The following is a 57,671-nucleotide window of genomic DNA, read 5'->3' on the forward strand; positions in this document are numbered from 1 at the left end:
GGAACGCATCGTTAGAAAGGTTATTCGTGTCATCTTCTGAGACGAACGCTAATCGCAAGGCAACTGAGGTCGAGGTTGACGAGGCCGAGGAAACGGCCACCAAGCCTGTAGCGAAGAAGCGCGCTACCAAGGCGCGAACCAAGAAAGCGGCAGGCGATTCCGCTGACCAGGGCGAGGAAATTAACGGTCCTGAAGATCTTGACGACGATGCTGAGCCAGGCACCGACGCCAAGAATGATGATAAGTCGGAGGATGAATCAAAGGGCTTCACCCTTTCGACCTCTGACGACGATGCCCCGCAGCAGCAGGTCATGGTCGCTGGTGCAACTGCCGACCCGGTGAAGGACTACCTCAAGCAGATCGGTAAGGTTGCACTGCTGAACGCCGAGCAGGAAGTCGATCTCGCGCTGCGTATCGAAGCTGGTCTTTTCGCACAGGACAAGCTCGACCATGATGATGGATCGATCGATCAGCGCTTGCGCTGGGACTATGAGCAAATCATCCATGACGGCAAGATTGCCAAGAATCACCTTCTGGAAGCCAACCTTCGCCTCGTTGTCTCGCTGGCAAAGCGCTACACGGGTCGTGGCATGCTCTTCTTGGATCTGATTCAGGAAGGCAACCTGGGTCTGATCCGCGCCGTGGAAAAGTTCGACTACACCAAGGGCTTTAAGTTCTCGACCTACGCCACCTGGTGGATCCGTCAGGCCATCACCCGCGCCATGGCAGACCAGGCACGAACCATTCGTATTCCGGTCCACATGGTCGAAGTCATCAATAAGCTGGCCCGTGTTCAGCGTCAAATGCTGCAGGACCTTGGCCGTGAACCAACCCCAGAAGAGTTGGCTAAGGAACTGGATATGACCCCTGAAAAGGTTGTTGAGGTTCAGAAGTACGGTCGAGAGCCAATTTCGTTGCACACGCCGCTGGGCGAAGACGGCGATTCTGAGTTTGGCGACCTGATTGAAGATTCCGAAGCTGTTGTGCCTGCCGACGCTGTGTCGTTCACATTGTTGCAGGAGCAGCTCCACTCGGTGCTGGATACGCTCTCCGAGCGTGAAGCTGGTGTCGTTGCAATGCGCTTCGGTTTGACCGATGGTCAGCCAAAGACCTTAGATGAAATCGGCAAGGTTTACGGTGTGACTCGTGAACGTATTCGCCAGATTGAGTCCAAGACGATGTCGAAGCTTCGCCATCCTTCTCGTTCCCAGGTTCTGCGCGATTACCTAGACTAAAGTCTGCATTATCACCGCGGTCCAACTGCCTTTTCAAGGTGTGTTGGACCGCAGTTTTTAACGTGCAGTTCACGCAGCTGGCCCGCTATCATGCCGTCAGCAGCGCAAAAACGCGCGGGCTGAATCATCATTTCGATGATTCAGCCCGCGCGCAATCTTTACCGGACTAAGGTGCTTAGTCCTTGATGTCGACCTTTGGCTTCTCGTAGAGTCGTGCGGACTCGTCCTGCCACAGCGAAGTTTGCGGGCGCAGCTTGGGCTCCACGTCTCGAGCGTGGTGTGCACAGAAAAGCAATTCGCCGCCGGTGGAAGCTAGCACGGCCCGTACATAGGCCTGTGCACCGCAACGGTCGCACCGGTCGAGGGCGTTGAGTTCACGACTAGGGGTTGTAGTAGTCATTGCCAGCCTCCTAATTTGATGGTTACTCTATACAACCAGTTTCGAGCCCAAATTTATCCCCGAATGCAGGTGCTTTCGCTCACCGCGTACGAAATGTGGATAAGGTCTCAGGTTCTCCAGCGGGACCGCAACCATCTCAATAGCCGTGAATTCGAACAAAGTAACGACTAGAATGGAATTCAAGTAGTACTTTTTCGCGTCAGTAGGAGATTGCAGCTCAGTGGCCTCATCCGATAATTACAGCGCACGACACCTTTCGGTTCTTGAAGGCCTGGAGGCAGTGCGCAAAAGACCCGGCATGTACATTGGGTCTACCGATTCCCGAGGACTCATGCACTGCCTGTGGGAAATTATTGACAACTCCGTCGATGAGGCACTGGGCGGATTCGGCCAGTCGATCAGCGTCATCCTGTACGCGGATGGCTCCGTTGAAGTTCAAGACGACGGACGCGGCATCCCAGTTGATGTTGAACCGCGCACCGGATTGAGCGGTCTTGAAGTCGTTTTCACCAAACTGCATGCAGGCGGCAAATTCGGTGGCGGTTCCTACAGTGCTTCCGGTGGCCTGCACGGCGTTGGCGCTTCGGTAGTCAATGCGCTGTCGTCGCGTCTGGACGTTGAAGTTGATCGCGGCGGCAAGACTTATTCGATGCAGTTCCGTCGCGGCGAGCCAGGCACCTTCGCGGACAAGGGGCGGAAGAAAGCCGACGCAACCTTCACCGCCCACAAGGAAGCTACTGCGCCGGAAGTCATCGGCAAGGCGAAACGCGGAGTGACAGGTACGCGAATCCGCTATTGGTCGGATGATTTCATCTTCACGCCGGATGCACGCTTCTCCTATTCAGATCTTCAAGATCGTGCACGGCAGACTTCATTCCTGGTCCCAGGGTTGCGCATCACCCTGCGTGACGAGCGGGGACTACCTGACACTCCCGGTGCCGACGGACCCCATGAAGAGGTCTTCCAACATGATGGCGGCATCAGCGAATTCGTAGATTTTTTGAGCTCCGATTCTCCGGTCACCGACATTTGGCGAATTCACGGCAGCGGGTCTTTCCACGAAAAGGTTCCTGTCATTGATTCCAACGGACGAAGCCATATTGAAGATGTCCAACGCGTTTGCGAGGTCGACATCGCTGTGCGTTGGGGGATTGGTTACGACACCACCCTTCGCAGCTTCGTCAACATCATTGCCACGCCCAAGGGCGGCACTCATACCAACGGATTCGAACAGGCTTTATTGAAGTCATTCCGGAAGAATGTTGAGGCCAACGCACGGAAGCTTAAATTCGGCCAGAAGGACAAGCTGGAGAAGGATGATGTCCTTGCCGGCATGACAGCGGTGTTGACCGTTCGCCTTGCTGAGCCGCAATTCGAGGGACAGACAAAGGAAATTCTGGGTACCCCTCAGGTGCGTCAGGTTGTCTCCAAGGTGCTTGAAAAAGCATTGAACGAACGCCTGGCTTCTACGAAGCGTTCGGAAAAAGCAGAAGCTGCCACCTTGTTGGAAAAGGTCGTCAACGAGATGAAGTCTCGTGTTTCGGCTCGTATGCACAAGGAAACCCAGCGTCGCAAGACTGCTTTGGAATCTTCGTCGCTTCCGGTCAAGCTATTGGATTGCCGAAGCAAGGAAGTTGGCCGTTCGGAGCTTTTCATCGTTGAGGGCGACAGCGCCTTGGGCACTGCCCGTTTGGCACGTTCCAGCGAATTTCAGGCGCTGCTGCCGATCCGAGGCAAGATCCTCAATGTACAGAAAGCCTCGATCTCCGACATGCTTTCCAACACGGAGTGCGCTGCAATGATCCAGGTCATTGGGGCAGGCTCAGGTCGAAGCTTTGATATCGATCAAGCGCGCTATGGCAAGATCATCCTGATGACTGACGCTGATGTAGACGGCGCTCATATTCGAACCCTTTTGCTGACACTCTTCTACCGTTATATGCGTCCGATGATCGAACACGGACGTGTCTACGCTGCAGTTCCGCCACTGCACCGCATCGAAATCATTAACCCGGGTGCCAAACAGAATGAAGTGGTCTACACCTATTCGGAAGCGGAAATGACGAGGCTGCTGAGCAAACTTGAAACAGAGGGTCGGCGCTACAAGGAGCCGATTCAGCGGTACAAGGGTCTGGGCGAGATGGATGCCGATCAGTTGGCAGAAACCACCATGGACCCGCGGCATCGCATGTTGCGCCGCGTCAACATTGAACATGCCCAAGCGGCCGAAGAAGTCTTTGACCTATTGATGGGTTCCGACGTGGCACCACGAAAGAGCTTTATTATCGCGGGTGCCGAAGATTTGGAACGCGAGCGAATCGACGCATAGCCGTAGTACCACGATGGCTGGTGTCCAGAATCCTAGGATTCCGGACACCAACCATTTTTGTGCGATTGCGTGATCACCAAACGAGCAGCCGTGGGGCGATCAATAAGACAGTCGGGCATGTCAGCAGGAGGATCGTGCAGGCAAGAATGAATCCTCGCTGCGCCCTGCTTAAGGGAGGTTCGGGCGTCAGCAGGCGTTTAAGCCGGAGGGACGACACTTCTCCGCCGGGAATTCCTACCTTGGCGGCATTGGAAGTGTTTGTCTGCTGTACGCCTGCAGGGTCGCTGGCCGCCGCCGCGGCAACGGTGACAATGGCGGTCAGCAGGGTGTTTCTGTTGACCTGTTCAAGCGCCTTGTCGTCGGCAAGCATTTCGATGAGCTGCCGGACTGCTTCAAGTGCAAGTTTTGAGGTCGGTAACCAGGGGAGAGCTTCATGCCAGGCAGTAAATGCCAGTATCAATAAATCGTGGCGTTGATCAAGATGTGAGCTTTCGTGGGCAATGACCGCGGCTTGTTCTTCGGGGGAGAGCTGGGTCAGCAGTCCCCTGCTGAGCACCGTCACAGATTGCGCGATACCCGGGACGCAATAGGCAACCGGCAAGTCGTGGTCCAGAACTAGCGTGTTGGGGCGAGTCTCTGAGGGATTGCTCAAGAGCTTCAATAGTTGGCGGTGTTTGGCCCGCTGCCGTGTAGTCCGCCATGCAGCTCGCGCAAGTGTGAGCACGAGGTGAAGTCCGAAGAGAAACGCGGTGCACAGTGCAAATAGGTGAAGGATCCCCGGATATTCTGCATCTTCTTGTCCGCGAATAAGATTCCAACCGGCAATCAATGCCGAAATCAGGTCATCGCCTAGAGGCGACAGACCCCAGACGAGCATCGAGCCAATCATCGAAAGGCCACCGGCAAGCGCGATGGCTTGCCAAAGGAGCACCGCTTGGACTGGCGCACGCGAGGTCCATTTTGCTTTAGATAACGCCAACGGCGTTGGCCATGCAAGTGCAATAGCCAACGCCGCTAGGAAATATGAGGTGAGAAGCACTCAATCCCTGAAATTCGTGTAAATTAGGCCGACTTAACAGTGTCTAAGATAGCACGGAGGGAAGCTGCCTCATCTGCAGAGATTCCACCGATAAAGCGGGCTAGGACTGCTTCTCGGTCTTGGGCTGTGCCCAAGGCCTCATTTAGGAGTCCAACAGTGTGATCCTCGCGGGACGAGGACGCAGTGTAACGATGAGGGCGGGTGGTTCGCTCGCGAATCACAAGCCCCTTCTTCTCCAGTCGCGCCAATACGGTCAAAACCGTAGTGACTGCGAGTTCCTTCGCATCGGTGCCAAGTGCCGCAAGATCATCACGAAGATCATTTGCGGTGAGTGGCTCTGCGGAGTCCCACAGCAGGTCCATGACGGAGCGTTCCAGATCGCCAAGGCTGGCCACTAGGTTGTACCTCACTTGCTTTAGTTGCTGTTACAGCAGGTTTTTGGTCGTAATGACCAGAAATCTACTGCTTGGAAATATCATTGTAGCTATTTTCTTCCGATATTTCTACATGTCGTAAAAGTGTGCGGTGAGTACATTCTTTGGATTTTCTCTCCGCCCGAGGCGTTGCCAAGGCTGGCAAGGGCTACCGGTTGCGGCTTCGAATGCACTATAGACGTGAGGGGCATCACATGACTACACTCAGCGCGGCACGTTGATTGGGTGTGTGTGGTGGGAACTTTTTCGACGTGAAAAGCATCTCTGCGTCTCAATTTCTACAGACTGTCGAAATTGCTCTATGGTGAGACTGTGAGTTCGTTTCTACGATGCGTAGAAACGGATAGCTTTGCTACCGAAGACAATTGAGGAATCAATGGATGCATTAGAAATTGCGCGCTGGCAATTCGGCATTACCACCGTGTATCACTTCCTAATGGTGCCCCTGACCATTGGCCTGGGGCTGACCGTCGCCGTCCTGCAGACACTCTGGTATAAAACCGGAAACGAACACTGGCTGCGAATGACGAAGTTCTGGGGCAAGCTGTTCTTGATCAACTTCATCATGGGCGTCGCCACCGGTATCGTTCAGGAATTCCAGTTTGGGATGGCTTGGAGCGAATACAGCCGCTATGTAGGGGACGTCTTCGGTGCACCGCTGGCCATGGAGGCTCTGCTGGCGTTCTTCGTCGAATCGACCTTTCTCGGGCTGTGGATCTTCGGCTGGAAAAAGCTACCAAAGTTCCTGCACCTGCTGACAATTTGGGCTGCATCGCTGGCGACCATGCTTTCTGCCTACTTCATCCTGGTTGCCAACTCCTGGATGCAGCACCCTGTGGGTACGCAGATTGTCGACGGCCGCGCAGTCATGACCGACGCCTGGGCGGTCTTCACCAATATCACCGCGCTGATCACCTTCCCTCACACACTCTTTGGGGCCTTCGCAGTAGCGGGTGGATTCCTCCTGGGAATCTCGTGGTTCCACCTGTACCGGCGCCGTCGCGACGGCATCGACACCGTGGATGCCAATGGCCGAGTCGTCGTCGGCGAGGACCTTTCCAAGGGAAGGCGACGCGACAAGGTCGACTACCAGGTATGGATCAAGTCGCTGCGCATCGGTGCCGTAGTAGCCATGGTTTCCTTCATGGGCGTAGCCCTGACTGGTCACGAACAGGCCAAGCTGATGTTCGAACAGCAGCCAATGAAAATGGCTTCGGCAGAGGCCGCCTGCCACGACGGCACCGGCTTCTCGGTGCTGACCCTGGGCGATGTGACCACCAAGGGAGCCACCAGCTGCGACGACGTCGTAGCGGTGTTCGAAGTTCCCGGCCTGCTTTCATTCCTGGCCAACGGCGACTTCACTACCGAGGTCAAGGGCGTGAACACTTTGATCCCGGAGTACCAGGAGAAATACGGCAAATACTACCCGGACGACGAAAGCATGGGACAGTATGCCGGACAGGAAATCGATTACCTTCCGGTGATGGAAGTGACCTACTGGGGTTTCCGACTGATGATCACCTTTGGAGGCTTGGCGGCCCTCGCCGCAGCAGTCACCCTGTGGATCACCCGCAAGGGAACCGTCCCCGACAATAAATGGCTCTCTCGTATTGCCCTGCTCAGTATCGCCGCCCCATTCGGAGCCAATGCCACCGGCTGGATCTTCACCGAAATGGGACGCCAGCCCTTCACCGTGGCGCCTAACCCGGAAATGGGCGGAATCGACCAGGTATTCATGTATACGGCGGCCTCGGTGTCCCCGACGGTCACCGCGGGGGAGCTGCTCTTCTCGCTGATCACGCTCACCTCCGTCTACGCGGTGCTGCTCGTGGTGGAACTGGTGCTGCTCACCAGGTACATCCGTGGCGGCGTCGGATCGGCCATGCCCGAACTTGAACACGAATCTAAGCCCGGCGCCGATGACTCGGTAACGCACGATGACAGCGACGACGGCGATGTGCTCGCCTTCGCCTACTAGGCCACGGCAAGACTAAGGAGTATTGACATGGAGTGGTTGCCAGCCCTTTGGTTCGTGCTGATCGCTGTGCTCTGGTGCGGCTATCTCTTTCTTGAAGGATTCGACCTCGGTGTGGGAATGATGATCGGCATCGGTCGATCCAGTGAACAACGCAAGCGCGTCCTGCTCAACACAATCGGTCCGGTATGGGACGGGAACGAGGTGTGGCTGCTCACCGCCGGCGGCGCTACCTTCGCAGCCTTCCCCTACTGGTATGCGTCGCTGTTCTCGGCGCTGTACATCCCCTTGACCATCGTGCTGGTCGCCTTGATCTTCCGCGCTGTTTCCATTGAATACCGCGGTAAGGCAAAGACCAGCCGGAGCATCAAACTCTGGGATGCTGCCCTCGGCTATGGCTCGCTGGTTGCAGCGTTCGGTGTGGGTGCCATGCTGGCGTTGACCACGCTGGGGCTGCCGTTGAACGCCAACGGAGACCGCGTGGGCGGACCCTTCGCCTGGCTCACCTGGTATGCGGTGCTCGGCGGCGTAGCAGTCGTAGCCTTCTGCTGGATCCACGCCCTGGCGTTCATCCGGCTCAAGACCGACGGTCCCATCCGCGTTCGTGCCGGCAGGCTGTTCACCCGCTGGCTGATCCCGGCGGTCATCCCGCTGGTGCTCTGGGTACTTGTGGTGGTGCTGCGCAATGATTCCGCGGCGGCCTGGGCCCTGCTGGCAGTAGCGGCGGTGGGGCTGATCGCCAGCCTCCTGCTCGGCATGGCCGGTAAGGAAGGCTCGTCGTTCATCGCCCTGGGCATCATGCTGCTTGCCGGTGTTGCCGCGATTTTCACCGCCGCCTTCCCGGTGGTGCTGCCCTCGAGCATCGACTCGGCCTTCGACCTGACCATCTACAACGCTTCGAGTACCCCATACACACTGAAGCTGATGAGCATCGTCGCAGCATTCGGCGTGCCGCTGGTGCTTGCCTACCAGGCATGGAGCTACTGGGTCTTCCGCAAGCGCATCCGCGAAGAACACATCCCGGCGGCTCACACCGTGACACCGGTCGTCTAGATCCTGCGCCGCTTAAAGGAAGAGAGCCCACCTCATGCGCACCCCACGATTCTTGCCCAAGGACCTGATCGCACCACGCCAGCTAGCGGTACTTTCGGCCTTCTGCCTGCTCAAAGCCCTCGGGCTGGTCATGATCGCATTGGGCCTTGGCCAATGGATCGCCGCCATGGCCAATGGCGCCGAACCCGGCACGACGTTGCTGTTGGTAGCCAGTGCTGGTGCGGTGGCAAGAGTCCTGGGCGTCTGGGGATTGAATACCGCCTCGTTGCGCATGGGATCCGGGGCCAAGGAGAAAATGCGTGCCCAACTGGTCCGCACAGTTGCGCAACGCCCGGGTATCCTGCCCGCCGAGCAAGCCGAGAACTCGATCCCCGTCACAGCAACCCTTGCGAGCCACGGCATTGAGAAGCTGGATGACTATTTCACCAAGTTCATTCCGGCGCTGCTCGGCGCGGTGATCGTCCCGCTGCTGCTGGGCGTCTTCATCTTCAGCCTCGACTGGGTCAGCGCCGTGGTGCTAGTGCTGACCATTCCGCTGGTCCCGCTGTTCATGGCATTGATCGGCCTGCACACCCAGGACACGCTGCGCGCTTCGCAGTCGAGCCTGGATGCGCTGGCCCACCAGCTCTATGAACTCGCGCAGGGGCTGCCGGCACTGCTTGGCCTGGGACGGGCGCGCCGGCACGGCAATGCCATCGGCGCCGTCGGCGAAAAATATCGGACGGCCACCATGGCCAACCTGAAGACGGTCTTCCTTTCAAGCTTCTGGCTTGAATTGATCTCCACGCTCTCGGTCGCAGTGCTGGCGGTGATGATCGGCGTGCGCCTGGTGGGCGGAAACATGGAACTGGCGGCCGGGCTGAGCATCCTGATCCTAGCCCCCGAGCTCTTCGGCGCCCTGCGCGAAGTCGGTTCCGCCTACCACGCGGCCGATGATGGGCTGGCAGCCTACCAGCGCTACGAAAAGATCATCGCACCGGTGCCGGCGGCGCCGCTGCGCAGCACCACCGCGCGCAAGGAGCAGAACCTGCTGGAAATCCGGGATCTAAGCCTGCACTACCAGCAGGGTGCAGCAATCTACGACGGGTTCAACCTGAGCCTTGCCCCGGGGGAGCACCGGGTGCTTGACGGGGCCAGCGGCAGCGGAAAATCAACGCTGCTGAGACTGATCGCAGACACCTGCACGAGCGACAACGGCTTCGATCCCCAGAAGGTCAGCGGACAGATCTTTGTCGCCGGAACTGTGGCGATGATCAGCCAGCACCCGCAGTTCAACGCTGCCACCGGCAGCGCCCAGCTGGCCGAAGACATCCCCGACGCCGATCCCCAGCTGGTGGCACGACTCGCCGCGGCGCTGGAGCTCGATGCCATGCTCGAACAAGAAATCGGCGAGTATTCGCCGGGAGAGCTGCGCAGGCTCGAGGTGCTGCGGGCCATCGTGCGCCTGCACACCGATGAACGGTGCACACTTTTGCTGGCCGACGAACCAACCGCGCACCTCGATGAGGCCAACGCCCACAAGGTGAGGCTGCTGATCGAGCAGCTCCCCGAGCGTTGCGCGGCGCTGATCGCCAGCCACGACCCGTCCATGAAGGTGGCGGCGCAGGAGAACGCGGCCGCCTCGGTTGACGGACAGCGCTTTGAGCCGATGCGCCAGCCTGCCGCCGTAGAGCCTTCCGCGGGGGTGCCAACAGCAGCGCCGCGCGGCACAGCGGCAACATCACACTTCAGTCCGTGGCGTGAACTGCTCACCGGTTACCGCCCAGCCAAGCTGGCCATCCTCTACGGGTCCTTGAGCGTCATGTGCGCCGTGGGTCTCGCCGCACTCAGCGGGTGGCTGATCGTCCAGGCAAGCTACCAGCCTGCAATCCTCACGCTGACGGTTGCCTTCGTGATGGTGCGGACCCTGGGCATCGGACGTGCAGCACTGCGCTACCTGGAACAGCTGGCGATCCATGACGCGGTCCTGGGCTATGCGGCAGCACTGCGCGAGAAGATCTGGAACTCAATGGTGGCCAACCCCGTCGGCTGGGGCCTGATCAGCCGATCCTCGGTGGTGCTGCGCTTCCTGCTGGCCGAGGTGGACGAACTGCGCGACCTCATGGCGAGGGTCGTATTCCCGCCGATTCAAGCGGTGGTGGTGTGGGTCTGCTCCGTTCTGGTGCTGTGGATCATCCAGCCCGAGTTCGGCATCATCGCCGCGGTATCGGCGCTGCTGCTGGCGTTCCCCGGGCGCTGGGTGATCGCCAGGGTCGAAGGGCTGCACCAGGTGCAGGCACTGCGCCATCGGCTGCGGATGAACCAGCAGGTCCTGGGCATCCTGCGCAATAAAAGCTCACTGCGCGCCTTCGACAGCCTGGATGCCCGGCTCGATGCGCTGGCGCAGGAGGAGGCGCAGAATACCGAATCCGCCCGCCGCCACGCGCTGGGCCGGGCCTTGGCGCCGAGCTTCGGGGCGCTGGCCACCACCGCAGCGGCCATCGTGATGGTCACCGCCTCACAGGTATCGGCATCGATGACGGCGCTCGCCGTGCTGTTGATGCTTGCCCTGGCCGACTGCACTGTCGGTGCACTGAATGCTGTGATGCTGTCCAGCGCTCTGAAGGAACTGACGAACTCGCTCTCCGCCCGTTCCCTGGCTCCGATAGGGCACGATGAAACATCACAGTCACCGGTTGATGATGAACCGCAGACGGTCTATGGTTTTGAACTCGTGGGGCTCGGCTTGGGCTACGGGAATGGCCCAGCGGTGGTGCAGGGGCTCGACGCCCGCATCGAACCAGCGGCCTGGACCGCGGTGACAGGGCCGTCGGGTTCGGGCAAATCAACGGTGCTCACGGCACTGCTCGGCGCACTTGAGGTGCGCGAAGGCAAGCTGTACCCGCTGGATGCCAAGGGAGAACGGATGCAGGGGGCTATCAACCCCGACAGTGTTGCCTGGTGCCCGCAGGAGGCGCACCTGTTCGATTCCACGCTCAAGCGCAACCTGCTGCTTGGCGCGGGGCCCGAACAGCAGGTCACCGAACAGCAGCTGCAGGAAGTACTTGAACGGGTGGGACTGGGGCAGTGGTACGCGCTGCAGCCGCAGGGACTGGCAACGCGCATCGGCTCGGGCGGGCACAGCCTTTCGGGCGGCCAGCGGTGCAAGCTGGCGGTGGCCCGCGCCCTGATCGGCGGGCACCAGGTGATCCTGCTTGATGAACCCACCGCGCACCTGGGCCAAGACGAAGCGTTGGAGCTGCTGAGCTCCCTGCGCCGGGCCCTGACAGGCCGCACCGTGGTATTGATTACCCACGATGCGCGCCTTGCCCACAGCTGCGAGCACCAGCTCATCCTCGCAGCGAAGACCCTGCAGCGAGCCTGATCCAGCCGCGGCGTACCGCCTAGAGCAGGACCCCGCCATCGTCGAACGGCAGCGTATCGTCACCCGGGTGCACAGCAGGCTTGTCGTTTGCCACCGCGGGCAACGCGGCCCGCTCCTGCACCGGAGCTGCCGGTGCAGGAGCCGCTGCCGGGGTGGCGCCTAAGGTGCCGCCGATAATATTGATGCTTTGCGCCAGCGGAGCGCCGGAGCCGTCGCGCTTTCCGAACTCGGTGGGCAGCGCCCGCACAACACCGGCGGAAGAGCTGGCGCGTGCGGGGCCAGCGCCCGCGTAGCCGAGGCTCAGGTAGTCCTCGCCCTTCACAAAGCGGTGGGCGCGCACGCCGGCGGTGGCGCGGCCCTTGGCCGGGAACTCGGCAAAGGCCGTCAGCTTCACCGACTGACCTGAGGTGCCAGGCAGGGTTGCCGAGCCCGCGGCGATCGTCGCCACCACCGCGTCGGGGGTTCCCGCGGCGATCACACCGAAGTAGATGACCTGGTCGTCTGCGGCGAGCTTGATGCCTGCCATGCCGCGTCCGGTGCGCCCCTGGGCGCGGACCGCAGAAGCGCTGAAATGCAGCAGCTGGGCATTGCGCGTGAGGAACACCAGCTCGTCCTCGTCATTGGCCACCGCGGCGGCCAGCACGCGGTCGTCGTCCTTGAGCGTAATCGCCTCGAACTCTTCCCGGTTCAGCGGGTAGTCCGGGGTGACCCTCTTGACCACGCCCTGCAGCGTGCCCAGCGCCAGGACCTGATTCAGCGGCACCAACGCCACCAGCGACTCTCCCTTGGGCAGCTTGAGGAAGTCGTTCACCGCCACTCCCTGGGCCAGCTGCGGGAATCCGTGCGACTCGGGGAGCACCGGAACATCGATCATCGACACGCGCAAGATCCGCCCTGTGGAGGTCAGTGCGCCGATCTCGCCGCGGGCAGAGGTAGCCACCTGCGAGATGAGCACGTCGTGCTTGATGCGTGCGGCCGAATAGTCCAGCGGTTCACGCCCGTGGGTCCTGGCGATCTGCCCCGTCGCCGAAAGCAGCACCCAGCATGGCGTGTCTGAAACTTCCATGGCCAGGGTCGCCTTCTTGCCGGTGCCGATGGCCTCTGGCAACGCGGTGCCGCGCAGCGGCTGGAGTTCGGCGTTTTTGGCAAGCTTGGTGCGGCGGTCGGTGCCGAAGGTTTCAGCCATCTCACCGAGCTCGCTGGAAACCAGTTCGCGCAGCAGCTGGTCGGAATTCAGGATCGCCCGCAGCTCCTCGATTTCCTTGCGCAGCTGCTCTGCCTCGGTCTCCAACTCAAGGCGCGAGTATTTGGTCAGCTGGCGCAGGCGCAGTTCAAGGATGTGGTTCGCCTGAGCCTCGGACAGGTCGAAGACGCTCATCAGCCGCTCGCGGGCCTCGGCGGTCTGCTCGGAGGAGCGGATGATGGCGATGACATCGTCGATGTCTACGATCGCGATCAGCAGGCCCTCGACCAGGTGCAAGCGGTCCTCGCGCTTGGTCAACCTGTAGGAGGTGCGGCGGCGCACCACGTTCAGGCGGTGGTCCACATACACCGTCAGCAATTCGCGCAGCCCCAGGGTCTGCGGCTGGCCGTTGACCAGGGCGACGTTGTTGATGCCGAAGGAGTCTTCCATCGGGGTGTACTTGTACAGGCTTGCAAGCACGGCGTTCGGGTTGAAGCCGTTCTTCAGTTCGATCACGAGCTTGAGCCCGTTGTGGCGGTCTGTCAGGTCGACCACATCGGAGATGCCGGAGATCTTCTTGTTGTTGACCCCGTCCTTGATCTTCTCGATGACCTTTTCAGGGCCGACGGTGTAGGGCAGCTCGGTGACTACCAGCGCCGACTTGCGGGCGGAAATCTTCTCCAGGGCCACGGTGGCGCGGGTGCGGAACAGTCCGCGGCCGGTGCGGTAGGCGTCCTTGATCCCGTCGAGTCCGACAATGGTGCCGCCCGATGGCAGGTCCGGGCCCGGAATGAACTTCATCAGTTCGTCGACGCTGGTATCAGGCTCCACCAGCAGATGCTGGGCGGCGGCGATGACCTCGCCCAGATTGTGCGGTGCCATATTCGTCGCCATGCCCACGGCAATGCCCGTGGTGCCGTTGACCAAGAGGTTGGGGAAGGCGGCTGGAAGCACCTCCGGCTGCATGAACTGGTTGTCGTAGTTCGGGATGAAGTTCACCACGTCTTCATCGAGGTTCGCGGTCATCGCCACCGCGGAGGCGGCCAAGCGCGCCTCGGTATACCTCGCGGCCGCCGGCCCGTCATCCAGTGAGCCAAAGTTGCCGTGTCCGTCGATCAGCGGCAGACGCAGCGAGAAGTCCTGCGACAGGCGGACCATGGCATCGTAAATTGCCGTGTCACCATGGGGGTGCAGCTTGCCCATGACTTCGCCGACCACACGGGCCGACTTAACGTGGCCCTTTTCCGGGCGAAGCCCCATCTGGGCCATCTGGAACAGGATGCGGCGTTGCACGGGCTTGAGTCCGTCGCGGGCGTCGGGCAGTGCTCGGGAGTAGATCACCGAATAGGCGTACTCCAGGAATGAAGATTCCATTTCACTCGTGACGTCAATATCGACGATATTTTCCACGAAATCCGCTGGAAGATCTTCAGACTTCTTTCGAGCCATGACGCTGTTTTTCCTTCATCTGCTTCAGTGTGCCTAGAGGGCGCGGTGGTGCGTGTTGCCACTGGGCACAGCACCAAACTCGCGACTATCCTAAGCCTATGGTGGATCGTAAACTTTCTGCGGCATATCCGTCGCATTGGGAAGCAGACGTTGTTCTGCGAGATGGAACTACTGCTCATCTTCGCCCGATTTCTCCGGCTGATGCCCAAGCGCTGCAGGAAATGCACAGAAAACAATCCGAAACCTCGGTATACCTACGCTATTTTACGTACAAGTCATCCTTGACCCCTAAAGAGCTTGAGCGCTTCACCCACGTCGACTACGCCAACCGCGTTGCCTTTACCGTATTGCGTGGCAACAGTATCATCGGCGTCGGACGGTATGACCGGCTTGAAGATCCCGCCGAAGCCGAAGTGGCATTCAACGTGTCCGACGACTACCAGGGCACGGGCATCGGATCCATCCTCCTGGAACATCTAGCCGCCGCGGCGCGTGAGAACGACATCACCCGATTCACCGCCGAAGTCCTGCCCGAAAATCGCAAGATGCTCACCGTCTTCTCCGATGCCGGCTACAACGTGGCACGCCACTTTGAAGATGGCGTGGTCATGCTCGAATTTTCGATCAACCCCACCGACAGATCCCGTGAGGTCACCGAGGCCCGCGAGCACCGTGCGGAGGCCAGCAGCGTGGCAGGGGTGCTGGCCCCGAAGTCGATCGCCGTGATCGGAGCCAGCAGGCACTGGGGCAAATTGGGCAACAGCGTGCTGCACCGACTGGTCGAGGGCGGCTACACGGGCCGCGTCTATGCGGTCAACAGCTCAGCCATTGAAGTTGGCGGTCTGATGGCCTACGGAAAGGTCAGCGAGATTCCCGACCCGGTTGATCTGGCGGTGATCTGCGTACCCCGCGACCAGGTGAGTGCGGTCATTGAAGACTGCGGAGCCCACGGGGTCAAGGGTTTGGTAATCATGAGCGCCGGCTACGAGAGCGTCGAGGGGCTGAGCCGGCAGCGCGAACTCGTTTCGCTGGCCCGCGCCAACGGCATGAGAGTCATCGGACCGGCCTCTCTGGGGTTGATCAACACCGACCCGGCGATCAACCTGCATATTTCAGGAGCCGACGTGGCACCCGTCGCAGGCAACGTGGGCTTGTTCAGCCAGTCGGCCTCCATGGGCATGATCCTTCAAGGCGTCGGCGTGCAACACGGCGTGGGCATCAGCAGTTCGATCTCTTCGGGGCTGCGCGCTGATCTGTCGGGCAACGACGCAATGCAGTATTTCGAAGACGACCCCCGCACCGGCCTGGTGGCCATGCACCTGGAATCCTTTGGCAACCCGCGCAAGTTTGCAAGAATCGCCCGCCGACTGGCCCGCAGCAAACCGGTGATCGTTGCCAAGTCGGACCTCTTGGGCCGCAGGCTCCCGCCGGGGCATGCGGCCGGCATCGGCCAGGCGCCCAGCGGCGCGCTGAACGCCATGCTGCGTCAATCCGGGGTGATCAGGGTGCGCTCCGTCGAAGAACTCATGGACGTCGCCGGACTGCTCTCAACCTACGAGGCTCCACGTGGACCGCGCATTGGGGTGCTGTCCAATTCGCTGACCTTGGCCGAGGTGGTGTGCGATGTCGCCCAGGAACGCCACCTGCAGCCACGCGCCGAACGAGAAGAATTGGACTACACCGACGGCCAGCCGCGGCTCATTGAACAGCTTCGCGGCCGAATTTCTCGACTGGTCAATGACCCGGAGCTTGACAGCGTGATCCTTGCCCAACTGCCGCACCCGGGAATTGCGACCCGAGCGGTGCTTGAGGTCCTTGGAGAATTTTCCACCCAGGACAAGCCGGTCATTGCCGTGCTGCCGGGGCTGGTGGACCACAGCATCACCGGGGGAGTGCACTACGGGGTACCCGTGTACACCTCGCCCACCGCGGCAATCGGTGCGCTGGCCAAGGCCCATGGCTACCGTCAATGGTTGAACATTCCCTTTGAACCATTGGTCGAGCCCGAAGGCCTGGATGTCGAAGGAGCGGCGGAGTATCTGCACGAGCTTGCGGCAAGGGTGACCGGCACCGAACTGCTCGAACTGGACGAGGCGCAAAGCCTGAAGCTGCTTGGGTTCTACGGTCTTTCGTTCTTCGGCTCCAAAGTGGTGGCCACCGCCGACGAGGCAGTTCAGGCGGCCGGCGAGCTGGGTTGGCCCGTCGTCCTTAAAGCCAACGACCCTGACCTGCGCCAGCGTTTGGACCTGGGAGGAGTACGGCTGGACATCCCGGACGAACAGAGCCTGCGCGCGAACTTCGCCCACATGAGCGCCCTCATGGCAGGCTATGGCGTGTTGTCGTTGGAGGTGCAGAGCATGGCCGCCGCGGGGCAGGCCTGCGTGGTGCGGGGGATAGAGGATCCGCTGCTCGGTCCCATGGTGTCATTCGGATTGAGCGGAGACGCAGTGAACCTGCTTGACGACTGGGCCCACGGGGTGCCGCCGTTTTCCGCCACCGACCTGAGGCTACTGATTCACAGGCCGCGCAGCAGCGCGCGGCTCTTCGGTTATCAGGGGCTGCCGGCGGTGGACATAGAGCTGCTCAGCGACTTCATCACCAGGGTGTCGCTGCTCAAAGACAACCACCCGGAGGTGACCGTCGCGAATTTTGCCCCGGTGTCGGTGTCGGCGAGTTCGCTCAGCGTTTTGGGCGTCAGCCTGAAAATCGGCAACGCTCAACAGCGCACCGACAGCATCCGCCGCGCCATGCGCAGCTAGGGCGCACGACACAGAAGAAGCGGCGTCAACGCCCAACTGGTTAGAATTGAGTCATGAGCTCTGCAACATATTCGACGACTGCCGGCGCCGATCTTCAAAATGATCTGGTTCGCGCAGGCTTTTATCCGCAAATGATTCAGGATGTGCTGGCTGAAGCCATGTTGGATCAGCCGGTAGTTGACCACCTTTTGCATCTGGAGACTCACTTTGACCACACCGAGGTGCACCGCCATATCACGGTGATGGTGCGCAGCGACAAGGTGCTGTTCATCGTGCACGTGGACGACCAGCAGCTCGACGACCACGGCCATGACGTGATGGCGCAGGTATCGGTGGAAATGATCGGCCTCTCGCGCATTGAATCGGTGGCCACCAGCTTCGTCTACCACCAGCCGCAGCATTACTCGGTGACCGATCCGGTACGCGAGCTGACCTTCGGCCTGTCCTGGGACGGCACCAAACGCATCGACCTGGCGCCCGCCAGCTGCGGAGACCCTGAGTGCGACGCGGATCATGGTCTAAACGGCACCTCGCAGCCCGAGGATCTGGTCCTTCGGGTCAGTGCCGAAGCCGATGGCCAGGTGGCGGTAGACAAGGCCCGAGAATTTGCGGTGCGCCTGCGCCTGGCAACGATCTGCTAGGAACCCCACCACGTGACTTCCACCCATCTTCCCGTGCCAGAGCAGAAAATCCCGGCAGCGCCGGCCTATGGCGTTTCAACGCTGGCAGAAGTTCTCCCTTCGGCCGCCCACGCCCTGGGCGTGCCAGGGTATGCGAATGCCTTGGGCTTGGAGCCCACCAAACGCGTGGCGCTGATCATGATCGACGGGCTCGGCTGGAACCAGCTCAAGGCGCACCTTGGCCACGCACCATTTTTGCGATCGCATTTCGAGCGGGCACAGAAGGTCGGCACCGCGTTCCCCTCAACCACCGCCACGTCGCTGAGCAGCCTCGCCACCGGGGTGGCCCCGGGTGTTCACGGCATGGTTGGCTACGATGTGATCGATCCGGTCAAGCGGCGAGTGGTCAATCAGCTGGGCGGTTGGCCCGGTGATCTGGACCCGTTGACATGGCAGCAGCACCCCACGGTTTTTGAGAAGACCGCGGAGCAGGGCATCCATGTAGGCACCGTGTCCATCTCGCAGTTTGCGAATTCCTCGTTGACCAAGGCAGCGCTGCGCGGGCCCAAGTTCGTTGCCGCTCAGCAGGCAACCGCCCGCTCGCGTGCGGCTGCAGAGATCTTTGCCAAGCACCGCAATGCGTTGGTCTACATCTACTTCAATGAACTGGACAAGGCGGGCCACAAGTACGGCGTGGACTCGCCCCAGTGGCGGGACACGCTCGAAGAGCTCGACTATGTGGTCAAGAGCCTGGTCGCCAAATTGCCCGAGCAGACCACCGTGCTGATCACGGGCGATCACGGCATGGTGGATATTCCTGCTTCGCAGCGCTATGACTACAGCACCCAACCGGAGCTCGTCGACGGGGTGGAGCTGACCAGCGGCGAACCCCGCGGGGTGCAGCTGACATTTGCCGCCGATGCCAGTGTTCAGCAGCGTCAGGCGGTGCGCGATGCCTGGCAGGGCGCCTTTGGTTCCAAGGCGTGGATCCTGAGCCGCGACGAAGCCATAGAACTCGGCTACTTCGGCGAGATCTCAGAAAAACATGCTGCACGGTTGGGCGATCTGTTGATCCTGGCCGCCGAGTCCATTGCGCTGTACGACGGACGCCGGGTGAAGCCGATGGCCTTTGACATGGTCGGGCAGCACGGGTCGCTGACCGCAGCCGAGCGCTTTGTTCCGCTGATCAAATACCGCACGCCGTAAATCAACGAAACTGGCCCCGCCGAAAATTTTCGGCGGGGCCAGTTTCGTTGTCTGCTGTGTGCAATGACTGCTTAGGAGTCGGTGTCCTTCTTGCGCTTGCCGAACATGATGTCGTCCCAGCTGGGAACCGATGAACGTTTGGCCTTGCGGGCACCATTGTCATCCTGTTGCTCGTTCTCACCCTTGGAACCCTCGGGCTGTCCCTCTTCGGCGTCAGTCACGACTACCAGCTGCGAGGTGCGCGGGGAGATGCCCTGGGAAAGGTGCGGAATCGAATCATCTTCTTCGGCGTCGTACTTGCTCATGCCGCGCTCAATGATTTCGTTGTAGCGTGCCTCGCGATCGGGATCCTGATCCTTATTGCGTTGTCCGCGGCGCGCGTTGAGCAGGGAGATGAGTTCTTCGGTTTCATCCGGCTCCGGGGCCACCGGTGCGGCCGGCTCATTGTCGACCTGCGACAGGGCAGAGACCGGGCGGAAGTATTCCGGGGCGACCTGTTCACTGAGGGTCTGGGCCCAGCGGTTCAAGTTCTTCAGGCTTCGGCGCGATGGGGTGAAAGCCCAGCGGGCAATGTTTTCGCTCTGGGTGGTCTCGTTCTCCAGCGTTTCGACGTTCTCTGCCGGAAGTGGGGAATCAAATTCGACGGTCACGATCCACTGGCCTTCTGGATCCTTCCAAGAATTCCAGCGGGCGGTGGTGCTGTCGATGTTCAACTGGTACAAGCGGTGATCAACCATGGCACCCAGATCGGCAGGCTCTTCGCCGAAGACATCGCGGTATTCGGCATCGGTCTGCGGGCCTGAGACTTCAACCCGGCGTGCGAGCTCTGCGATGTGTTCACGTTCTGCCAGCACCGGGCCCTCGTACTTGACGATGGCTTCAATTGGCATGTCCCATTCAAGGGACAGCTCGTAGGCCGAGGCGCCGGCGCGGACCCGGGCCTGAATCTCACGTGGCGAATGCACGGAGGATTCTTCGCGGTTGCGCGGAGCCCTAGCCCGAGCGATTTCGGACATGGCGCTACGCAGTGCATCGTCAACGGGCAGCTCAAAGCTCATCCCGTCATCGCTGCTGACCTGCAAACTGGAACCATTTTCATGAATTCCTACCAGTCTCAGCTGACGCATTACTACCCTCCACACAGTTCACTTACTGTGTAAAACTCTGCCACTTGTGAGCGTAATTTCCTACCACCGGCCGGGGCGTGGCGCAAGATTCGTCACCAAGTTCAGGATTCACAGCAATGTTGCACTTTTACCGGCGGCAGATCAGCAGGCTGCGGGAAGGTTCTGCCCGGTTTGATGGTTATACTTCTAGCCGGAAAGTTTTCCAGTTCAGGAAGGACTTTCCATCCACGTTTTCTTGAGGAAAGAGCAAACACAGACTATGGCTATGGATTCTGCTGCCGCACACTCAACTCTGGACGAATCGCAGCGCGCCCGCGAGATTGCCGAGCTGAAGCAGGGGAAAACTGCGGCGATGGCAAACCTTGTCGACGAGGGGGAGCGCGCATTAGCGGAGGAGTATGTTCTTCCCGGCGGTGAAGCTCCCGCCGAAGAAGCCAACATCGACATCGTTCCGGAGCAGGCCGATGAATTCACCTGTGCCGCCTGCTTCATGGTGCGCCACCGATCGCAACTGGCGCGTGAAGATGGCGGACAGAAGTTCTGTTCGGAGTGCGAAGGATAATCTTTGCGCTGACAACACCGGTTAAAACAATGAAGCCGAGCCCCTGGGCTCGGCTTCATTGTTAATTATTCTCTTCGTCCTCCAAGGCGGATTCCTGCTTCCCTTCCTCGGTGAACTCATACATGACCCCTCCCAGGGCCGCGGTGAATTCCTCCGGGCGACGCGTGGAAACCAGCCAGTAGGGGGTGGAATCGCGTTCATCGATTACTTCGAGCCGAACCACCGCATCGAGGTAGCCGCGCAGCAGCATATAAGCCAAACCGTGCAGCTTCTGTCCACGCTGTTTGAATGCTTCGTCTCCGCGGTAGCCGATGACTTGGCCGATGTACTTGCGTTCAATGCTGGCCCGGCCCACGGTGACCATGTCATTGGTGACCTCGATGCTTGGAACGCGCAGAATCATGATGGTGGCCAAGGCGATCATCAAGACGAAGCCAACCGTCCAACCCAGTGCAACGTTTACCGGGGCGAAGGCAACGCCGCCGGTAGCAGAAATGAGAACTGGCCACATCCATGAACCGAACGATGGCCAGATCTTCTCATGGAAAAGTACGTTGGAAGCCTCTGGGCTGGTGTTACTCATGGTTACAGTCTATGCAATCTTTTACGGCGCGTAGAATCATCGGGGCTTGTCTGGTTGGCCGCGGGGCCGCGATAGAGTTGTGTCCAGCAATTGCTGGATCCAGCAACCTTTAAAATTCCCTGAGGACTAACTAACAACGATGACTGAGCCTACGATCAAGATTTCGATCAAGATGCTTGACCCAGAACTTCCGGTGCCGAGCTACGCACATCCTTCAGATGCGGGTGCTGACCTGCATGCGCGGACTTCGCTGGTACTTGAGCCGGGACAGCGCGCACTGGTTGCCACGGGGATCGCACTTGCCCTTCCACACGGTTATGTAGGTTTGGTGCATCCACGCAGCGGACTGGCAACCAAGCACGGCATCACCGTGGTCAACGCGCCGGGTACGGTGGATGCTGGCTACCGTGGAGAGATCATGGTCACCTTGCTGAACACCGACAAGGACCAGCCCTTCGAAATCAACCGCGGAGACCGCATTGCCCAGCTGGTGATCCAAAAAGTTGAGCAGGCTGTCTTCATCTCGGTCGATTCCCTCGACGACTCGGCCCGCGGAGCCGGCGGTTTCGGATCGACCGGCGGATTCGGCGCGAACTAAGTACTCTTAGAAGTACGACGATCTTTTAAAGGACACCATGATTTTCAAGCGTAAGAAGGCAGTTGAGGAGCCAGCCGTCGAGCCGGCAGACCTCGACGAAGCAGCCGTACAAGATGCCGAACAGACCGGGAAGCCAAAGCTCAACGGCCCATTCGACTACAAGGATGTCGAAGACACCGATGATTACCTGGACTTCGGTTCCATACTGGTCAAGCCGATCGCAGGGCTGAAGGTCCGTATGGATGTCGAGCAGTCCAACCAGCGCGTCGTGGCGGTTTCCCTTGAGGTCGCCGAATCACGCGTTCAGCTCATGGCATTCTCCGCCTCGAAGTCGGAATCTCTGTGGCCGGGCATCAGCGACAAGATCAGGGAAGACATCAAGGGTCAAAACGGCGAAATCTACCAGCGAGATGGAGACTACGGGCAGGAACTGCTGGCCCAGGTTCCGCAGCAGCTGCCAGATGGCCGGGCAGGCCACGTTGCGCTGCGCTTCGTCGGCATCGACGGCCCTCGCTGGTTCCTGCGGGCAGTGGTGGGCGGTGCAGCCATCAGCGATGAGGAAGCCGCAAAGACCATTGACAGTTTGATCCGCTCGGTCATTGTGAACCGCGGCGACAAGCCTCTGCCGCCTCAGGAGCTGCTGCCGCTGAGCGTTCCAACGAACGCCCAGGCTCGCCCGGCCGAAGAAGAAGAGCCGGAGAATACCGCGCCACAGCGTCCAGAACGCGGCCCGGAAATCACCCAGATCGGCTAATTTCGATGCCCCAGAAATATCAGCCAGTCACGCCGAAGATCGGCGACGCCGATTCCAAGCGCGCTCACCGGCATCTGGACTCCCTGGCTGAACTGCCTGACAAGGGGCGGATCGAGCATGTCGGCTATATCCAGTCGGTCAGCTACTCCGCCCCCGGGGCGCCGCCGATGCTCAGCGCCGACGTCGTGGACAAATCAAGCTCCATGCGGGTTGTCCGGGGCACGGTTCCTCATATACGGCTGCGGTTCATGGGGCAAAAATCGGTACCGGGCATCCGTCCCGGGGTAAAAATCAAATATTCGGGCATGGTGGCGCCGGTGGATCAGATCCCCACGATCTATAACCCGCGCTACGTCATCGTCCCGGTGCCTCGAAGCTGAGCCGCACCACCGGCCCAAGCCCAGCTCCCACAGCCCAGCGGGGCAGAAGTGAGAAAACTTGTGAACGAAGAACCAACGCCCGCGGCAACTCCCGAGCCGGAACACCGGCCGAGCTTTGTCGAAGCAATCAGCGCGAACTCCAAGGTGGCGCAGAATGCCGACGGCGGCATCGACGTGCTCTCAACCGTCGGTGGCGTGCGCGGAATCCTTGAAACCGTCGTACCCGGATTCGTCTTCGTAATCGTGTACGCCGTGACCTCACAGCTGTCGTGGGCGCTGATTTCATCCATCGCGCTGGGCGTGGTGTTCATGGTGTGGCGGCTTGCCACCAAGTCCACGCTGCTGCAGTCCCTGTCCGGTCTGATCGGAATCCTGATCTGTGCACTGGTGGCAAGGACCTCCGGCAATGCCCGGGACTACTATGTGCCGGGCTTCTTCATCAGCGCCGGCTACCTGCTGGCACTGATGGTCTCCATCTTCGTGAAGTGGCCGCTGATCGGGCTGCTCTTCGGGTTCATCCGCAATGAGTCGTTGTCATGGCGGCAGCAACCGGACCGCCTGCGCCGCTACAGCATCGCCACCTGGCTGCTGTGCGCGGTGTTCCTGCTGCGTTTGCTGGTGCAGCTGCCCATGTACTTCTCCGACCAGGTGGTTTCCCTGGGCGTGGCGCGGGCCCTGATGGGCGTCCCGCTGTATGCGCTGGCCCTGTGGTTTGCCTGGTTGATTTCGCGCCCCGTGCAGGGTGTTGAAGCGGCGGCGGAAGAAGATCCCGCAGCCTGAGAAAAGTAGGACCTACCAAATCGGCCCGCACCTTGTGATGGTGCGGGCCGTCGTCGTCAGACAGTCAGCGGGTTGCGCCCTGCAGGGTGCGGCGCAGCAGCTGTTCGGCGCCTGGGGTGGTGATGAAGAAGATCTCATCGCCGCCCTCGATCACGTCGTCGTCGCTGGGCGGGAATGGCGTCTTGTCGCGCACCACCGCCATGAGCGTGCATTCATTGGGCCAGGGGATGCGTCCGATGGTTCGGCCGATCAGCCCCGAATCGTGGGGGACGGTGAACTCGACCATGTAGACCTCGCCGGACTTCAAGGTCAGCAGGCGCACCAGGTCGCCGACCTCCACGGCTTCCTCCACCAGTGCAGTCATCAGGCGCGGGGTGCTCACGGCAACGTCCACGCCCCAGGCGTCGTCGAACATCCACTCGTTCTTCGGGTTGTTTACTCGACCCACGGTGCGGCGCACCCCGAATTCGCTCTTGGCCAGCAGGGACACAACGAGGTTGACCTTGTCATCACCGGTAGCCGAAACGACCACGTCGTAGTCTTCCAGCGCGATGCGCTGCAGGACCGCTAGTTCGCAGGCGTCGCCGATCAGCCACTTGACCCCCTGAAGATCCTCACGCGAGGCCATCTCCGCCTTCGTGTCAACCAGAAGTACCTCGTGGGAGTTGGCCACCAGTTCCCGGGCGATCGATGATCCAACGGACCCTGCGCCGGCAATCATTACCTTCATGTGTTTGCCTCTTTATCAGTCGTTCGGAGTTGGCTTGGGCGGGTTGGCGAGGATCTTCTCAACATCTTGGCCCTGGTCGAGCCGCATCATGACGTGGACCAAATCTCCGCCCTGAAGCCGGGTGCGGTTCTGTGGAATGACACCCTCGCCGAAACGGGTCAGGTAGGCAACGCGCACCCCGGCGGCGGACTCGACTTCCCGTACCAGCCGTCCGTACCATTCACGGTGCAGCGCCACCTCGGTGAGCACCAGGCGTCCGGATGGTTCGCGGAAGTCTCCGCGCATCGAATAGTCAGGCAGGATCCTGCGCAGCACCTGATCGGTGCTCCAACGCACCGCAGCGACGGTGGGGATGCCAAGGCGCTGATAAATTTCTGCGCGCCCCGGATCGTAGATACGGGCGACAACATTTGGCACGTTGTAGGTTTCGCGGGCTACGCGGGTGGCAAGGATGTTCGAATTGTCGCCGCTGGACACGGCGGCGAAGGCGTAGGCTTCATCGATTTTCGCCTCCACCAGGGTGTCCTTGTCGAAGCCGAGGCCGGTGACCTTGGATCCGGAAAACTCGTCGCTCAGGCGGCGGAACGCCTCCGGATCCTGGTCGATGATCGCCACCGAATGGCCAGCAGAATCAAGCGTGTGGGCCAGGGCCACGCCGACGCGTCCACAACCCATGATCACAAAGTGCGCCACCAATTACTCCTCGGGTGCAAGCTCTAGGTACAGATCTATCCGGCACCGTTGCGTGGTGCCTGAAAGCAACAATAGCGGTCTTGGGCGCGCAGGCAGATTCATCGGCAACCAACATGTCGTTGCTCGCCTGCGATAACGTAGGTAGGTGCCCGCATTATTTGATGGTCTGAAAAGGATCCTCGTGGGTCGGCCCTTCAGCACCGAACAGCTGAAAAAGAAGCCGCTCCCACCACGCATCGCCTTGCCGATTTTCTCCTCCAGCGCGTTGTCCTCCCTGGCCTACGCCCCGGATGAGATTTTGCTGACCCTTGCCATGGCGGGCGTCGCGGCCACCATGCTTTCACCCTATGTCGGGGTCGCGGTGCTGGTGGTCCTGGTGGTTCTGGTGCTGTCCTATCGCCAGTCGGTGATGGCCTACCCTTCGGGCGGCGGCGACTATGAGATCGTCAGCAAGAACCTCGGGGCGCGGCCGGGAACCGCCGTGGCAGCGGCACTGCTCGTAGACTTCGTCCTGACGGTCGCGGTGTCCAGTTCCTCCGCGGCCCAATACCTCACGGGCATCTTCCCGGCGCTGGGGGAGTACCGGGCGTGGGTGGCGGCGGGCATCGTGATCCTTCTGGTGGTGGGCAACCTGCGCGGACCGGCCCAGGGCCGCTGGTCGCTGGCCATTCCCGTGTACCTGTTCGCCTTCGGCATGCTGGCGCTGATCGCCATCGGCGGGGTGCTGGCGATGACCGGAAATCTTGGACTTGCCCCCAGCGCGCAGTTCACCATCGTCCCCGAGGCCGAATTCTCCACCGGCCTGCAGGGCATGGTCGGTGCCCTGCTGATCCTGCGTGCCTTTTCTACCGGTTCCGCGGCGCTGACAGGCATCGAGGTTCCCATCTCCAATGTGCAGCAGCTTTCGCGCCCGCGGGCAAAGAACGCCGGGCGCATCCTGCTGGTGCTAGGCCTGCTCTCGGGCGTGTTGACCCTGGGGACGCTCATGCTTGCCAAGGCCACCGGAATCAAGGTGGTGGCGGATCCACACTCGTCGCTGCTGCTGAACGGGCAGCCGCTGCCCGTCGACTATGTGCAGATCCCGGTGCTGGGACAGCTGGCTCAGGCGGTCTTCGGGCAGTTCTATCTGGGGACCGTCATCGTCTCGGTGCTCACCATCATCGTGCTGCTGCTGGCGGGCAACCAGGCTTTCAACTCCTTCCCGTCGCTGGCCAGCCACCTGGCCACCGACGGATACCTGCCACGGCAGTTGCGCACGCGAGGCGACCGGCTCGGCTTCTCCAACGGCATCCTTTCGCTGGGCGTGGCTGCGGTGCTGCTGGTGCTGATTTTCGGCGGCGATGTCACCATACTGATCCAGCTCTACGTGGTAGGCGTGTTCGTCTCTTTCACGCTCAGCCAGCTTGCCATGCTCAAACACTGGAAGCGGGAACTGGTGCCGGTCTCGGACCGCAGGATCCGCGCCACCATGATGCGCCGGCGGCTGCTGAACCTGGTGGGTCTGGTGCTTTCTGGGCTGGTGCTGCTGATCGTCTTGGCTACGCGTTTCATCCACGGCGCCTGGCTTGCGGTGTTGGGCATCGTGGTGCTGATGCTCATCATGGATTCGCTGCAGCGCCACTATCGCCAGGTGGACGCGGAGCTGTCCATCGACGACGACGGCGGCCAAGCCACCGCGCTGCCTTCACGGGTCCACGCACTGGTGCTGGTCTCCACCGTGCGCAAGCCGGTGCTGCGCGCACTGGCCTTCGCCAGGGCCAGCCGGCCCTCCAAGCTTGAAGCGATCATCGTGGACGTCGAGGCAGAGAAGACCGAGAAGACGCTGGCGGACTGGGAGCGGCTGAAGATCCCGGTGCCGATCACCGCCCTTGCTTCCCCCTACCGCGACATCCCCGGGGCGCTGATCTCCCACATCCGCTCCATCAAGCGAGAATCTCCGCGCGACCTGATCGTGGTGTACATTCCCGAATACGTGGTGGGCAGCTGGTGGGAACAGCTGGTGCACAACCAAACCGCGCTGCGCGTGAAGAACCGCCTGCATTACGAGCCGGGCGTGCTCATCGCCTCCGTTCCCTGGCGCCTGCTCAGCGCGAAAAACGTCTTGGGCGGCGGGCCCACCGAAGAATCTTCGGGCCACCGCGAAACTCACTCATTGCCGAAGGACTAATTGACTGTGACCGATCCACATACCCTGACACTTGAACTGGGCCCCATCGCCCACGGCGGCCACACCGTTGCCCGGCACGAGGGCAGGGTCATCTTTGTCCGCCACGGAATCCCCGGCGAACAGGTGCGCGTGCGGCTGACCGACAGCGACGAGAACGCGAAATTCTGGCGTGCAGATGTCACCGAGGTGCTTGCTCCCAGTGAACACCGGGTACAGCACTTTTGGAATCCTGCCGATGCACTGGCGCACCTCGACCCGGTGGGCGGCGCCGAGTTCGGGCACATTTCACTGGAGCATCAGCGCGAGCTCAAGGCACAGGTCTTCGCCGAACAGCTCACCCGGCTCGGCGGGCTGAATCCGCAGGAACACAGCTTCCCTGGCGTCCAGTTCGCCCCCGGGGCAGCCAACGGCCTGGGCTGGCGTACCCGCATGTCCTATTCGGTCGATGCCGACGGCCACCTGGCCATGAGCGCGTTCAGGAGCAACAAGCTCACGGCCATCGAACAGATGCCGCTGGCGCATCCTGCTATTGAAGCCACTGGCCTGTACGCAGTGGACTACACGGGCATCGAACGCGTCGAAGCTGCGGTGTCCAGCAAGGACGACGCCACGGTGCTGATCCTGCTGGCCGAAGCGCGCCCGGGCGCGGCCAAGCGGGTGGCACGCCAGTTCCCCCAGGGGGTCAACGTCGCCGCCTTCAGTCAGTCCGGCGGTTCGGCGGCCGACGGCCGCGGTGCGCTGCAGGCGCTGTCGGGACGCAGCTGGCTGAGCGAAGAGGTGCTCGGCGAAGAATTCCGCATCACCGGCGAAGGGTTCTGGCAGGTGCACCGCGCCGCGGCGACCACGCTGAGCGAACGCGTGCTGGAACTGACCCAGCCGGGGGACGGAGAGCAAATTGCAGACCTCTACGCGGGCGCCGGATTGTTCTCGCTGCCGCTGGCTCGGGCCGTGGGCTCTGCGGGACGGGTATTCTCCATCGAGGGAGCCCCGGGAACCCACGCCGATGCCAAAAAGAACCTGCGCTCAGTTTCGCAGGCAACGGTGATCCGCGGCCGCGTGGAGCGCGTCCTGCGCCAGGTGGCGCGAGACGCCGCGCTTGATGCAGTGGTGCTTGATCCGCCGCGGGCGGGAATCGACAAGAGCGTTGCAGCTGAACTCGCCGCCAGTGGCGTCTCGCGGATTTGTTACGTGTCCTGCGACCCGGCATCTTTCGCCCGTGATGTCAGCCGTCTGACTTCCCGAGGCTATGAATTAGCGCACGTGGAGATTCACGATTTGTATCCGCACACCCACCATATGGAGTCCGTGGGGCTGTTCGTACGCCGTTAAACCTATCTTTTTGTCCGTTTGGACACGAATTTGGCTGAAATTTATATCCGAGCGGCCTTTTTCTGTGTCTTGGCGATAGACTGTTTTTAGCTCTGCAACAACACAATCATGAGCAACTCAGTTAGGAACTCCTAACTGGAATGTGATTGTCTGAGTGCAACAGAATGAGTGTCTGGCGAGAGGAGTCCCACGTGAGCAATGTGGACAGCTTCGGTGCCAAGGGCGTACTTGACGTCAATGGAACCGAATACGAAATTTACCGACTGAATCAGGTCGAAGGCTCAGACAGCCTTCCTTACAGCCTTAAGGTTCTGCTTGAGAACCTGCTTCGCACCGAGGACGGCGCGAACGTAACCAACGAGCACATCAAGGCACTGGGCCAGTGGGATGCTTCGGCGCAGCCGAACACCGAAATCCAGTTCACCCCGGCTCGTGTCATCATGCAGGACTTCACCGGCGTTCCTTGTGTTGTCGACCTGGCAACCATGCGCGAAGCAGTCAAGGATCTGGGCGGCGACCCAACCCGCGTGAACCCACTAGCTCCTGCTGAAATGGTCATCGACCACTCGGTGCAGATCGACACCTTCGGCTTCGAAGGCGCCGTCGAGCGCAACATGGAGATCGAGTACCAGCGCAACGGCGAGCGCTACCAGTTCCTGCGCTGGGGCCAGACCGCGTTTGACGACTTCAAAGTCGTCCCACCGGGAACCGGCATCGTGCACCAGGTCAACATCGAGTACCTGGCGCGCACCATCATGACCCGCGAAGTGGGCGGCGTACTGCGCGCCTACCCAGATACCTGCGTGGGCACCGACTCCCACACCACCATGGTCAACGGCCTTGGCGTGCTGGGCTGGGGCGTTGGCGGCATCGAGGCCGAGGCAGCAATGCTCGGCCAGCCTGTCTCCATGCTGATCCCACGCGTTGTCGGCTTCAAGCTGGCCGGCTCCATCCCGGCCGGTGCTACCGCAACCGACGTGGTGCTGACCATCACCGAAATGTTGCGCAAGCACGGTGTTGTGGGCAAGTTCGTTGAATTCTACGGCGAGGGTGTCGCCGAGGTGCCGCTGGCAAACCGCGCCACCATTGGCAACATGTCCCCAGAATTCGGTTCAACCGCTGCCATGTTCCCAATTGACGATGTCACCCTGGACTACCTGCGCCTGACCGGCCGCTCCGAGGAGAACATCGCCCTGGTTGAGGCTTACGCCAAGGAACAGGGCATGTGGCACAACCCAGAGCGCGAGATCCGCTTCAGCGAATACCTCGAGCTGGACCTGTCCACCGTCGTACCATCGATCGCCGGCCCGAAGCGCCCGCAGGACCGCATTGAGCTGTCCAGCGCCAAGGAGCAGTTCCGCAAGGACCTGCACAACTACGTTTCGAACGCCGACGACACCCAGGGTATCGGCCGTCCGTCCACCGCAGTTGAGGTTGTCAAGGAAGACGGCGAGAAGTTCACCATCGACCACGGTCTGGTTTCGATCGCCTCGATCACTTCTTGCACCAACACTTCCAACCCTTCAGTAATGCTCGCGGCAGCTGTGCTTGCACGCAACGCAGCGGACAAGGGCCTGACCTCCAAGCCATGGGTCAAGACTTCGGTTGCACCAGGCTCGAAGGTTGTCACCGAGTACTACGAGAAGTCGGGTCTGCTGCCATACCTGGAGAAGCTTGGCTTCTTCGTCGTCGGCTACGGCTGCGCCACCTGCATCGGCAACTCCGGTCCACTGGATGCGGAGATCTCCGAGGCAATCCAGGCCAACGACCTGGCCGCTACCGCGGTGCTTTCGGGCAACCGCAACTTCGAAGGCCGCATCAACCCAGACGTGAAGATGAACTACCTGGCTTCCCCGCCGCTGGTCATCGCCTACGCACTGGCAGGCACCATGGACTTCGACTTCGAGACCGACGCACTGGGCCAGGACGCCGAGGGCAACGATGTCTTCCTGAAGGACATCTGGCCATCGCCTGTCGAGGTTCAGGAAATCATCGATTCCTCGATCGACAAGGACATGTTCGCCAAGGGCTACGACGGTGTCTTCGAGGGCGATGCCCGCTGGAAGGCACTTGACACCCCAGAGGGTTCGACCTTCGCATGGGATGACAAGTCCACCTACGCCCGCAAGGCACCATACTTCGACGGCATGACCGCAGAACCGCAGCCGGTGTCGGACATCTCCGGCGCCCGTGTTCTGCTCAAGCTGGGCGATTCGGTCACCACCGACCACATCTCGCCTGCAGGTTCGTTCAAGTCGGAAACCCCGGCTGGCCGCTACCTGATCGAGAATGGCGTAGACCGCAAGGACTTCAACTCCTACGGTTCGCGCCGTGGCAACCACGAGGTCATGATCCGCGGTACCTTCGCGAACATCCGCATCAAGAACCAGCTGCTGGACGGCGTCGAGGGTGGCTTCACCCGCGACTTCACCCAGGAAGGCGCCCCACAGTCGTACGTGTACGACGCTGCCATGAACTACAAGGAAGCCGGCACCCCGCTGGTCGTCTTGGGCGGCAAGGAATACGGTTCGGGCTCCTCGCGTGACTGGGCAGCCAAGGGCACCGCGCTGTTGGGCGTCAAGGCAGTCATCACCGAGTCCTTCGAGCGCATCCACCGCTCGAACCTGATCGGTATGGGCGTTCTGCCGCTGCAGTTCCCTGAGGGCGAAACCGCAGACACCCTGGGTCTGACCGGTACCGAAACCTTCGCAGTTGCCGGAGTCACCGAGCTGAACAACGGTGTTACCCCGAAGACCTTGAAGGTCACCGCCACCGCTGAAGACGGCAAGGTCACCGAGTTCGACGCTGTTCTGCGCATCGACACCCCGGGTGAAGCCGACTACTACCGCAACGGCGGCATCCTGCAGTACGTACTGCGTCAGATTGCAGCTGCTAACTAAGGCATCGCCTAACTAGTTGTTCATCACTGGAACATCACAGAAGCCCAAGTCCAATTGGACTTGGGCTTCCGTGATTAACTCTGCTATTTGTTAGGATCTGAAACTACTTGCGATGCCAAGGGAGCTGAGGGTTACTTTCGGATGAAACAACTAATCACAACCAGACTCCGTCTACGAGCATGGCAGCCTACCGACGCTGAATATCTCCTCAGCTTAGAGTCGCTGCCGGAAATCGTGAGATTCCTTGGGAGAGATGCACGGACGATGGCCACGATTGAGGAGGCAAAGGCTTCTATTCAACGACGCAGGAGCATTACCACGCAGGGACAGGGAATCTGGGCGGTTGAAGAGCGAACGTCAGCCAAACTCGTTGGCAATCTATTGTGCAAACCAGTCGGCATTACTCACCAGGATGGCTCTGCGATCATCGAGATCGGCTGGCACCTGCATCCAAGTGCACAAGGTAACGGGTATGCCACCGAAGCCGCGGAAGCAGTAATCGACTACGCGCAAAGCTGCGGCGTCGATACAATATCTGCCTTTGTCGACCCCCTGAACATCGCCTCGGTTAAAGTGTGCGAACGATTGGGGATGACGTTGCAGGTACTTCCCAAACACGTATACGGACAGCAGATGCTGCATTTTCAGGTTATGAAGAAATCGCCAAAATTACAGGATAACTACTAATGCGGCCAGATGACTTCCATAGTTTCCTTAGCAAAACGCAAGTGGAGCAGCTGGAACGCTGGCTGCCAGGAGCCCAGCTGGAAACCGACCTGTCATGGCATGAAATGGATACCCTGGTGCTCCTCACCAAGAAAGATGGCCAAAGGTACATACTCAAGAGCGCCGGCGAGCAGAACCACCATTTCGATAGGGAACTGCAAGCACATCAAAATAACACCGCCGATCTGATTGCCGCTGGTTATTGCGCGTCGCTGATTGCAGCGTCAGTTCCACAACGGCTCATGCTCTTGGAATACCTTCCAGGTACCCTAATCGACCGCACTGCGGCAGCCTTCGACCCCGATATTCATCATCAAGCGGGCCGAGCCCTAAATATTCTGCACCACAGCGATGCTCATGTTGATCAGGACTATGAGACGCAACTAATTGCCAAATGCCGGCGGGTATTGAGCAGGCCGCATCGAATCCCAACCTCGGTTGAACAAGAGGTACTGGCCCGGCTCTCTAATTATCACCCGCAACCGGTTCAGTTGGTGCCTACCCACGGGGACTGGCAGCCGCGTAATTGGCTGAACGATCATGGAAGGCTTCGAATTATCGATTTCGGCCGATTCGAATATCGCCCTGCCGCCACGGACCTGGTCAGGTTGGCCGCGCAGCAGTGGAGCGGGCGACCCGACTTGGAGGAGGCATTTTTCGCCGGTTATGGAAAAGATCCCAGGACGCAGCTGGCGTGGCCCATGCTCTATCTGCATGAAGCCATCGGTACTGCGGTGTGGGCCCACCAAATGGGCGCAGAAGAATTTGAAGAGCAGGGACATCGCATGCTTGTCGAAGCCCTGCGATTGTTCAACAGCCAAGCCTGAATTCCTATGTACCTGAAGTACGAAGCATTTTTAATGTCTTCTTAACTGTCGAGATTCGTTGCCTGACCCCATGCGCACCGAACGGTTCCAGAGAGAGGAGCATTCGAATCCGTCCGCACAGTCCCAACCGCATTGAAATGCGCTGGTTTCCAAACTCCATTGTTGCGTGGGATAACTGCTCGTAAATGCTGGACCTGTCAGGGATCTTGCGGCTGATAACCAGCGGTGCCCACGATCCGTCGACTCTGAGCTTGGCACGATAGACCCAACGGCCGGAGCTGCGCGTGATACTTCCAGCCGCGAGCGGGATCGGATGCTTCCAATGCTTACTGCTGAGGAAGCCAGTAACGGTACCCGGCTCGGAAGGGTCCAACGGCGACCAGATGGTCATTCTGGCCTCGAATCCGCGGCCTGAAAGTCGTTCGCTCCAGCTTGCCCCCGCAGTTTCATCCGTCATTGCGGTGCATCGATAATCCGGCAGGACGCCCGACTGCTTTGCCTGTTCAAGATAAGCGACCGCGTCTCGATATCCCATGGACATAAGCGTTGAGGAACTGATCCGCCCGAGATAAAAGACCGGATCTAGCGGCAGCGGATGTTCCGGCTTTACCACGTGCAGGACAAACTCCCTCCCCGCGGCCTTTGCCAACTCGAAATCAGCCATCAACCCACCGGTGGCGCTCATTTCGATCATATGCACGTATTGCTCCAACGGTCCGTTGCCCCAGTAGGGTGAATTGCCTACGCACCAGATCAACCAAATTTCTTCGGCGTCGTGGTCCAAAGCTGCGGTGATGTTTGCATCCCGGATCCACGCTGCGTCCGTCCATGTCAATCCGTCTCGATGCAGCGGAGCGGTGAAGATCGGAAGGCTCATTCCGGCGGCCAGCAATGGCAGGTCAACGTCCTTTGAAGACACCGTGATGCTGCGCTTTTCGGTGAAATTAGCGATGTTGAACGTCCCGAGGACCTTACTGGTGCGGATAGCTTCCACATCCACACCCATGGATGGAAAAAGCTTGTCCACCATCGCCGCTGGTCCTGAAAGTGCCGGGAGATTCCATGGTCCTCGCAGGTAGTCACGAATCGGCAGCGGTGCAGAAAAGTTTGAGACTTTTACTTTGGACCAGTGTTCAATCATTTGGTCTGCGTTCTGCCCAGAGAGCATCATGGCCGTATTTAAAATGCCGCCGGAAGTTCCATCCACATGCGAAAATTCCAGTTCTGACTCTTCTAGGGCTTTGAGTACCCCTGCCTGCCAAGCCACCCGCATTCCGCCGCCTGCTAGCACCAGTGAACGTTTCATCAGTCCTCCGTCTGCTCTTGCTTGGGCAGAATTTCGGCGCCTAGTGCTGCTGCCAGAACGCCGGCGGATATCAGGTCGAATGCTGCCACCGCGAGGGCTCGACGTGCGAATACACCGTGAGTGACCCCGACGGCCACTGCTCCCACTGCACCTGCCTTTTGCGCCATTGACCAGAATAAGACCAGACGGGTTGACTTCCCGCACAACATCGAATGGGTGAGAATCCCGCCGGTGACGTTCATGAACATTCCCACCGTGCCAAACAGCTGACGGGTCGCCGGTGAATTTTCGGCACCTACGAGTTTCAGCACCATACCCGGTGCAGCGGCTTGACCGGTACCTGAAAGTACAGTGACGACGCCAATGCACAACGACGCCTGCCGTAGGGGCGAGCTCGCCAAGCTGGATGCTATCGGTAATTTCATGACAAAACCTTCCACATATCATTGGCCGAAACTAGGTACCCCACGGACGCCATCCAATAGACCAAAGAGGCGAAAAAACGAGCCCAATTCCGCGTCACCCAGCGAGACATCATCTGATGCAGTTGCTGCCGGTCGCGCACATCCCCGGACACAAGCTGTTGGTTGACCGGGCGCATGGCAAAGCTAAACCAGACGGCGAGGAATAGATACGCAATTAGCGTGCCCCACGCAAGCACGTTCGTATGTACATCTGCAGCTCCCAGCCACAGCTGGAGGGCCGGCGCCACGAGCAACGGGAAGAACATCAGCACGAAAAATTTCGTGGCCTTGACAATTGGCACTGCGAAGACCGTGGACAGTTCGTCTAGGCGCAGTCCAAGGAATACCGGACGTAGGAAGAACTGCAACACCAGCATCATGCCCAAATAGAGCGAGGCACCAAAGACGCTCACCAACGCGGCGACGAGTACCACCCATGCCTGAACCTGGCTCATGACCGACGGCTTTGATCTCGCAGCGGCGGATCGAGCCATTCCTCACTCAGTCCGAGACCTGCTACCGAATCCATGCCGTCTCCGCCATAGGGTGCACGGTCCCGTCCATATTGGAACCAGGCTTCATAGTGGTCGTCAAGCACACCGTGGGCATCCGGAATATACAGTGTGAACACCGGCTGCGGATCGAAGTCGAGACCTGCCAAGCCCGCCACCTGTGGAAGGTCGCCGAACTCCAACCGCGCCTTGGCCTGCCGACCTATTGATACATCGGCGGTGCCTTGAAAATAGATGCTCGACTTGTAGAGCATCCCGCGAAACGAACAGAAGTTTACGGCGCCGACCTTGATCGGCAACGCGGTCGGTGAGGGTCTGTCAATTTCGATGAGTGCACCCTTGCATCCGTCAAGCTCATAGGCGCTGGACACCGATGCATCGGTGACCTTGAAGTCCAGATTTGCCTTGTGCTTGGGCATACCCCAGATGCCTTTCCCTCCCTTGACTGAAACTTCGGTGCTCACCGGCAGATCCACCACGTACTGGCCGAGGTTCAATGACTTTTGGAACAGCATGGGAAGCAGTGGCGGTGCCGGGCGCATACCTCGGGTGACGGCCAAGGCCAGCGAGTACTCAATGTAGGCTCCAATGTCCGTGGCAAGGTAGTTGATGACCGTCACCACCAACAGCGATCGCCCGCCCGGAATTCTGAATGGATGTAGTTCCTCGCCGGGGATTAGAGCTGCCGCGGCGCGGGCGTCCACCGGGAAGGCCGTCATCAGCACGGGGGAGGGCTCGGAATTCACCGGAAGTACATAACTGATCCCGTCAATTGTTGCTTTCTGTCCAGACAGTTGGCGTTGACGAGCCGGCAACGCCGAGGGCAGCAGCCTTAGCGCCGAGCGCAGCGGGGGTAGCAGAGTCATGATGCAAGCTCCTGAAGAATCAAAGGATAGGTGTCGCGCCAGGCATTTTGACCAAAAATAATGTCGAGGTGCCCATACCCGGGGATCAGGTGCAGCGAATGCTTCCCGGGAGCGTAGTAGTCGAAGAACTTAAACGTGCGCTGCTGCGCCAACGGAAGGAAACAGTGGTTATCTAGACCGCCGATAAACGAGAATCTTGCATCGGTGCGTGGTGGACCGTCAACCAGAGACTCCGGAAGCTGCGGGTACACCCCGGTGGGAACCAGATAACCCGCTTTCACACACTGGGCCATCTGCCGAAAGAACGACAGCGGAGCCCCTGCGAACTCCCCAATGATCCAGCGATGGGTGGCACTGTCAAGATTTTCGTGGGACCACAGGGCGGGGTGCCCCGCACCATAGGTGAACGACACCAAACGGCAGACTGTGTTGTCGCATTCGTGGTGCGTCAACTTCACCCCAGCGCGTACAACCCGAGAAAAATAGCCTTGGGATTTATAGCCCCAGCGAGGGGAAAGCGTCGGGGTGAATCCGCCCAGCAGAGGCAACAAATGGGTGAGCTTCTGCCGTGACACCCATGGCACGTTGATGAACAGCGAGGACGCGTTGGACACGATGGTACGGACCTCCGGCAACAAGCCGGCGACCGCAGCGATGGTGAAAGACGTCGAGCCTTGGCAATGTACAAATGCGGCCAGCGAAGTGGTGCCCGTGCGCCGCAGGACCTCGCGGACAGCCGCCGGATGATCGAAGACTGCAGCATCATCCAAGGTCCAAGGCACTGCGGGCAAGTCGATGGAAGCACGCCAGTTCAGCATCCAGACATCCCACCCGTCATCAAGCAGCGCGTCCACCAGGGTGCGTTCGAGGGGAGGACGGAACAGCTCGGCCCTTACCCCGGCACCATGAACCAGCAGCACCGGCCCACGCGGCGCTTCCGAATGACGAACCGAGGAAACATGAACCAGCGTCAACGGTAGGCCGTCCTCGGCGCTGAAGTGAATAATCTGAGTTTTGTGGTCAACACGGGTAGTCTGCGTGGTAGTCATTGAGCGCCTCCGGGATCGGGGAAACCATTGATGCTGATCCGGATCGGTTCTTCCAAAAGCCGCATTCGTGGCATACCGTCAGCAGGGATTGGCCGCATCTGGTTTTGGATGCTGGGCCCGGTGTCCCAGTCGTGGATGACGGTATCGATGATCACCGGATACACCACCAGGGTTCCGTCAGCACACAGATTCATGCGCAGGAACCCTTTGCCGTCTTCATAGGCCAGCGCCGTCATTTTTAACCGCCCTACGGCACCGGCGGGAGCCAAGATTAGATGCAAGGCGAAAATCATTGTCCCCACCACGGCGCCTAGCAAGGTGGCGTATACCACCGCCAACAGAACCGTGATCCAGTCAGCGTTCCAGCTTCCCTGCCAAGGCACCCCGATCAGTCCCACGAAGATTGCCGAAGACCACATTAATTGCAGGCTCAGCATGATCATCGGCTGTGCCAGCGGACGTGGCTTGTCTTTTCCTTGAGATCTGCTTTTGCCCAGGTCTCGTCGGTTGTTCACCTGCCAGAGCAACAACGCGAGCAGCATCGGCAGCACGAAGACGAAGGCCACAACACCCAGCGCATGTACTACCTGGCCCGAGCTCAATGACTGTGGGTATGAGCTGCCGGTGACACCGGAGAAAATGGTGCACAAAAACATGAACAACACTAGATGCAGCACGCCCAGCCCGGTGCTGAGCCAAGGGTTGCGACGGGGGATGAAGTATTTGCTGAATGGATTGATCAGCTGCCGATGAAGTTTCTGTTCCTGTCGCGCGGTGGGGTACATCGTGTCGGAGAGCGTATAGCGGCGGCGTTCTGCAGGATTCACCATCTCTCGGGATCCGGTGGGAGGCAACAGCAACTCGGGCGACAGCTTCTTGGCTCCTGCAAGAAAAGCTCCACCCAACCCACAAGTCAGCAGCTGCTCACCGCGCGGATCGTCGGCACCCGCTGTTTCATGCGCCTGTGCATAGCGTACGTAGTGGTGTTTGTCCCCGCTCAGGCGCACCCTGATCTGCGCACCGGTGGGATGCTGTTCACCGGACAGTGGATCGGTTTGGTTCACCAGGTAGTGGTTCTCGAAATAACGCAGCGAATTATTTGCGTCAGGGTCGGGATGCGGGAGCCTTGCGGTGTCTTCCCATGTGGGGGATGACACGCACAGAATGATCGCATCCCCGGGTTTCAGATGTCTGGTCACCTGCGATTCAAAGTATTCAAGCTGCGGCCGGTCAATATAGCTACCCAGTTCGCTGTCCAGTGCTACTAGCCACCAGGTCTTTTGCACGAGGTTGCACTCTAGATTGGTGAGCCGTGCCGCGAAGTAGCCGCGCGATTGCAGCGTCTGCCAGCCGCCGATTTGCGCATGTTGGCAGAAAACGCGTTCGAATGCGGTTAGCCCGTCATACCAGTCGTGATTGCCGGGAAGCGCCAGTAGTGCGGCCGGCGGACCCGGTATCGACGCTGCACGGAACGGACGGACCAGTCGGTCTTCATAGGCTCGAACGGAAGCCGAAGGATAGACCTCGTCGCCTCCCATAATCAGCAGCTGTGATTTGGGCAGCGTTATGGTCTGTCCGCCCGCGCTGGCAGCATCCACCTTCAGGTCATTCTGGGCCAGGGCCCACGCTAGCGTATAGGTTGCATCGAAGCCGTCTCCAAGATCAGCGATGAAGTCGATCCATTGCCCGCGTTCCTGCGGCGGAAAACCGCTGAGGTCCATGGCCTGCTGCTCAAAGATGCTCTGGGTCTCCCTGTTGTCCATGAAACCTAGGAAGACTTGAGCCGCCAGGGCCTTTAGGCCCGTTCGCAGTAGCTCGGGCGGAGACAGCCAGCGCACAGCCGGTCGCGGCCTAAATCCCAGCTGCTGCTCGAATTTCGCCAATTCATGCTGGTTCATGATCTAACTTCCGTGCACGACGCGGTGCGAGGTAGCTGTGATACAGCGACCCGAGGAACAACCCTCCGAATGCGGAAAGCGCTTTGGTCTTGTGCGGTCCCTTCGCCTTGAAGGTTGTCAGCTGGCGGGCAAAATCCAATGGCTCTATATAGAGGATTCCTGATCCCAGCACTGATGGATCATCGGCGTCCAACAGGCCGGTGGACACCACCTGCACTTCTGTCGGTGGAGGAACATGACCTTCAAGCAGTTGTACATACAAGGTCGTGGTATCGGGCCAGAGATCGATCCCCGGACCGTCCTGGATGTCCTTGAAGCCCACCAAGGTTAGCGGGCGGCCGCCCGGGGACTGAACAAGCAGGCGGTAGAGCATCAGCCGGCGGTCTTGTCCATCGGGGACGAACAGGTTAAACCAACCTCGAAGCACTGTGCAGTGTCCGCCGAGAACATCCGCGTCGAGGAAGCCGTCAGCGCTTGCAGGATGGCGCGGATCTGCCGTGAAGCGGTCGATGTCTGAGGCCGTGATGGTCAGGGTGAACATCATGCGCTCATGACGTAGGGACGCCTGCGCCAGTCCTGCGCTCGGGTCGCCGAGCCCCAGGGTGAAATGTCCGCGCATGGTTTCGGTAAATGCCACCGAGGTGGCTCGGGGATTCATGGGCTTAGACGGGCTCTGGGGCCGCTGCTGCGCGGTGTCTTCGTCGGCATCTGACGCAGAATTGCCCCGGGAGTGTTTCCTTGTGCTCCACGGCTGCTCCAACAAACGCTCACACGCCCGGTCAGCCATTGCAGCAATGGTGAGGGACGGATTCGGCCCCACAGGACCAGGCATTGCTGCCCCGTCGACCACATAAAGTCCCGGTTGGCCGAAGACTTCCGCGAAGGAATCGCACACCCCTTCCTGATCGTTCGAGCCGATCGGCGCCCCGCCCAATGGGTGCACGGTGACGATGCGCTTAGCCTTCCACAGCGGACTGTCTTTAAAAGTCGCGCCCAGCTCGTCGCCGATTCCGCGCATGGTGCTGCGCACGGAATCGAAGAAATCTTCCGAGGTAGCCAGCGTCCAGTCCGCGGCCAGCCGCCCCTCGCGCAAAAACATGCGGCCATCGGGCACGTCTCGACCCATGCCCAACAGGGGCAGCGCTGTGCTGGAAAAGCGTCCGGTGCCCAGCGCCATGGACAGGTCGGCGGAGATGCTGCTGCGGTTCAGCTGAAAGAGCCGATTTTCAATGATCTTCGCTGCAACTTTTCCCGCCCTGGGCAACGCTTCACGCAGCTGTGCAAGTTCCATCAGCCAGTTGATGAACGACGGATATCCCGCATCTTGCAGGTAGTAGCCGCGGCCAGCGGCTCCGTCGCCGTCAAGCGCATCGGCCACCCTCAGTGTGCTGGTAATGACGGGGCCGTGATTACCATATAGCGGGCGCGGCACCGTGATGCCTTCTGATTCTTGGGTGGCGTTGAACAGCAGCCCCAAGAGATCGCCATTGCTGCTGAAGCGAGTTCCCAACGCCGGGCTGATGCCAGGCAGCGTCATGCGGTTGCGCAGCAATAAATAGGTGGTGCCGAAGGTGCCTGCTGCCAGCAGCAGCTTGGAACAACGAATAGTGTGTTCAGGCAGCTCGCCGGTGGAGGCCGGGTGTTCGGGATCGTGGATGACGTATCGGACCAGCCAGCTGCCGTCTGTGTCGCGGGCGAAGCCTCGCACCTCATGTAGGGTACGGATTTGCGCATTACCCGTTGCGGCCGCGGCAGACAGGTACGTGTGATCCAAGGTGTTCTTCGAGCCGGAATTGCAACCCAGATCGCATTCTCCGCACAGTGTGCAAGTGGTGCGGGGTTTGCCGTGGATATTTCCGTAATCGGCCAAGGGCAGCTGCCTGCCTGGTTCAGCCGATGAATTCTGATCCACTGCAAAGCTCACGGCGAGCGGTGGCCGGAATACCTGGTGTCCGCCGGCCCTGCCAGCCTGTTCGAAGGCATTGGTTTTTGCGGTGTCGTGGTAGGGATATCGGTTCACGCCGATCATGTCCTCGACGGTTTTATAGTGCTGTTCCAGATCCTTGTAGCCGATGGGCCAAGATTCATAGCCGCCCCCGGGCAAGGGCGATTCATTGACGAACCACTTTTCGTCTTTGCGCAGCAGAACATTTGCGTAGATCAGTGATCCTCCGCCTAATCCGCTGGAAACCAAACCTTCAAGCCCGCGCAGGGTCCAGGCATCGAATAGGCCATAGAGTTTTTCACTCGGATCCCAGAAAGCGGTGGCAAGTTCGGAGGGCGTACGGGCGAAATCACCCGGTCCATAGGGCCTGCCTCGTTCCATCAGGACAACCTGTTTGCCTGCCGCGGCCAACCGGTAGGTGGACACCGAACCGCCGAATCCCGAGCCGACCACAACTGCATCTACATATTCCGTCGGCACTCGGCCGGCCCGAAATTCCCCCATGTCCCCCTCCTGGGAAGACCTAGCAGATACGCGAGGTGGATGGCCCCGTGTCCAGACTGAGGCTAATTGTACATACGCTGTTTAAATGTTGAAAGAGCTGTACGTCTTTGGATTCTAGTTTCTTTTCTGCTCCCGCAACCGCGAACTTCGGGCAGTAGCCAATGTCATTGCCTGAAAATTGGTTCCAACCCCAAGGTGGACGATAATGGAAATGGTTGCGCGCGAGATAGAATTGATGTTTCGCACCGGCTTGCTGTGCCGAAGTTCGGCAATTATGTGAAGGGGATGACTGTGTCTTTGCTAGAGACCATAAAGAAACCAGGCGACCTTCGGGCGCTCACCCCCGAACAACTCACCGAGCTCGCCACAGAAATCCGTGCATTTCTCATCGCCAATGTTGCCCGCACGGGAGGCCACCTCGGCCCGAATCTCGGTGTCGTGGAACTGACCCTGGCCATCCACCGCGTGTTCGAATCGCCCAAGGATTCCATCGTTTTCGACACGGGACATCAATCCTACGTCCATAAACTGGTCACCGGGCGACAGGACTTCAAGACCCTGCGTCAACAGGGCGGCCTCTCTGGCTACCCCGACCGCGGCGAGTCCGAACACGACATCGTGGAATCTTCCCACGCATCCTCGTCCCTGTCGTGGGTCGACGGAATTTCCCGCGCCAACAAGCTGCGCCGCCTCGACGACCGTTACGCTGTGGCACTGGTCGGCGACGGGGCGCTGACCGGCGGCATGGCCTGGGAAGCGGCCAACAACATTGCCGGAGACAAGGACCGCAAGGCAATTATCGTCGTCAACGACAATGGCCGATCCTACGCACCGACCATCGGCGGCCTAGCTAATCAGCTGTCGGGCCTGCGTCAGCAGCTGGACAAGGTGCGCACGCACCCGGCGTACGAAAACGCCATGGACAAGCTCAAAGACAAGCTCAAGGATTCTGGGCCGGTCGGGAGCTTCACCTATAAGTCGCTGCATGCTACGAAGAAGGGCATCAAGGACTGGTGGGCGCCGCAGGGCCTCTTCGAGGACCTCGGCATCAAATACATCGGCCCCATCGACGGTCACAACCTCGCAGCGGTGGAAGAAGCACTGCAGCAGGCCAAGCAGTACGGTGGGCCGGTGCTGGTTCACGCCCTGACCGAAAAGGGCCACGGATACGCCCCGGCGCTCGCCGACGAGGCAGATCAGTTTCATGCCGTCGGCGTGATCGACCCGACTACCGGCAAGCCAATCTCAACCTCCAGCGCCCAAAGCTGGACCAGCGTGTTCGGCGAGGAAATTGCGAAGATCGCCGATGAGCGTGAAGACGTTGTCGCAATTACCGGTGCCATGCTGCTGCCGGTGGGCCTACAGAAGATGGCCGAAGCCCACCCGGAGCGCGTGATCGACGTGGGCATTGCGGAACAGCATGCAATGACCACCGCGGCCGGCCTGGCATTTGGCGGACTGCATCCGGTGGTCTGCGTGTATGCGACGTTCCTGAACCGAGCCTTCGACCAGCTGCTGATGGATGTCGCCCTGCATAAGGCAGGGGTCACCATCGTCTTGGACCGCGCCGGGGTGACCGGCCCCGACGGTCCAAGCCACCACGGCATGTGGGACATGGCGCTGACTCAGATCGTCCCGAACCTTCGCCTGGCTGCCCCGCGCGATGCCACCCGCCTGCGCGAAGAACTGCGCGAATCCATGGACGTCAAGGACGCACCGACGGTGGTGCGCTTCTCCAAGGGCTCGGTCGGTGAAGAAGTCGAGGCCATCGACCGCCTTCCCGACGGTGTGGATGTTCTTGCCCGGTTGGGAGACCGTGCGGCACCGGACGTGCTGATTATCTCCGTGGGAGCCATGAGCGAGCTGTCGCTGGACGTGGCTCAGCGGCTGAACAGCCAGGGGGTCTCGGTAACTGTCATCGATCCGCGCTGGGTTCTTCCGATGCCGCAATCGGTGATTTCCCTGGCAGCCCGCCACCGCATCGTGGTGTGCATCGAAGACGGTGTGCGCGCCGGGGGCGTCGGCTCGCGACTGCGCACCGAAATGCGCGCGGCCGGCGTGGATACCGCGCTGAATGAAGTAGGCCTGCCCACCGAATTCCTCACCCATGGTTCACGCGATCAGGTGCTTGAACGCGTGGGCTTGACCGCCCAGCAGGTAGCGCGGGATACGCTCGCGCAGGTTTTGGGCACCAAGGTGCCGTTCGCCCGACCGCTGCCGGGTCAGGAACTGCCTACCGGACAGATCCCCAAGCTGTGAGCGTGCAGCTGGGGTACCTCACCGACCTTCCCCGCGAACCGGACAACCCGGAGTTCGGTGCGCTGATCGTCGCCCGCGCCTGGAAATACAACGGCGCCTCGCACTGGGTGGTGCCCGGATTCTACTTGGGTCAGGACGAGTTTGGGCACTGGATTCACCAGCCTGCCGGATCCTTGATCGCCCGGCCTTCGACCGCGCATATTGCACCGTGCGACGCCCTGTGCCTGATCCCGCACGAAGGCCAGTGGGTGGCGACGCTGTACAACGACGAGGCCGAAGACTTCGACGTGTACATCGATCTCGCCAGCAACATCGGGTGGCAGCAGATGAAGCGCGGCGCCTGGGAGGTGAACTCCATCGACCTCGACCTGGATGTCATTCGCTCACACAGCCAGGGGACCTTCCTCGACGATGAGGACGAGTTCGCGGTGCACAGCGGAGAAATGAATTATCCGCAGGAGCTCATCGATTCGATCCGCCGGGAAAGTGAGCGCCTGTTGACGCAGGTTGCCGCGGACCACGCCCCGTTCAACCATGCATACCGTGCCCAATGGCTGGCCAAGGCTGCCCGGCTGCCATGATCCGCACCGCATGATCAAGCTTTAGATACATCAAGACCACCTAACCCGAGGGGAAAAAGATGGCAATTATCCGCACCTACCGTCTCAATGAAAAGAATGAACTGCTGTTCCGCGAAGCGTGGTTCCAGCAGTTCGACGACGATCAGCTCGGTCAGTTCGTGATCAACCACGGCACCGTGGGGCACATGTCCAAGACCAATGAGGTCCTGGATGTCACTGCAGACCGCGCCGACGAGCTGTTCACTGGTTTCATGGAAACCTGCCAGGCCGAAGGCTATGCCGAAATTGCCGAGGAAGACCAGTCATGGGTCATCGTGCAGTACGCGTTGAAGAGCGCCAACGGCACCGAGCGCGACCACTACCTGGAAAAGAAGGCGACGGAGGCGCTTACCGGACACCTTGCATGGCGCGGGTTGGGCACCGTTGAGTCCAGCGACTTCGGCAACCGCAAGCTGAATATCCGCATCCTTTCCCCGGCCCCCAAGCTTGCAGTCAACGCCATCAAGGTCTGCATTCGCGAGGCAAAGTTGGACTTCACGAAGATGAGCATCGCTACCGCCGACTACGACGCGGTGGACAACGCACGCATGGCGTACCCGCTGCCTGCCAAGCCCTTTAGCCTGAACTAGTACCGAGACCATTGCCGGCATTCAGCATTCGAACGCTGCGCGAGGAAGACTTCGCCAACGTCATCCAACTCTCTGATTCCCTGGGCCGCCGCTGCGATCCAGGGCGGTGGGGTGTGGATGAATGCAGGCTGGCGGTGGTGACCGGGGACGGCGACCTGGTTGCCTGGGCCCGCGCACATTTCTGGGATCCAACAGACCCCGTCGCGCCTGCGGGCTATTACCTGGGCGGCGTTGAAGTAGCGGTTGAATTTCAGGGATTGGGCCTCGCCCAACGCCTGACCCAAGCACGGCTGGCCTGGGTTGCCCCGCGGGCGAGGCAGGTATTCTGCATCGTCAACGCCGGGAATGCCGCTTCGATCTCCTTGCAGCGTTCCATGGGGTTCAGCGAACTGGCACGAGCTGCGGCTTTCGGATCGGTGCGATTCACCGGTGGAGAGGGCATCCTTTTCAGCCGTGAGATCGACGAACGCGACTCGGCGTTGGAAACGACAACCTTCGAGATAGAAACAAGGGACCAATGATTCCTCAAGAAGACAGGGACGACACTCCCGGGGCCAAGCGCAAGGGCACACGCATCGGCGCCACCCGCACGCCGTTGCATTTGGTGTTCCAGGCATGTGTAGGCGTCATTATCGGCATCGGGATTACCTCGCTGTTCTCGCAGGTCATGCCCGCGAAGCTGGCTCTCGCCGGTGTCTTTGTAGCCATCGCAGCCTGGGTTGTCGAGCAGGGCTTTAGGCTGCCCGATCCGCAAAGCGCTTCCGGTGCACGGGTCCGTTTGATCCTCCGTCTGGTATCGCTGATCGGCTTTACCGTGGCAGTGGCACCGCTGCTGGCCCTGATCGAAGGCTAATTAGGTCCGCCGGGCAGCCCTTGCGGGGCTAGGCAGAAAAATTGATCGTAGATAAACCAATGGTCCTCGAGGAAAATTCCTCGAGGACCATTGGTTTATACATAGAGCTGCTAGTCGGTGCCGGCGTCGAAGGCAGCTGCCTCGTTGGCGCGGTCAGTAGCGAGCTCGCTGCCGTCCACCGGGGTGGCGTCAACGATGTCGTTGGCTCCGCCAGCTTCCAGTGAACCAACCAGCTTGGCAGTGGTGCCACCGACCAGGCCCAGCGAAGCATACTGCTCCAGGCGGCCCCGGGAATCGGCGATATCCAAGTTGCGCATGGTCAGCTGGCCGATGCGGTCCACCGGACCGAAGGCTGCATCGCCGACGCGCTCCATGGACAGCTTGTCCGGGTGGTAGCTCAGGTTTTTGCCCACGGTGTCCAGGATCGTGTAGTCATCACCGCGGCGCAGGCGGATGGTTACGGTGCCGGAGATTGCGGAGCCAACCCAACGCTGCAGCGATTCGCGCAGCATCAGTGCCTGTGGGTCCAGCCAGCGGCCTTCGTACATCAGGCGGCCGAGGCGGCGGCCCTCGTTGTGGTAGCTGGCAACGGTGTCCTCGTTGTGGATTGCGTTGACCAGCCGTTCGTAGGCGATGAACAGCAGCGCCATGGCAGGAGCCTCGTAGATGCCGCGGGACTTTGCCTCGATGATGCGGTTCTCGATCTGGTCGCTCATTCCCAGGCCGTGGCGTCCGCCGATGATATTCGCCTCGTTGACCAGTGCCACCGGATCAACGTATTCCTTGCCGTTGATCGCCACCGGGCGTCCGGCGGAGAAGGTGATCGAGACATCCTCGGACTTGATCTCTACGTTCTCGTCCCAGTACTTGACGCCCATGATCGGTTCGACGTTTTCGATCGAGCTGTTGAGCAGTTCAAGGGTCTTGGCTTCGTGGGTTGCGCCCCAGATGTTCGCATCGGTGGAGTAGGCCTTTTCGGCCGAGTCGCGGTAGGGGAAGCCGTGGGCCTGCAGCCACTCGGACATTTCCTGGCGTCCACCCAGTTCTGCAACGAAGTTCGGATCAAGCCATGGCTTGTAGATGCGCAGCTTCGGGTTGGCCATCAGGCCATAGCGGTAGAAGCGCTCGATGTCGTTGCCCTTGTAGGTTGAGCCGTCGCCCCAGACATCGACGCCATCCTCGCGCATGGCGCGGACCAGCAGGGTGCCGGTGACGGCGCGACCCAGTGGAGTGGTGTTGAAGTAGGACTTTCCGCCGGAGCGGATATGGAAGGCACCGGTGGCCAGAGCGGCGAAGCCTTCTTCGACCAGTGCAGGCTTGCAGTCAACCAAGCGGGAGTTCTCTGCACCGTATTCCAGCGCGCGACCCGGTACCGCATCGATATCAGGCTCATCGTACTGGCCGAGGTCGCCGGTGTAGGTGTATGGGATGGCGCCCTTGTCGCGCATCCAGGCTACTGCGACGGAAGTGTCGAGGCCACCGGAGAACGCGATACCAACGCGTTCACCTACAGGAAGATTGGTAAGAACTTTAGACATGTTCCCATCCTAATGGATAAATATGCATAGTAGTGAATCGTACGGGGAATTCTTTGTACGAAGTCCTAACAGATAGCCTATGGGGAGAAGCGCATTCAGCGAAGTACTGCATGCAATTACTAAGAAGGAGCAACAATGGAAATGCGCCAGTTGGGCCGCAGCGGCCTGCAGGTTTCAGTGGTTGGCCTTGGATGCAACAACCTGGGGCGTGCCGGAACTGCCACCGAGTCCCAGGAAGGCACCGACGCTGTGATCCACGCCGCCCTTGATGCAGGGATCACCTTCTTTGATGTGGCCGACACCTACGGCAAACAACCGGGACTCTCGGAAACCCGGCTGGGCAGGGCGCTGGGAGCGCGGCGAGATGACATCATCCTGGCCACGAAGTTCGGCATGGACATGCAGGGTGTCAATGGGCCCGATTACGTCGCCAGAGGCTCCCGCCGATATATCGTCAAGGCGGTTGAGGCCTCGTTGACCCGTTTGGGAACCGAATACATCGACCTGTACCAATTCCACACACCGGATCCCAACACCCCGATTGACGAAACGCTGGGGGCATTGGATGAACTGGTCAATAGCGGCAAGGTTCGCTACATCGGCCACTCGAACCGTGCGGGGTGGCAGATCGCCCAGGCCCACTACCTGGCCAAGGAGCTTGGTACGCAGAAATTCATTTCCGCGCAGAACCACTACAATCTTTTGGATCGCCGGGCCGAATTGGAGGTGCTTCCAGCAGCCGCAGAACTTGGACTCGGGGTGCTGCCGTACTTCCCGCTGGCCAACGGGCTGCTCACCGGCAAATACGGCAAAGGCCAGGCTCCTGCCGGAAGCCGGCTCACCCACTCGCGCCAACACCTGGTGCAAGACAGCGACTTTGAACAGCTCGCTGCCTATGCCGCATTTGCCGCAGATCGCGAGCTGAGCCCCGTGGAACTCGCGTTTTCCTGGCTGGCGGCACAGCATCCGGTGGCTTCGGTGATTGCCGGGGCCACCAGGGTGGAGCAGGTCATTGCCAACGCGCAGGCGGTGCGGTGGATTCCCACCGAGAACGAGCGGGCGCAGCTGGACGAGATTTTCCCTCCGGCGCAGAAGATTGCATTGTTCTAATGCACCGGAGCTAAAGCTCAGGCCAGAAACCCCTGCGGTTTCTGGCCTGAAGTTTGCTTGGCAAATGAAGTGCCTAGGTCTCATCGGTCACGTAGACGACGATGTCCTTGCCCTTGATTTCCGCCGCGTAGCGGGTCAAAGCAGACTTTGCCGGTCCGGCGATGACCGTGCCGTCCTTTGGCTCAAAGCGCGAACCATGGCAGGCGCAGTAAAAGTCGTTCTTATCAGACTTCGGGGACACCGCGCAGCCTTGATGGGTGCACTTATTCGAGTAGGCAAGCACCGTCTTATCGTCCTGGCGGAAGATGAGCACGGCTGCCTTTTCGCCATTGGGACGGGTTGCGGGAGCCGAGGCTCGTGAACCAACGGGCAGGTCCGCTTCCTTCATCAACGCCTGACCCTCGCCGCTGGGAGTCGGGATGTCCTTGGCTTCGGGAGTTTCGGCTTCGGAGTGGCCGTCGCCGCAGGCGGTCAAAAGTGCTGCCGAGCCGAGAGCGGCGGAGGCACACATGAAGGTGCGTCGAGCTGGTTTGGCAAAGTCAGTCATGAGCCCCATTATTTCAGATCAAGCTGTGCCTTCGCTTAGCCGGTAGAGGGCAGTCCAAAGACTTAACCGTCGACAGTGGCTACACTGCTGAGTATCGGAGAAAGGCGATGCCATGAAGCTGAAAAGAATCTTGTGGACCGTCGGCGGGATAACGATTCTCGGTGGTCTGATGTTTCTGATTTCGCAGCCGGATGACTCGCCGTGGAGAGCCTTCGGCCCCTGGGGCTACTGGCTGCTGGCAGGGTTGTTTGTCATCGCCGCCGCAATCCGTTTGCTTCGCGGCCCGGGTCCGCACAAGACGCACTATGTACGGGACCCCATGGCCGCCGATGGTCAATCCTATGGGAGCCTGATGACCGGCTCTGCAGACCAGGGTGCATCTACCGCGTTTACCGACAACAGCCTCGCGGCCCTGACCCCGCTGACGGAACTAACAGAAGATCACCAGCCGCCGGAGGAATTCAAACTCAGGTAGTCGCAAGGCAAAACGAAGCGGCACCCACCGGACAATGAGTGCCGCCCCGTCGTCATTCGCACCGCTCAGGGAGGCGCGGCGCGAAAACCTTGGCGAACTAGTTGTTGAACTTCTTTCCATTGACCCGCTCGGAGGCTCCAACCTGATCGAGGTACGGGGTGATGCCGCCTAGGTGCATCGGCCAACCGGCGCCGGTGATCATGCACAGGTCAACGTCTGCAGCCTCGGCTACGACTCCTTCTGCCAGAAGCAGCCCAATTTCCTGAGCCAGTGCATCTTGGACCCGAATAAGGATCTGCTCCTTGGTTGACGGCTTGTCGCCGAAGCTCATGAGTTTGGCAGCTTCCGGGTTCAAGATTTGGGCGTCGTGCTCGTCTGCGACCCACAGGCTGGTGATCTTCGCATCAACCAAATTCTGCAGGTTCTGCGAAACGGCAAAACGCTCGCCGAAGGCCGCGTTGAGGGATTCGTTGACATGCTGGGCAACCGGTAGTCCCACCATTGCCAGCAGAGTCATCGGCGTCATGGGCAGGCCCATTGGTGCCAGCGCGGTGTCAGCTGTATGGGCATCGGTGCCTTCGTCGAAGGCGGCCTGCACCTCGCTCATCAGGCGAAGCAGCACACGGTTGACCACGAATGCCGCCGAATCTTCGGTGCGCACGGTGGTCTTCTTCAGTGCCTTGCCCAGTACGAAAGCCGTGGACAGCGCCGCATCGCTGGTCCATTCGGTCGACGCGATCTCCAGCAGCGGCATGACCGCCACCGGGTTGAAGAAGTGGAAGCCTACCAGGCGCTCGGGGTGCCTGAGATCTCGGCCCATTTCGGTGACCGAGAGCGAAGAGGTGTTCGTGGCAAGCACGCACTCGGGGGAGACGACCGCCTCAACCTCGGCGAAGACCTGCTTCTTGACGTTGAGCTCTTCAAAGACTGCCTCGATGACGAAGTCCGCGTCGGCGAAGGCTTCCTTGGTGACCGAACCGGAAACCAGTGCCTTGGCGCGGTTCACCGCATCCTGGCTCATACGGCCCTTGGCGTGAAGTTTGTCGATCTCACCGTGGATGTAGGCCAGTCCCTTGTCGATGCGCGACCGATCCAGATCGGTGATGACCACCGGCACGCTCAGGCGTCGCACGAACAGCAGGGCCAGCTGGCTTGCCATCAAGCCCGCGCCCACCACGCCGACCTTGGTCACCGGGCGCGCAAGCTTTGCATCGGGTGCGCCGGCCGGACGCTTGCCGCGCTTCTGGACCAGATCAAGGAACGCGTAGACGGTGTTTTGGAATTGCGCGGTGTTCATCAGGCCCGTCAGTGCCTCGATTTCCAGCTGCGCCGATTCCTTTTGGGTCAGCGTCAGGCCCTTGCGGAATACCTCCAGCACCTTATACGGGGCAGGGGCCGCCCCGGACAGCTTGGCGTCGACGAATTTTTCAGCTGCGTCGGCGGCGTCGAGCCAGCGGCGTGCCACCTCTGGATCCGTGGGGTCTACGGCGTTAGGGCGCTTGACCTCGTGGGCGCCGGTCAGCACGCCGTCGGCGAAGGCGATGGAGTGCTCGATGAAGTCGGCCGGTTCGAAGATGGCATCGGCAACGCCCATCTTGAAGGCCGCTGGCCCCGAGAGGGTGCGGTTGTTGTTCAGCGGGTTCTCGATCATGACCTTCAACCCGTTTTCCGGACCGACCAGGCGCGGCAGGCGGTAGACTCCCGCCCATCCCGGGATCAGGCCAAGGAAACCCTCGGGCAGGCCCAGCGCGCCGGCGGCGGTGCTGACCGTGCGGTAGGTGCAGGCCAGGGCGATTTCCAGGCCGCCGCCCAGAGCCAGGCCGTTGATGAAGGCAAAGGTGGGCACGCCCAGATCTGCGAGCAGGTCATAGGCCTGGTGGCCCAGGGTCGCCATGGCCGCCGCCTGGCTGGGTGCACTCAACCGGGTGACCGCCGACAGGTCGGCCCCGGCAATCAGGAAGTAGGGCTTGCCGGTGATGGCCAGCGCATGGATTTCGCCGTTCTTGGCACGCTGCGCCTGAACTTGAAGCGCCGCGTGCAGTTCGATCAGCCCGTTGGGGCCGAGCGTAGTCGGCTTGCGGTGGTCAAGCCCGTTGTCCAGGGTCAGCAAGGCGAGGGTCTTTCCGCTGGGCAGGGCCACGTCCTTGACCAGGGAATGGGTGATGGTTTCGTCGTGCATCAACGCTGCAACGCCGGCGAAATCTGGGGTGATAGCTGAAGTCATGGTTCTGGTCCTTAAGCCTTGGTGCCGAAGTCTGCGTGGTTGGGGTTTTCCCAGATCACGGTGCCGCCCATGCCCAGGCCGATGCACATGGTGGTGATGCCGTAGCGCACGGTGTGGTCTTCGGAGAACTGCCGCGCCAACTGGGTCATCAGTCGAACGCCGGAGGAAGCCAGCGGGTGGCCCACCGCGATCGCTCCGCCATAGCGGTTCACCCGAGGGTCTTCCTGATCGATGCCGTAGAAGTCGAGGAATGAGAGCACCTGCACGGCGAAGGCCTCGTTGATTTCAAACAGTCCGATATCCTCGATGCCCAGCCCCGCCTTGGCCAGCGCCTTCTCGGTGGCCGGCACCGGGCCATAGCCCATGACATCCGGTTCCACGCCGGCGAAGGCGAAGGAGACCATACGCATCTTCGGCGTCAGCCCCAATTCGCGCACCGCCTGCCCGCTGGCGAGCATGGCTGCGGTGGCCCCGTCGTTCAGGCCCGCGGCGTTGCCTGCCGTCACCCGGCCGTGGGCACGGAAAGGGGTGCGCAGATCGGCCAGGGATTCCATGGTGGTGCTGGGCCGCGGAGGCTCATCCACGGTGTTGACCGCCCAGCCTTCTTCCGGTCGCTTCGCCGCTACCGGGATCAAATCCGGCTGGATCTGGTTGTTCTTGTAGGCCTGGGCAAGCTTCTGCTGGGAGGACACCGCGTAGCGGTCAGCGCGTTCCTTGGTAATGGCAGGGAAGCGGTCGTGCAGGTTCTCCGCGGTATTGCCCATGTTTAGCGCCTGGGGATCGACGATGCGTTCGCTCATGAAGCGCGGGTTGGGATCAGCGCCTGCGCCCATGGGGTGGTTGCCCATGTGCTCCACGCCGCCGGCCACGACGACGTCGTAGGCGCCGAAGGCGATGCCGCCCGCGGTGGTGGTTACCGCGGTCATGGCACCGGCGCACATGCGGTCGATGGCGTAGCCCGGAACCGACTTCGGAATGCCGGAGAGCAGGCCAACGGTGCGGCCGATGGTCAGGCCCTGGTCGCCCGTCTGCGTGGTGGCGGCCAGCGAAATCTCGTCGATCTTCTCCGCCGGCACCTGTGGGTTGCGCTCCAGCAGGCCGCGGACCGCCTTCACCGCCAGGTCGTCAGCGCGCGTGCCGTGGTAGATCCCCTTTTCTCCGGCCTTGCCGAATGGGGTGCGTACCCCGTCGATGAAGACGACGTCGCGGTCGTCGAGCAGGCTGCGCACGTTATCGTGCTCCGTCGAGGCATTGACACTCACCGTCGGACTCCTAGGAAGGTAGTTCAGTCTGCGCCGCCATCGGCGCCGCAGTGGCCACGATCACTGTGACCCAGAACATACGTTACTCATGAGTAACTTGAAGTGCAAGTGGGCGGTGTCACGCACCCGGGAGAAGCGAAAAAATGCCGCCGGAAACTCCTTGTCACGGGAGTTTCCGGCGGCATGTTCGGCAGGCGCGGGCGGCCTACTTTTGCTTGAACGCCGCGGCGAGGCGGTGAGAAAGCAGCTCGCGCTGCCAGGGGCGTGCGCCCATCGTCCCGAGGGCCTCATCGACCGAACCTTCGCTGAGCACCGTGGGCGGGTTCCAGCACAGCTCGCGCAGGAACTTGGGGGTGAGCAGGTTTTCGCCGGGAATGTTCCACTCTTCGCTGACGGCGCTCACCACGTCCTTGGCCAGGGCAAGGCGGGCGGCCGCCTGCGGGTTCTTTTCCACCCATGAGCGGTGGTGCGGCAGGCCCGGTTTGTCAACCCGCAGCTCGGGAAGTTCCCGGGTGCTGCGCCCGCGCTGCACCGCATCAAGCCAGCGCGGAGCATCGCGTTTGGCGCTACGCCCATGGAATCCGGGGATCTGGAGCAGGGCGGGGACCGAGCTAGCCCGGAAGTCGATGGCTGCCATAATCGCCTTATCCGGCAGCAAGCGCCCGGGAGCGATGTCCCGGCTCTGGGCCAGGGATTCGCGCGAGGTCCACAGCTCGCGGGCCACGGCAAGGTTGCGCCGGCTCTTAATCTTGCTGATGCCTGAAAGCTTGCGCCATGGCTCAGACACCGGGGCAGCGGCCGGCATGTGCAGTTCGTAGTCGAATTCCTGACGGGCGAACTCAAGCTTGCCCTGCTCCTCAAGCACCTCGGTGATCTTGCCGCGCAGCGCGTCCAACACCTCGACGTCCAGGGCGGCATAGTTCAGCCAGGACTCGGGCAACGGGCGGGTCGACCAGTCCACCGCGGAATGCTCCTTGGCAAGCTTGAGCCCGAGCAGTTCCCCGACCATGGTGCCCAGGGAGACGCGCGGGAATCCTGCAAGCCTGCCCGCCAGCTCGGTGTCGAAGAGCGAGACCGGGTTCATGCCCAGCTCATTGAGGCACGGCAGATCCTGGGTGGCAGCATGCAGGATCCAGGGGTGTTCATTGGCGAAGTCAACCAGGGGAGACAGATCGTCCAGGGTTTCGGGATCGATGAGCCAGGTGCCTGCGCCTTCGCGGCGGATCTGCACCAAAAACGCGCGCTGCCCATAGCGGAAGCCGCTGGCGCGTTCGGTGTCGACGGCAAGGTCGCCGCTGCCCTGCTGCAGGGCTCGCACCGCCCGCTGCAGGGCCGGTGCGGTCGCGATGACCTCAGGGATGCCTTCGCTGGGGGAGTTGAGCGGGATGAGTTCGGGTTCCTGGGCAGGCGCTGCTGCCGCTGCGGTGGACGAGTGATGTTCAGGATTGCTCATGGTGCTTCCATTCTAAGTCCGACTCCACTCCGCGGTGCCGTGCACGCGTCAGCTCAGGCGGCGGAACGGCAGCTGCTGAACACCCTCGGGCAGCGGCGGCAGGCCCGCAAAGGTGCAGACCATGTCCGCCCAGGCGCTGAGGTGGACGCCGAGGTTTTCCGGGTCGGGGGACCAGGAGGCGCGCAGTTCAATGTCGATGTAGTCCTGCTCCCCGACGAGGTTGCCGAAGGACTCGGAGATGACGCGGGTCGCGGTGCCGCCGGCGGAATGGTACCGCGCGTTTCTTTCGCTCAGCGTCTCTTCCAGCCAGCTCCATGCGACGGAGGCGAGCATGCTGTCCTGCCCCATCTCATTTTCGAGCCGGGCGCGGATGTAGGTGACGATGCGGAACTGCCCGCCCCACAATTCCTGTCCGGCAGGGTCGAAGAGCAGGATGAATCTGCCGGTGGCAAGCTGCTCTGCGGGTTTCAGGAAGGGGGTGCGGCCCAGTTCCTTGTTGGATCTTCCATGGCCGGGCACCGCGGACTCCAAGACGTCGCCGCTGAGTGCCAGGGCGAACGGGGCGAGCCGGCCGGGGGCAGGAATTTCGGTGAAGTGAAGCTCTTTGCGGACCTTGGCCTGGGACAACTCCTCAAGGGCCAGGGCGAAGGCCGGCGGGATCGCTGCGGCAGGGCGTTCATTGGTCACAGTGCGAGTCTAAAGCGCGCCGCACCGCTGGTGCGGTACGGCGCGCCGAGCCTCGCCCCGTCGACTACGCTGCGACGTGCTGTCCCAGCAGCTCGCCGAGCTTGGCGATGAAGGCGTCAACGTCGGCTTCGGAGGTGTCGAAGGAGCACATCCAGCGCACCTGGCCCGCTGCGCGGTCCCAATCGTAGAAGCGGAAGGATTCGCGCAGCTTGTCGCTGACCTCATTGGGCAGCTGGGCGAACACGCCGTTGGCCTGGGTTGGGTAGACCAGTTCGACGCCGTCGATCTGCTGCACGGCCGCCGAGAGCTTGGCAGCCATCGAATTTGAATGGCCTGCAAGCTCGCGCCACAGCCCGGTGCCGTATAGTTCGATCAACTGGGCCGAGATGAAGCGCATCTTGGAACCAAGCTGCATGTTCATCTTGCGCAGGTATTTCATGTCGGCGGCCAGCTCGCTGCGCAGCGTCAGGATGCCTTCTCCGGCCAGCATGCCGTTCTTGGTGCCGCCCAGGGAGACGATGTCAACGCCGGCATCGGTGGTCAGCTCGCGCAGCTCGACGCCCAGCGAGGCTGCAGCATTGGCCAGGCGGGAACCGTCGAGGTGCACCATCATCCCCAGCTTGTGTGCGTGATCGGTGATCGCCTTGATTTCCTGCGGCGTGTACACGGTGCCCAGCTCGGTGGCCTGGGTGATCGATACAGCCAGCGGCTGGGCGCGGTGCTCGTCGCCCCAGCCCCAGGCCTCCTGGTCGATCAGTTCCGGGGTCAGCTTGCCGTCGGGAGTGTCCACCTGCAGCAGCTTGAAACCGCCGACGCGTTCAGGGGCGCCGTTCTCGTCGACGTTGATGTGGGCGCTGGAGGCGCAGATGACTGCTCCCCAACGCGGCAGCAGCGACATCAGCGCGGTGACGTTGGCGCCGGTGCCGTTGAATACCGGGAAGATCGCAGCCTGTTCGCCGAACAGCTCGCGGGCCACCTCGTCGAGACGTTCGGTGTACTGGTCTTCGCCGTAGGCGATCTGGTGTCCGCCGTTGGCGCGGGAGATCGCGTCGAGGATGCGCGGGTGCACGCCCGAGTAGTTATCCGATGCGAATCCGCGCAGGGAGGTGTCGTGGCTCAGGGTCATCGTGGAAGTTCCTTCAATGGTTGTGTCCCCGTGGGGACCGAAAATTTTTTGTCAGTGCGGCGCCGGGGTAAGGGGTAAGACGCCAATCAGCCCGGTACCGCCATACGGTAACGGGCTGATGAGCTCTTAGGCCTTGGGCAATGCGACGCGGGTGCCGTTCAGCTTGGCCGCCTCGGGTTCCAGCAGTTCGACGGCCGCTGTGGCGAGGAAGCTGACGGGGGTGTAGCCGGCGGGTGCATCGTCGGCGGACTTGTCGGTCAGCGCCTTGACAACCCAGCTGAGGGCTGCCGACTGGGGCGCCTGCTTGGTGAACAAACGGGCGATGGCGTTGACCCAGTGTTCTGCCGCCGCCTTCACCGCACCGTAGTTCGCGTTCGACGGAGTAGGGTTCATCACCGATTCGGAGCTGACAATCGCCAGTCGTCCAGCCGGGGAAGCTACCAGATCGTCAACGAACAACCGGGTGGTGTTGCGCAGGGTGGTCATCACGCTGTCATGCAGGAAGTACCAGTCCTCATCGCTTTGCCCGGTGATCGATTTGCCCCCGCGCCAGCCGCCCACCAGGTGCAACAGGACGTCCACCGTGCCGTGCTGGTCGTGGATGGTGTCGCGCAGATGTTCTACGGCGGCGTAGTCGGTGAGATCGCACTGGTAGCGCATTGCCGCGCGCGGCATGCGTTCGACCAGTCGATCTGCGTCGCTTCCCACCGCGAGCACCTTGGCTCCGGCGTCGATCAGCGCTTTCGCGCAGGCGACGCCGGAAGCTGAGGTGGCCCCGGCAATCAGCACTACTGGAGCCCGGCGCTTGGGCTCGTTCTGGGACTTAGTTTGTTCGCTCACGTACCTAGCCTAGATCAAGATTGCCTGGGTTGACTGGCTAGATTTCGGTGGCGCCGGTCATGCCGCGGGTGGACTCGATGGTTTCAGTCATCTTCTTGGACAGTGCCTCGTAGAACATCGACAGCGGGAACTCATCGTCCATGACCTGATCGGTGATTTCGCGCAGTGGAGCGGTCAGCGGCAGTGCGTCCGGACCCTTGGCCCATACCGAAGCCGGGTTGGGGGTCACGGTAGCCGAGACCAGCTCGTAGGCAGCCAGCCAGTGGGCCAGCTTCGGGCGGTCGATGGACTTCCAGTACAGCTCGTCGATGGCGTCGCCCAGTGCGGAAACCACGGCGGGA

General features: G+C 60.8%; 49 protein-coding genes (1 of these 49 running past the window's edge). 25 read left to right on the forward strand and 24 right to left on the reverse strand.

Features of this window, described 5'->3' with window-relative positions; translation table 11 throughout:
- The first annotated feature begins 26 nt into the window (after nucleotides 1–26).
- Nucleotides 27–1,235 (forward strand): RNA polymerase sigma factor, encoded by a 1,209-nt coding sequence (locus RUH64_RS14075; RefSeq protein ID WP_313814205.1) that lies wholly within the window; start codon nucleotides 27–29, stop codon nucleotides 1,233–1,235.
- 175 nt (nucleotides 1,236–1,410) lie between these two features.
- On the opposite strand, the gene RUH64_RS14080 is transcribed toward RUH64_RS14075, so the two are convergent.
- Nucleotides 1,411–1,635: a hypothetical protein gene (locus RUH64_RS14080; RefSeq protein WP_313814207.1), complete on the reverse strand. Its 225-nt coding sequence runs from the start codon at nucleotides 1,633–1,635 to the stop codon at nucleotides 1,411–1,413.
- A 220-nt stretch (nucleotides 1,636–1,855) separates the two neighbouring features.
- Between RUH64_RS14080 and RUH64_RS14085 the strand changes: the two genes are divergently transcribed.
- The gene (locus RUH64_RS14085) at nucleotides 1,856–3,964 is read left to right on the forward strand and encodes a DNA topoisomerase IV subunit B (RefSeq protein ID WP_313814208.1); all 2,109 of its coding nucleotides are present in this window, start codon (nucleotides 1,856–1,858) and stop codon (nucleotides 3,962–3,964) included.
- Between the two features lie 73 nt (nucleotides 3,965–4,037).
- Here RUH64_RS14085 and RUH64_RS14090 read toward each other — a convergent pair whose 3' ends face one another.
- Entirely contained in the window at nucleotides 4,038–5,003 is a 966-nt protein-coding gene (locus tag RUH64_RS14090) for a M56 family metallopeptidase (RefSeq protein WP_313814209.1), read from the reverse strand.
- 23 nt (nucleotides 5,004–5,026) lie between these two features.
- Nucleotides 5,027–5,398: a BlaI/MecI/CopY family transcriptional regulator gene (locus tag RUH64_RS14095; protein WP_141366760.1), complete on the reverse strand. Its 372-nt coding sequence runs from the start codon at nucleotides 5,396–5,398 to the stop codon at nucleotides 5,027–5,029.
- Nucleotides 5,399–5,813: 415 nt separating this feature from the next.
- On the opposite strand from RUH64_RS14095, the gene RUH64_RS14100 reads away from it, so the two are divergent.
- Genes RUH64_RS14100 through cydC form a run of 3 tightly spaced genes read left to right on the forward strand, consistent with a single transcriptional unit; the run spans nucleotide 5,814 to nucleotide 11,829 of the window.
- Nucleotides 5,814–7,415, forward strand: a complete 1,602-nt coding sequence (locus RUH64_RS14100) for a cytochrome ubiquinol oxidase subunit I (protein WP_313814210.1) — start codon at nucleotides 5,814–5,816, stop codon at nucleotides 7,413–7,415.
- A 27-nt stretch (nucleotides 7,416–7,442) separates the two neighbouring features.
- Nucleotides 7,443–8,465, forward strand: coding sequence for a cytochrome d ubiquinol oxidase subunit II (gene cydB / locus RUH64_RS14105; RefSeq protein WP_313814212.1), 1,023 nt, complete (start codon nucleotides 7,443–7,445; stop codon nucleotides 8,463–8,465).
- A gap of 34 nt (nucleotides 8,466–8,499) precedes the next feature.
- Nucleotides 8,500–11,829 carry a thiol reductant ABC exporter subunit CydC gene (gene cydC / locus RUH64_RS14110; protein WP_313814213.1) on the forward strand — a complete coding sequence of 1,110 codons (3,330 nt, stop codon included), beginning with the start codon at nucleotides 8,500–8,502 and terminating at the stop codon, nucleotides 11,827–11,829.
- A 19-nt stretch (nucleotides 11,830–11,848) separates the two neighbouring features.
- Here cydC and RUH64_RS14115 read toward each other — a convergent pair whose 3' ends face one another.
- Nucleotides 11,849–14,461 (reverse strand): DNA topoisomerase IV subunit A, encoded by a 2,613-nt coding sequence (locus RUH64_RS14115; protein WP_313814214.1) that lies wholly within the window; start codon nucleotides 14,459–14,461, stop codon nucleotides 11,849–11,851.
- A gap of 98 nt (nucleotides 14,462–14,559) precedes the next feature.
- On the opposite strand from RUH64_RS14115, the gene RUH64_RS14120 reads away from it, so the two are divergent.
- Genes RUH64_RS14120 through RUH64_RS14130 form a run of 3 tightly spaced genes read left to right on the forward strand, consistent with a single transcriptional unit; the run spans nucleotide 14,560 to nucleotide 19,046 of the window.
- Nucleotides 14,560–17,220 carry a GNAT family N-acetyltransferase gene (locus tag RUH64_RS14120; protein ID WP_313814215.1) on the forward strand — a complete coding sequence of 887 codons (2,661 nt, stop codon included), beginning with the start codon at nucleotides 14,560–14,562 and terminating at the stop codon, nucleotides 17,218–17,220.
- Nucleotides 17,221–17,273: 53 nt separating this feature from the next.
- Complete coding sequence (locus RUH64_RS14125) at nucleotides 17,274–17,861, forward strand: DUF5998 family protein (protein ID WP_313814217.1); 588 nt, start codon at nucleotides 17,274–17,276, stop codon at nucleotides 17,859–17,861.
- A 12-nt stretch (nucleotides 17,862–17,873) separates the two neighbouring features.
- A complete protein-coding gene (locus RUH64_RS14130; protein WP_313814219.1) occupies nucleotides 17,874–19,046 on the forward strand; it encodes an alkaline phosphatase family protein in 1,173 nt (390 codons plus the stop codon).
- A gap of 71 nt (nucleotides 19,047–19,117) precedes the next feature.
- Here the strand turns inward: RUH64_RS14130 and sepH are convergent, their stop codons facing one another.
- Nucleotides 19,118–20,173 carry a septation protein SepH gene (sepH, locus tag RUH64_RS14135; protein WP_313814220.1) on the reverse strand — a complete coding sequence of 352 codons (1,056 nt, stop codon included), beginning with the start codon at nucleotides 20,171–20,173 and terminating at the stop codon, nucleotides 19,118–19,120.
- 265 nt (nucleotides 20,174–20,438) lie between these two features.
- Here sepH and RUH64_RS14140 point away from each other — a divergent pair, with 265 nt between their 5' ends.
- Nucleotides 20,439–20,735, forward strand: coding sequence for a DUF4193 family protein (locus tag RUH64_RS14140; RefSeq protein ID WP_313814221.1), 297 nt, complete (start codon nucleotides 20,439–20,441; stop codon nucleotides 20,733–20,735).
- Nucleotides 20,736–20,796: 61 nt separating this feature from the next.
- On the opposite strand, the gene RUH64_RS14145 is transcribed toward RUH64_RS14140, so the two are convergent.
- Nucleotides 20,797–21,318: a DUF3093 domain-containing protein gene (locus RUH64_RS14145; protein ID WP_313814222.1), complete on the reverse strand. Its 522-nt coding sequence runs from the start codon at nucleotides 21,316–21,318 to the stop codon at nucleotides 20,797–20,799.
- A 139-nt stretch (nucleotides 21,319–21,457) separates the two neighbouring features.
- On the opposite strand from RUH64_RS14145, the gene dut reads away from it, so the two are divergent.
- The 4 genes from dut to RUH64_RS14165 are packed head-to-tail and all read left to right on the forward strand — an operon-like array spanning nucleotide 21,458 to nucleotide 23,830.
- The gene (gene dut / locus RUH64_RS14150; protein WP_313814223.1) at nucleotides 21,458–21,916 is read left to right on the forward strand and encodes a dUTP diphosphatase; all 459 of its coding nucleotides are present in this window, start codon (nucleotides 21,458–21,460) and stop codon (nucleotides 21,914–21,916) included.
- A 37-nt stretch (nucleotides 21,917–21,953) separates the two neighbouring features.
- The gene (locus tag RUH64_RS14155) at nucleotides 21,954–22,670 is read left to right on the forward strand and encodes a DUF3710 domain-containing protein (protein ID WP_313814224.1); all 717 of its coding nucleotides are present in this window, start codon (nucleotides 21,954–21,956) and stop codon (nucleotides 22,668–22,670) included.
- Between the two features lie 5 nt (nucleotides 22,671–22,675).
- Complete coding sequence (locus RUH64_RS14160) at nucleotides 22,676–23,050, forward strand: hypothetical protein (RefSeq protein WP_313814226.1); 375 nt, start codon at nucleotides 22,676–22,678, stop codon at nucleotides 23,048–23,050.
- Nucleotides 23,051–23,110: 60 nt separating this feature from the next.
- Nucleotides 23,111–23,830, forward strand: coding sequence for a DUF3159 domain-containing protein (locus RUH64_RS14165; RefSeq protein ID WP_313814228.1), 720 nt, complete (start codon nucleotides 23,111–23,113; stop codon nucleotides 23,828–23,830).
- 64 nt (nucleotides 23,831–23,894) lie between these two features.
- Here RUH64_RS14165 and RUH64_RS14170 read toward each other — a convergent pair whose 3' ends face one another.
- Nucleotides 23,895–24,560 (reverse strand): TrkA family potassium uptake protein, encoded by a 666-nt coding sequence (locus RUH64_RS14170; RefSeq protein ID WP_313814230.1) that lies wholly within the window; start codon nucleotides 24,558–24,560, stop codon nucleotides 23,895–23,897.
- Between the two features lie 15 nt (nucleotides 24,561–24,575).
- Nucleotides 24,576–25,253 carry a TrkA family potassium uptake protein gene (locus RUH64_RS14175; RefSeq protein WP_313814232.1) on the reverse strand — a complete coding sequence of 226 codons (678 nt, stop codon included), beginning with the start codon at nucleotides 25,251–25,253 and terminating at the stop codon, nucleotides 24,576–24,578.
- Between the two features lie 145 nt (nucleotides 25,254–25,398).
- On the opposite strand from RUH64_RS14175, the gene RUH64_RS14180 reads away from it, so the two are divergent.
- The 5 genes from RUH64_RS14180 (at nucleotide 25,399) to RUH64_RS14200 (ending at nucleotide 33,202) form a co-directional block, all read left to right on the forward strand.
- Entirely contained in the window at nucleotides 25,399–27,420 is a 2,022-nt protein-coding gene (locus RUH64_RS14180) for an APC family permease (protein ID WP_396276036.1), read from the forward strand.
- A 6-nt stretch (nucleotides 27,421–27,426) separates the two neighbouring features.
- Nucleotides 27,427–28,749, forward strand: coding sequence for a class I SAM-dependent RNA methyltransferase (locus RUH64_RS14185; RefSeq protein ID WP_313814234.1), 1,323 nt, complete (start codon nucleotides 27,427–27,429; stop codon nucleotides 28,747–28,749).
- A gap of 164 nt (nucleotides 28,750–28,913) precedes the next feature.
- Nucleotides 28,914–31,649: an aconitate hydratase AcnA gene (acnA, locus tag RUH64_RS14190; protein ID WP_313814236.1), complete on the forward strand. Its 2,736-nt coding sequence runs from the start codon at nucleotides 28,914–28,916 to the stop codon at nucleotides 31,647–31,649.
- Between the two features lie 141 nt (nucleotides 31,650–31,790).
- Nucleotides 31,791–32,336, forward strand: coding sequence for a GNAT family N-acetyltransferase (locus tag RUH64_RS14195; protein WP_313814237.1), 546 nt, complete (start codon nucleotides 31,791–31,793; stop codon nucleotides 32,334–32,336).
- Nucleotides 32,337–32,377: 41 nt separating this feature from the next.
- A complete protein-coding gene (locus RUH64_RS14200) occupies nucleotides 32,378–33,202 on the forward strand; it encodes a phosphotransferase (protein WP_313814238.1) in 825 nt (274 codons plus the stop codon).
- 4 nt (nucleotides 33,203–33,206) lie between these two features.
- On the opposite strand, the gene RUH64_RS14205 is transcribed toward RUH64_RS14200, so the two are convergent.
- The 7 genes from RUH64_RS14205 to RUH64_RS14235 are packed head-to-tail and all read right to left on the reverse strand — an operon-like array spanning nucleotide 33,207 to nucleotide 41,746.
- Nucleotides 33,207–34,508, reverse strand: coding sequence for a patatin-like phospholipase family protein (locus RUH64_RS14205; RefSeq protein WP_313814239.1), 1,302 nt, complete (start codon nucleotides 34,506–34,508; stop codon nucleotides 33,207–33,209).
- The gene (locus tag RUH64_RS14210) at nucleotides 34,508–34,933 is read right to left on the reverse strand and encodes a hypothetical protein (protein ID WP_313814240.1); all 426 of its coding nucleotides are present in this window, start codon (nucleotides 34,931–34,933) and stop codon (nucleotides 34,508–34,510) included. Before RUH64_RS14210 ends, RUH64_RS14205 begins: the two co-directional genes overlap by 1 nt.
- Nucleotides 34,930–35,427, reverse strand: a complete 498-nt coding sequence (locus RUH64_RS14215; RefSeq protein ID WP_313814242.1) for a hypothetical protein — start codon at nucleotides 35,425–35,427, stop codon at nucleotides 34,930–34,932. Before RUH64_RS14215 ends, RUH64_RS14210 begins: the two co-directional genes overlap by 4 nt.
- Nucleotides 35,424–36,350 (reverse strand): acetoacetate decarboxylase family protein, encoded by a 927-nt coding sequence (locus RUH64_RS14220; protein ID WP_313814243.1) that lies wholly within the window; start codon nucleotides 36,348–36,350, stop codon nucleotides 35,424–35,426. The genes RUH64_RS14215 and RUH64_RS14220 overlap by 4 nt, the downstream gene beginning before the upstream one ends.
- Entirely contained in the window at nucleotides 36,347–37,399 is a 1,053-nt protein-coding gene (locus RUH64_RS14225) for an alpha/beta fold hydrolase (RefSeq protein ID WP_313814244.1), read from the reverse strand. The genes RUH64_RS14220 and RUH64_RS14225 overlap by 4 nt, the downstream gene beginning before the upstream one ends.
- On the reverse strand, nucleotides 37,396–39,297 hold the full coding sequence (locus RUH64_RS14230; protein ID WP_313814246.1) for a hypothetical protein: 1,902 nt from the start codon (nucleotides 39,295–39,297) through the stop codon (nucleotides 37,396–37,398). Before RUH64_RS14230 ends, RUH64_RS14225 begins: the two co-directional genes overlap by 4 nt.
- The gene (locus RUH64_RS14235) at nucleotides 39,284–41,746 is read right to left on the reverse strand and encodes a GMC oxidoreductase (RefSeq protein ID WP_313814247.1); all 2,463 of its coding nucleotides are present in this window, start codon (nucleotides 41,744–41,746) and stop codon (nucleotides 39,284–39,286) included. The genes RUH64_RS14230 and RUH64_RS14235 overlap by 14 nt, the downstream gene beginning before the upstream one ends.
- Nucleotides 41,747–42,037: 291 nt before the next feature.
- Here RUH64_RS14235 and dxs point away from each other — a divergent pair, with 291 nt between their 5' ends.
- Genes dxs through RUH64_RS14260 form a run of 5 tightly spaced genes read left to right on the forward strand, consistent with a single transcriptional unit; the run spans nucleotide 42,038 to nucleotide 46,068 of the window.
- Complete coding sequence (gene dxs / locus RUH64_RS14240; RefSeq protein ID WP_313814248.1) at nucleotides 42,038–44,005, forward strand: 1-deoxy-D-xylulose-5-phosphate synthase; 1,968 nt, start codon at nucleotides 42,038–42,040, stop codon at nucleotides 44,003–44,005.
- Complete coding sequence (locus RUH64_RS14245) at nucleotides 44,002–44,586, forward strand: DUF402 domain-containing protein (RefSeq protein WP_313814250.1); 585 nt, start codon at nucleotides 44,002–44,004, stop codon at nucleotides 44,584–44,586. Before dxs ends, RUH64_RS14245 begins: the two co-directional genes overlap by 4 nt.
- A 59-nt stretch (nucleotides 44,587–44,645) precedes the next feature.
- A complete protein-coding gene (locus RUH64_RS14250; RefSeq protein WP_313814251.1) occupies nucleotides 44,646–45,215 on the forward strand; it encodes a hypothetical protein in 570 nt (189 codons plus the stop codon).
- Between the two features lie 11 nt (nucleotides 45,216–45,226).
- Nucleotides 45,227–45,736 (forward strand): GNAT family N-acetyltransferase, encoded by a 510-nt coding sequence (locus RUH64_RS14255; protein WP_313814252.1) that lies wholly within the window; start codon nucleotides 45,227–45,229, stop codon nucleotides 45,734–45,736.
- Nucleotides 45,733–46,068, forward strand: coding sequence for a hypothetical protein (locus RUH64_RS14260; protein ID WP_313814254.1), 336 nt, complete (start codon nucleotides 45,733–45,735; stop codon nucleotides 46,066–46,068). Before RUH64_RS14255 ends, RUH64_RS14260 begins: the two co-directional genes overlap by 4 nt.
- 110 nt (nucleotides 46,069–46,178) lie before the next feature.
- Here RUH64_RS14260 and argG read toward each other — a convergent pair whose 3' ends face one another.
- Entirely contained in the window at nucleotides 46,179–47,606 is a 1,428-nt protein-coding gene (gene argG, locus RUH64_RS14265; RefSeq protein ID WP_313814256.1) for an argininosuccinate synthase, read from the reverse strand.
- Between the two features lie 135 nt (nucleotides 47,607–47,741).
- Between argG and RUH64_RS14270 the strand changes: the two genes are divergently transcribed.
- Entirely contained in the window at nucleotides 47,742–48,716 is a 975-nt protein-coding gene (locus RUH64_RS14270) for an aldo/keto reductase (RefSeq protein WP_313814257.1), read from the forward strand.
- A 73-nt stretch (nucleotides 48,717–48,789) separates the two neighbouring features.
- Here the strand turns inward: RUH64_RS14270 and RUH64_RS14275 are convergent, their stop codons facing one another.
- A complete protein-coding gene (locus RUH64_RS14275) occupies nucleotides 48,790–49,263 on the reverse strand; it encodes a Rieske (2Fe-2S) protein (RefSeq protein ID WP_313814259.1) in 474 nt (157 codons plus the stop codon).
- Between the two features lie 112 nt (nucleotides 49,264–49,375).
- On the opposite strand from RUH64_RS14275, the gene RUH64_RS14280 reads away from it, so the two are divergent.
- A complete protein-coding gene (locus RUH64_RS14280; protein WP_313814261.1) occupies nucleotides 49,376–49,738 on the forward strand; it encodes a hypothetical protein in 363 nt (120 codons plus the stop codon).
- A 97-nt stretch (nucleotides 49,739–49,835) separates the two neighbouring features.
- Here the strand turns inward: RUH64_RS14280 and RUH64_RS14285 are convergent, their stop codons facing one another.
- The 7 genes from RUH64_RS14285 to RUH64_RS14315 form a co-directional block, all read right to left on the reverse strand.
- Nucleotides 49,836–51,962, reverse strand: coding sequence for a 3-hydroxyacyl-CoA dehydrogenase NAD-binding domain-containing protein (locus tag RUH64_RS14285; protein WP_313814262.1), 2,127 nt, complete (start codon nucleotides 51,960–51,962; stop codon nucleotides 49,836–49,838).
- A gap of 11 nt (nucleotides 51,963–51,973) precedes the next feature.
- Nucleotides 51,974–53,224 carry an acetyl-CoA C-acyltransferase gene (locus RUH64_RS14290; protein WP_313814263.1) on the reverse strand — a complete coding sequence of 417 codons (1,251 nt, stop codon included), beginning with the start codon at nucleotides 53,222–53,224 and terminating at the stop codon, nucleotides 51,974–51,976.
- Nucleotides 53,225–53,429: 205 nt separating this feature from the next.
- Nucleotides 53,430–54,677 (reverse strand): HRDC domain-containing protein, encoded by a 1,248-nt coding sequence (locus RUH64_RS14295; RefSeq protein WP_313814264.1) that lies wholly within the window; start codon nucleotides 54,675–54,677, stop codon nucleotides 53,430–53,432.
- Nucleotides 54,678–54,725: 48 nt separating this feature from the next.
- Nucleotides 54,726–55,364 carry a DUF3000 domain-containing protein gene (locus RUH64_RS14300; RefSeq protein WP_313814265.1) on the reverse strand — a complete coding sequence of 213 codons (639 nt, stop codon included), beginning with the start codon at nucleotides 55,362–55,364 and terminating at the stop codon, nucleotides 54,726–54,728.
- Between the two features lie 64 nt (nucleotides 55,365–55,428).
- On the reverse strand, nucleotides 55,429–56,490 hold the full coding sequence (locus RUH64_RS14305) for a low specificity L-threonine aldolase (RefSeq protein WP_313814267.1): 1,062 nt from the start codon (nucleotides 56,488–56,490) through the stop codon (nucleotides 55,429–55,431).
- Nucleotides 56,491–56,616: 126 nt separating this feature from the next.
- Entirely contained in the window at nucleotides 56,617–57,330 is a 714-nt protein-coding gene (locus RUH64_RS14310) for an SDR family oxidoreductase (RefSeq protein ID WP_313814268.1), read from the reverse strand.
- Nucleotides 57,331–57,367: 37 nt separating this feature from the next.
- Nucleotides 57,368–57,671 carry the 3' portion of a DUF6421 family protein gene (locus RUH64_RS14315; RefSeq protein ID WP_313814269.1) on the reverse strand. It continues 1,082 nt past the right edge of the window, so the window shows 304 of its 1,386 coding nt (coding positions 1,083–1,386); its start codon lies off the right edge, out of view; it ends in the stop codon at nucleotides 57,368–57,370.

It is taken from the genome of Glutamicibacter sp. (genome assembly GCF_032154645.1).
Lineage (GTDB): Bacteria > Actinomycetota > Actinomycetes > Actinomycetales > Micrococcaceae > Glutamicibacter.

What these genes read in the sequence shown, in the direction of transcription:
- cydC (WP_313814213.1), top strand. Translation starts at nt 8,500, where the DNA reads ATGCGCACCCCACGATTCTTGCCCAAGGACCTGATCGCACCACGCCAG.
- RUH64_RS14270 (WP_313814257.1), top strand. Translation starts at nt 47,742, where the DNA reads ATGGAAATGCGCCAGTTGGGCCGCAGCGGCCTGCAGGTTTCAGTGGTT.
- RUH64_RS14195 (WP_313814237.1), top strand. Translation starts at nt 31,791, where the DNA reads ATGAAACAACTAATCACAACCAGACTCCGTCTACGAGCATGGCAGCCT.
- argG (WP_313814256.1), bottom strand. Translation starts at nt 47,606, where the DNA reads ATGTCTAAAGTTCTTACCAATCTTCCTGTAGGTGAACGCGTTGGTATC.
- RUH64_RS14220 (WP_313814243.1), bottom strand. Translation starts at nt 36,350, where the DNA reads ATGACTCTGCTACCCCCGCTGCGCTCGGCGCTAAGGCTGCTGCCCTCG.
- RUH64_RS14080 (WP_313814207.1), bottom strand. Translation starts at nt 1,635, where the DNA reads ATGACTACTACAACCCCTAGTCGTGAACTCAACGCCCTCGACCGGTGC.
- RUH64_RS14275 (WP_313814259.1), bottom strand. Translation starts at nt 49,263, where the DNA reads ATGACTGACTTTGCCAAACCAGCTCGACGCACCTTCATGTGTGCCTCC.
- RUH64_RS14250 (WP_313814251.1), top strand. Translation starts at nt 44,646, where the DNA reads ATGGCAATTATCCGCACCTACCGTCTCAATGAAAAGAATGAACTGCTG.
- RUH64_RS14140 (WP_313814221.1), top strand. Translation starts at nt 20,439, where the DNA reads ATGGATTCTGCTGCCGCACACTCAACTCTGGACGAATCGCAGCGCGCC.
- cydB (WP_313814212.1), top strand. Translation starts at nt 7,443, where the DNA reads ATGGAGTGGTTGCCAGCCCTTTGGTTCGTGCTGATCGCTGTGCTCTGG.
- RUH64_RS14155 (WP_313814224.1), top strand. Translation starts at nt 21,954, where the DNA reads ATGATTTTCAAGCGTAAGAAGGCAGTTGAGGAGCCAGCCGTCGAGCCG.
- RUH64_RS14285 (WP_313814262.1), bottom strand. Translation starts at nt 51,962, where the DNA reads ATGACTTCAGCTATCACCCCAGATTTCGCCGGCGTTGCAGCGTTGATG.
- RUH64_RS14295 (WP_313814264.1), bottom strand. Translation starts at nt 54,677, where the DNA reads ATGAGCAATCCTGAACATCACTCGTCCACCGCAGCGGCAGCAGCGCCT.
- dut (WP_313814223.1), top strand. Translation starts at nt 21,458, where the DNA reads ATGACTGAGCCTACGATCAAGATTTCGATCAAGATGCTTGACCCAGAA.
- sepH (WP_313814220.1), bottom strand. Translation starts at nt 20,173, where the DNA reads ATGCGTCAGCTGAGACTGGTAGGAATTCATGAAAATGGTTCCAGTTTG.
- RUH64_RS14170 (WP_313814230.1), bottom strand. Translation starts at nt 24,560, where the DNA reads ATGAAGGTAATGATTGCCGGCGCAGGGTCCGTTGGATCATCGATCGCC.
- RUH64_RS14280 (WP_313814261.1), top strand. Translation starts at nt 49,376, where the DNA reads ATGAAGCTGAAAAGAATCTTGTGGACCGTCGGCGGGATAACGATTCTC.
- RUH64_RS14305 (WP_313814267.1), bottom strand. Translation starts at nt 56,490, where the DNA reads ATGACCCTGAGCCACGACACCTCCCTGCGCGGATTCGCATCGGATAAC.
- RUH64_RS14210 (WP_313814240.1), bottom strand. Translation starts at nt 34,933, where the DNA reads ATGAAATTACCGATAGCATCCAGCTTGGCGAGCTCGCCCCTACGGCAG.
- acnA (WP_313814236.1), top strand. Translation starts at nt 28,914, where the DNA reads ATGAGTGTCTGGCGAGAGGAGTCCCACGTGAGCAATGTGGACAGCTTC.
- RUH64_RS14215 (WP_313814242.1), bottom strand. Translation starts at nt 35,427, where the DNA reads ATGAGCCAGGTTCAGGCATGGGTGGTACTCGTCGCCGCGTTGGTGAGC.
- RUH64_RS14230 (WP_313814246.1), bottom strand. Translation starts at nt 39,297, where the DNA reads ATGAACCAGCATGAATTGGCGAAATTCGAGCAGCAGCTGGGATTTAGG.
- RUH64_RS14205 (WP_313814239.1), bottom strand. Translation starts at nt 34,508, where the DNA reads ATGAAACGTTCACTGGTGCTAGCAGGCGGCGGAATGCGGGTGGCTTGG.
- RUH64_RS14235 (WP_313814247.1), bottom strand. Translation starts at nt 41,746, where the DNA reads ATGGGGGAATTTCGGGCCGGCCGAGTGCCGACGGAATATGTAGATGCA.
- RUH64_RS14120 (WP_313814215.1), top strand. Translation starts at nt 14,560, where the DNA reads ATGGTGGATCGTAAACTTTCTGCGGCATATCCGTCGCATTGGGAAGCA.
- RUH64_RS14125 (WP_313814217.1), top strand. Translation starts at nt 17,274, where the DNA reads ATGAGCTCTGCAACATATTCGACGACTGCCGGCGCCGATCTTCAAAAT.
- RUH64_RS14160 (WP_313814226.1), top strand. Translation starts at nt 22,676, where the DNA reads ATGCCCCAGAAATATCAGCCAGTCACGCCGAAGATCGGCGACGCCGAT.
- RUH64_RS14100 (WP_313814210.1), top strand. Translation starts at nt 5,814, where the DNA reads ATGGATGCATTAGAAATTGCGCGCTGGCAATTCGGCATTACCACCGTG.
- RUH64_RS14145 (WP_313814222.1), bottom strand. Translation starts at nt 21,318, where the DNA reads ATGAGTAACACCAGCCCAGAGGCTTCCAACGTACTTTTCCATGAGAAG.
- RUH64_RS14260 (WP_313814254.1), top strand. Translation starts at nt 45,733, where the DNA reads ATGATTCCTCAAGAAGACAGGGACGACACTCCCGGGGCCAAGCGCAAG.
- RUH64_RS14225 (WP_313814244.1), bottom strand. Translation starts at nt 37,399, where the DNA reads ATGACTACCACGCAGACTACCCGTGTTGACCACAAAACTCAGATTATT.
- RUH64_RS14115 (WP_313814214.1), bottom strand. Translation starts at nt 14,461, where the DNA reads ATGGCTCGAAAGAAGTCTGAAGATCTTCCAGCGGATTTCGTGGAAAAT.